This is a genomic window from Ulvibacterium sp. (genome assembly GCF_028285715.1).
Lineage (GTDB): Bacteria > Bacteroidota > Bacteroidia > Flavobacteriales > Flavobacteriaceae > Ulvibacterium.
The window spans coordinates 1-57,671 of the sequence record NZ_JANQOO010000007.1 but is presented as its reverse complement, the minus strand read 5'-3'; the positions used below and the strand labels follow the sequence as shown (position 1 = coordinate 57,671).

At 42.1% G+C, this 57,671-nt stretch carries 50 protein-coding genes and 1 tRNA gene (1 of these 51 running past the window's edge); 23 read left to right on the top strand and 28 right to left on the bottom strand.

Annotation, left to right across the window (positions count from 1 at the left end):
- On the bottom strand, positions 1-591 hold the start of the coding sequence (locus Q0993_RS02565) for an ADP-ribosylglycohydrolase family protein (RefSeq protein ID WP_299529524.1). 696 nt of this gene lie to the left of the window's left edge; 591 of the gene's 1,287 nt are visible here — the first part of the coding sequence; the start codon lies at positions 589-591; its stop codon lies beyond the left edge, outside the window.
- Positions 588-1,559, bottom strand: coding sequence for a phosphotransferase (locus Q0993_RS02560; protein WP_299529523.1), 972 nt, complete (start codon positions 1,557-1,559; stop codon positions 588-590). Before Q0993_RS02560 ends, Q0993_RS02565 begins: the two co-directional genes overlap by 4 nt.
- Before the next feature lie 149 nt (positions 1,560-1,708).
- Here Q0993_RS02560 and Q0993_RS02555 point away from each other — a divergent pair, with 149 nt between their 5' ends.
- The gene (locus Q0993_RS02555; protein WP_299529522.1) at positions 1,709-2,944 is read left to right on the top strand and encodes a mandelate racemase/muconate lactonizing enzyme family protein; all 1,236 of its coding nucleotides are present in this window, start codon (positions 1,709-1,711) and stop codon (positions 2,942-2,944) included.
- 178 nt (positions 2,945-3,122) lie between these two features.
- Here the strand turns inward: Q0993_RS02555 and Q0993_RS02550 are convergent, their stop codons facing one another.
- From Q0993_RS02550 to Q0993_RS02540, 3 genes are all read right to left on the bottom strand, one after another.
- Positions 3,123-3,293, bottom strand: a complete 171-nt coding sequence (locus Q0993_RS02550; protein WP_299529521.1) for a DUF6747 family protein — start codon at positions 3,291-3,293, stop codon at positions 3,123-3,125.
- Between the two features lie 455 nt (positions 3,294-3,748).
- A complete protein-coding gene (locus Q0993_RS02545; RefSeq protein ID WP_299529519.1) occupies positions 3,749-3,943 on the bottom strand; it encodes a hypothetical protein in 195 nt (64 codons plus the stop codon).
- 460 nt (positions 3,944-4,403) lie between these two features.
- Positions 4,404-4,476, bottom strand: a tRNA-Phe gene (locus Q0993_RS02540).
- 128 nt (positions 4,477-4,604) lie between these two features.
- On the opposite strand from Q0993_RS02540, the gene Q0993_RS02535 reads away from it, so the two are divergent.
- From Q0993_RS02535 to Q0993_RS02505, 7 genes are all read left to right on the top strand, one after another.
- The gene (locus Q0993_RS02535; RefSeq protein WP_299529517.1) at positions 4,605-5,333 is read left to right on the top strand and encodes a type III pantothenate kinase; all 729 of its coding nucleotides are present in this window, start codon (positions 4,605-4,607) and stop codon (positions 5,331-5,333) included.
- Positions 5,334-6,599, top strand: a complete 1,266-nt coding sequence (locus Q0993_RS02530; protein WP_299529515.1) for a hypothetical protein — start codon at positions 5,334-5,336, stop codon at positions 6,597-6,599.
- A 42-nt stretch (positions 6,600-6,641) separates the two neighbouring features.
- Complete coding sequence (locus Q0993_RS02525) at positions 6,642-8,012, top strand: hypothetical protein (RefSeq protein ID WP_299529513.1); 1,371 nt, start codon at positions 6,642-6,644, stop codon at positions 8,010-8,012.
- Position 8,013: 1 nt separating this feature from the next.
- Positions 8,014-8,619, top strand: a complete 606-nt coding sequence (lptC, locus tag Q0993_RS02520; protein ID WP_299529511.1) for an LPS export ABC transporter periplasmic protein LptC — start codon at positions 8,014-8,016, stop codon at positions 8,617-8,619.
- Positions 8,616-8,819: a hypothetical protein gene (locus Q0993_RS02515; RefSeq protein WP_299529509.1), complete on the top strand. Its 204-nt coding sequence runs from the start codon at positions 8,616-8,618 to the stop codon at positions 8,817-8,819. The genes lptC and Q0993_RS02515 overlap by 4 nt, the downstream gene beginning before the upstream one ends.
- Positions 8,816-10,111 carry a hemolysin family protein gene (locus tag Q0993_RS02510; protein ID WP_299529507.1) on the top strand — a complete coding sequence of 432 codons (1,296 nt, stop codon included), beginning with the start codon at positions 8,816-8,818 and terminating at the stop codon, positions 10,109-10,111. The genes Q0993_RS02515 and Q0993_RS02510 overlap by 4 nt, the downstream gene beginning before the upstream one ends.
- Before the next feature lie 125 nt (positions 10,112-10,236).
- Entirely contained in the window at positions 10,237-12,354 is a 2,118-nt protein-coding gene (locus tag Q0993_RS02505) for a peptidylprolyl isomerase (RefSeq protein WP_299529505.1), read from the top strand.
- Positions 12,355-12,421: 67 nt separating this feature from the next.
- Here Q0993_RS02505 and Q0993_RS02500 read toward each other — a convergent pair whose 3' ends face one another.
- Positions 12,422-13,339, bottom strand: coding sequence for a GYDIA family GHMP kinase (locus tag Q0993_RS02500; protein WP_367279576.1), 918 nt, complete (start codon positions 13,337-13,339; stop codon positions 12,422-12,424).
- Positions 13,336-14,676 carry a hydroxymethylglutaryl-CoA reductase, degradative gene (locus Q0993_RS02495; protein ID WP_299529660.1) on the bottom strand — a complete coding sequence of 447 codons (1,341 nt, stop codon included), beginning with the start codon at positions 14,674-14,676 and terminating at the stop codon, positions 13,336-13,338. Before Q0993_RS02495 ends, Q0993_RS02500 begins: the two co-directional genes overlap by 4 nt.
- A gap of 127 nt (positions 14,677-14,803) precedes the next feature.
- Between Q0993_RS02495 and Q0993_RS02490 the strand changes: the two genes are divergently transcribed.
- Positions 14,804-16,969 carry a S9 family peptidase gene (locus Q0993_RS02490; RefSeq protein ID WP_299529503.1) on the top strand — a complete coding sequence of 722 codons (2,166 nt, stop codon included), beginning with the start codon at positions 14,804-14,806 and terminating at the stop codon, positions 16,967-16,969.
- Positions 16,970-16,994: 25 nt separating this feature from the next.
- Positions 16,995-18,356 (top strand): peptide MFS transporter, encoded by a 1,362-nt coding sequence (locus Q0993_RS02485; RefSeq protein WP_299529501.1) that lies wholly within the window; start codon positions 16,995-16,997, stop codon positions 18,354-18,356.
- A 24-nt stretch (positions 18,357-18,380) separates the two neighbouring features.
- On the opposite strand, the gene Q0993_RS02480 is transcribed toward Q0993_RS02485, so the two are convergent.
- From Q0993_RS02480 to surE, 5 genes are all read right to left on the bottom strand, one after another.
- The gene (locus tag Q0993_RS02480) at positions 18,381-20,417 is read right to left on the bottom strand and encodes a ComEC/Rec2 family competence protein (protein ID WP_299529499.1); all 2,037 of its coding nucleotides are present in this window, start codon (positions 20,415-20,417) and stop codon (positions 18,381-18,383) included.
- 1 nt (position 20,418) lies between these two features.
- Positions 20,419-20,967 carry a C40 family peptidase gene (locus tag Q0993_RS02475; protein ID WP_299529497.1) on the bottom strand — a complete coding sequence of 183 codons (549 nt, stop codon included), beginning with the start codon at positions 20,965-20,967 and terminating at the stop codon, positions 20,419-20,421.
- 91 nt (positions 20,968-21,058) lie between these two features.
- Positions 21,059-22,177: a lipid-A-disaccharide synthase gene (gene lpxB / locus Q0993_RS02470; RefSeq protein WP_299529495.1), complete on the bottom strand. Its 1,119-nt coding sequence runs from the start codon at positions 22,175-22,177 to the stop codon at positions 21,059-21,061.
- A 100-nt stretch (positions 22,178-22,277) separates the two neighbouring features.
- On the bottom strand, positions 22,278-22,562 hold the full coding sequence (locus tag Q0993_RS02465; protein WP_299529493.1) for a hypothetical protein: 285 nt from the start codon (positions 22,560-22,562) through the stop codon (positions 22,278-22,280).
- Positions 22,563-22,666: 104 nt separating this feature from the next.
- Positions 22,667-23,440 (bottom strand): 5'/3'-nucleotidase SurE, encoded by a 774-nt coding sequence (surE, locus tag Q0993_RS02460; protein ID WP_299529491.1) that lies wholly within the window; start codon positions 23,438-23,440, stop codon positions 22,667-22,669.
- Between the two features lie 196 nt (positions 23,441-23,636).
- On the opposite strand from surE, the gene Q0993_RS02455 reads away from it, so the two are divergent.
- Both Q0993_RS02455 and Q0993_RS02450 read left to right on the top strand, forming a co-directional pair.
- The gene (locus Q0993_RS02455; protein ID WP_299529489.1) at positions 23,637-25,829 is read left to right on the top strand and encodes a carboxy terminal-processing peptidase; all 2,193 of its coding nucleotides are present in this window, start codon (positions 23,637-23,639) and stop codon (positions 25,827-25,829) included.
- 180 nt (positions 25,830-26,009) lie between these two features.
- Positions 26,010-27,476: a DASS family sodium-coupled anion symporter gene (locus Q0993_RS02450; protein WP_299529487.1), complete on the top strand. Its 1,467-nt coding sequence runs from the start codon at positions 26,010-26,012 to the stop codon at positions 27,474-27,476.
- A 29-nt stretch (positions 27,477-27,505) separates the two neighbouring features.
- Here Q0993_RS02450 and msrA read toward each other — a convergent pair whose 3' ends face one another.
- The gene (msrA, locus tag Q0993_RS02445; RefSeq protein WP_299529485.1) at positions 27,506-28,060 is read right to left on the bottom strand and encodes a peptide-methionine (S)-S-oxide reductase MsrA; all 555 of its coding nucleotides are present in this window, start codon (positions 28,058-28,060) and stop codon (positions 27,506-27,508) included.
- 40 nt (positions 28,061-28,100) lie between these two features.
- Positions 28,101-28,580 (bottom strand): peptide-methionine (R)-S-oxide reductase MsrB, encoded by a 480-nt coding sequence (msrB, locus tag Q0993_RS02440; RefSeq protein ID WP_299529483.1) that lies wholly within the window; start codon positions 28,578-28,580, stop codon positions 28,101-28,103.
- Positions 28,581-28,732: 152 nt separating this feature from the next.
- On the opposite strand from msrB, the gene Q0993_RS02435 reads away from it, so the two are divergent.
- On the top strand, positions 28,733-29,554 hold the full coding sequence (locus tag Q0993_RS02435) for a DNA/RNA non-specific endonuclease (protein ID WP_299529481.1): 822 nt from the start codon (positions 28,733-28,735) through the stop codon (positions 29,552-29,554).
- 6 nt (positions 29,555-29,560) lie between these two features.
- Here the strand turns inward: Q0993_RS02435 and rodA are convergent, their stop codons facing one another.
- The 7 genes from rodA to Q0993_RS02400 all read right to left on the bottom strand — a co-directional run bounded on the left by rodA (position 29,561) and on the right by Q0993_RS02400 (position 37,276).
- Positions 29,561-30,844, bottom strand: a complete 1,284-nt coding sequence (rodA, locus tag Q0993_RS02430; protein ID WP_299529479.1) for a rod shape-determining protein RodA — start codon at positions 30,842-30,844, stop codon at positions 29,561-29,563.
- The gene (gene mrdA / locus Q0993_RS02425; protein ID WP_299529477.1) at positions 30,834-32,702 is read right to left on the bottom strand and encodes a penicillin-binding protein 2; all 1,869 of its coding nucleotides are present in this window, start codon (positions 32,700-32,702) and stop codon (positions 30,834-30,836) included. Before mrdA ends, rodA begins: the two co-directional genes overlap by 11 nt.
- A complete protein-coding gene (locus Q0993_RS02420) occupies positions 32,699-33,208 on the bottom strand; it encodes a rod shape-determining protein MreD (RefSeq protein WP_299529475.1) in 510 nt (169 codons plus the stop codon). Before Q0993_RS02420 ends, mrdA begins: the two co-directional genes overlap by 4 nt.
- Positions 33,198-34,019, bottom strand: a complete 822-nt coding sequence (gene mreC, locus Q0993_RS02415; protein WP_299529473.1) for a rod shape-determining protein MreC — start codon at positions 34,017-34,019, stop codon at positions 33,198-33,200. The genes Q0993_RS02420 and mreC overlap by 11 nt, the downstream gene beginning before the upstream one ends.
- 90 nt (positions 34,020-34,109) lie before the next feature.
- Complete coding sequence (locus Q0993_RS02410; RefSeq protein ID WP_120710592.1) at positions 34,110-35,138, bottom strand: rod shape-determining protein; 1,029 nt, start codon at positions 35,136-35,138, stop codon at positions 34,110-34,112.
- Positions 35,139-35,204: 66 nt separating this feature from the next.
- On the bottom strand, positions 35,205-36,734 hold the full coding sequence (purH, locus tag Q0993_RS02405) for a bifunctional phosphoribosylaminoimidazolecarboxamide formyltransferase/IMP cyclohydrolase (protein ID WP_299529469.1): 1,530 nt from the start codon (positions 36,732-36,734) through the stop codon (positions 35,205-35,207).
- 92 nt (positions 36,735-36,826) lie between these two features.
- Positions 36,827-37,276, bottom strand: a complete 450-nt coding sequence (locus tag Q0993_RS02400; RefSeq protein WP_299529467.1) for a GAF domain-containing protein — start codon at positions 37,274-37,276, stop codon at positions 36,827-36,829.
- A 130-nt stretch (positions 37,277-37,406) separates the two neighbouring features.
- On the opposite strand from Q0993_RS02400, the gene Q0993_RS02395 reads away from it, so the two are divergent.
- From Q0993_RS02395 to Q0993_RS02370, 6 genes are all read left to right on the top strand, one after another.
- Positions 37,407-37,823 (top strand): hypothetical protein, encoded by a 417-nt coding sequence (locus tag Q0993_RS02395; protein WP_299529464.1) that lies wholly within the window; start codon positions 37,407-37,409, stop codon positions 37,821-37,823.
- Positions 37,824-37,951: 128 nt separating this feature from the next.
- Positions 37,952-38,674, top strand: a complete 723-nt coding sequence (locus tag Q0993_RS02390; RefSeq protein ID WP_299529462.1) for a MauE/DoxX family redox-associated membrane protein — start codon at positions 37,952-37,954, stop codon at positions 38,672-38,674.
- 10 nt (positions 38,675-38,684) lie between these two features.
- The gene (locus Q0993_RS02385) at positions 38,685-40,970 is read left to right on the top strand and encodes a TonB-dependent receptor (RefSeq protein WP_299529460.1); all 2,286 of its coding nucleotides are present in this window, start codon (positions 38,685-38,687) and stop codon (positions 40,968-40,970) included.
- Positions 40,971-41,013: 43 nt separating this feature from the next.
- A complete protein-coding gene (locus tag Q0993_RS02380; RefSeq protein WP_299529458.1) occupies positions 41,014-41,373 on the top strand; it encodes a metal transporter in 360 nt (119 codons plus the stop codon).
- 133 nt (positions 41,374-41,506) lie between these two features.
- Positions 41,507-42,472: a hypothetical protein gene (locus tag Q0993_RS02375; protein WP_299529456.1), complete on the top strand. Its 966-nt coding sequence runs from the start codon at positions 41,507-41,509 to the stop codon at positions 42,470-42,472.
- Between the two features lie 6 nt (positions 42,473-42,478).
- Complete coding sequence (locus Q0993_RS02370; protein ID WP_299529454.1) at positions 42,479-43,549, top strand: DUF3179 domain-containing protein; 1,071 nt, start codon at positions 42,479-42,481, stop codon at positions 43,547-43,549.
- Between the two features lie 87 nt (positions 43,550-43,636).
- Here Q0993_RS02370 and groL read toward each other — a convergent pair whose 3' ends face one another.
- From groL to miaB, 7 genes are all read right to left on the bottom strand, one after another.
- A complete protein-coding gene (groL, locus tag Q0993_RS02365) occupies positions 43,637-45,271 on the bottom strand; it encodes a chaperonin GroEL (RefSeq protein ID WP_299529452.1) in 1,635 nt (544 codons plus the stop codon).
- Positions 45,272-45,362: 91 nt separating this feature from the next.
- On the bottom strand, positions 45,363-45,641 hold the full coding sequence (groES, locus tag Q0993_RS02360; RefSeq protein WP_299529450.1) for a co-chaperone GroES: 279 nt from the start codon (positions 45,639-45,641) through the stop codon (positions 45,363-45,365).
- Positions 45,642-45,782: 141 nt separating this feature from the next.
- Complete coding sequence (gene secG / locus Q0993_RS02355) at positions 45,783-46,145, bottom strand: preprotein translocase subunit SecG (protein WP_299529449.1); 363 nt, start codon at positions 46,143-46,145, stop codon at positions 45,783-45,785.
- 11 nt (positions 46,146-46,156) lie between these two features.
- The gene (locus tag Q0993_RS02350; protein ID WP_299529447.1) at positions 46,157-47,077 is read right to left on the bottom strand and encodes a hypothetical protein; all 921 of its coding nucleotides are present in this window, start codon (positions 47,075-47,077) and stop codon (positions 46,157-46,159) included.
- A 95-nt stretch (positions 47,078-47,172) separates the two neighbouring features.
- On the bottom strand, positions 47,173-47,691 hold the full coding sequence (locus Q0993_RS02345) for an LptE family protein (RefSeq protein WP_299529445.1): 519 nt from the start codon (positions 47,689-47,691) through the stop codon (positions 47,173-47,175).
- A 98-nt stretch (positions 47,692-47,789) separates the two neighbouring features.
- Complete coding sequence (locus Q0993_RS02340) at positions 47,790-49,058, bottom strand: sigma-54-dependent Fis family transcriptional regulator (RefSeq protein ID WP_299529443.1); 1,269 nt, start codon at positions 49,056-49,058, stop codon at positions 47,790-47,792.
- A gap of 75 nt (positions 49,059-49,133) precedes the next feature.
- The gene (gene miaB / locus Q0993_RS02335; RefSeq protein WP_299529441.1) at positions 49,134-50,579 is read right to left on the bottom strand and encodes a tRNA (N6-isopentenyl adenosine(37)-C2)-methylthiotransferase MiaB; all 1,446 of its coding nucleotides are present in this window, start codon (positions 50,577-50,579) and stop codon (positions 49,134-49,136) included.
- Positions 50,580-50,910: 331 nt separating this feature from the next.
- On the opposite strand from miaB, the gene Q0993_RS02330 reads away from it, so the two are divergent.
- The 4 genes from Q0993_RS02330 to gldK all read left to right on the top strand — a co-directional run bounded on the left by Q0993_RS02330 (position 50,911) and on the right by gldK (position 57,541).
- A complete protein-coding gene (locus Q0993_RS02330) occupies positions 50,911-52,158 on the top strand; it encodes a hypothetical protein (RefSeq protein ID WP_299529438.1) in 1,248 nt (415 codons plus the stop codon).
- A 117-nt stretch (positions 52,159-52,275) separates the two neighbouring features.
- A complete protein-coding gene (topA, locus tag Q0993_RS02325) occupies positions 52,276-54,756 on the top strand; it encodes a type I DNA topoisomerase (protein ID WP_299529436.1) in 2,481 nt (826 codons plus the stop codon).
- Between the two features lie 136 nt (positions 54,757-54,892).
- On the top strand, positions 54,893-56,053 hold the full coding sequence (locus Q0993_RS02320; RefSeq protein ID WP_299529434.1) for a formimidoylglutamase: 1,161 nt from the start codon (positions 54,893-54,895) through the stop codon (positions 56,051-56,053).
- 123 nt (positions 56,054-56,176) lie between these two features.
- Positions 56,177-57,541: a gliding motility lipoprotein GldK gene (gene gldK / locus Q0993_RS02315; RefSeq protein WP_299529432.1), complete on the top strand. Its 1,365-nt coding sequence runs from the start codon at positions 56,177-56,179 to the stop codon at positions 57,539-57,541.
- Positions 57,542-57,671 lie beyond the last annotated feature (130 nt).

Genomic DNA, 57,671 nt, shown 5'->3' with positions numbered 1-57,671 from the left:
ACCGTAGAAACGATTTTGGGCCTTTTGATAGTCCTCCGGGCTTTTTTGATAGGCAATGGCTACGCGTGCCCATTCCTTGATCCAGTCTATTTTTTCAATACGATTATCCAGGGAATCCGTTTGGGAAAGTACATCGGTATCTGCCAAGGTCTTGGCAATGGACTCATAATAATCCGTAACAAATTGGGCAAAGTTGACGGGTGAAAGATTCGCTCCGTGTTCCGAAAAATACTTCACCATAAAATACTTCCAGCGGGTATCGTCCGTTGTGGCCCCGGCCATAAGGTTATGTGCCCAGGTACCTTCCGGAGATTGTACCCGAACGGCAGGGGTGAGTCCTGTAATATAGCCATATTTTAACTGGATGGCCTTACGATACCACATTTCCGTGGATGCTCCCATGGCATCACCAATAGCCGAACCCACCAAGGCCCCGAGTACTTTGTCATAATAAGCCTCTTTGGAAAGCTGTAAAGTATCGGAGGTATATGCTGCCTTTTTTGGTGCAGGAATATCCACATAAGACCTTTGATCTCCACAAGAAACCAAGACCAAACAAAATACAATAAGACCAAAAGCCGCATTTCTCAAATCAGAATCATTTTATAGGCCATTTGTAAAAGATACTCTTTTTCCTCGATACTTCGAACCAAAGGCAATTGGGCCAATCCAATGAGTCTACGCATTATCTCAATTCCTGCTACCTGGGATACCAGTCTTCTATTGGCCTTTCCTTCATACTTCTCCAATACCGTATCCAAGTAGCCTGGTTTATGGGTAGCTAGGATAAGATGGGCTACCATCACCCCTAGATCAAATTCCGCAAACCCAACAAACCCAAATTCCGGATCTATTACATAAAGATTATCACCTTCGGTCATCCAACTGCCGGGATAATAATCGCCGTGGAGCAATGTATGTCCTTCGGAAAGGTATTGGTCGCCAATACCATGTATTATGGTTTTTAATTTTGTGTCTCCTTTGTAGGTTTTGGAAAGCAGCTGTAATCCGGGCTGCACATCATCCAATTGAAATCCGTTGTCCTCTAGGAAGGGCAGTACAAAAATATGTTGATGGTTCAACAACCGCATTTCGAGGTTTTTTGGAAAATCTGCAGGCACCTTTTTCTTGTGTATCAGACCCAATATAAAAACAAGCTTTTCCAGCTCTCGTTTCGAAAGTGATTTTTTTGCATAGATGGAGGTCAAATCATCACAATGCCCCAGATCCTCGAGTATCATTACGAACATTTCCGTATCATACCCCAAAATTTTGGGGATATGTGCGTTGAGGGCACTACTTTTTATGGTTTCATAAAAATCCCTTTCGACCGCAATACGCTCTTGGGGAGCAGCAATTTCACGGTATTTTTGGACATAGGGCCGGGATTGCTTTAGGATAAAGGAACGGGCATCGGTAATGATTCGAAGTACAACGTTCATATTGCCCTCGCCCGGTTTCTCAATGCGTTGGATATGCTCTTCCGGACTTATCCATTCTTTTTCAAGAAGATAATCCAGAAGTTGCGGAATGGGGGTACTACTGTCTATATTGAACAAGGTATCTTATGTTTATTCCTTGCAATATAGAGTTTAGTGGTTGTACTACGAACCCAAACCCTTAATTTTTTGAATTTGTAGGATTCATTTGGCAAAGATTATATAGCTTTAGGAATTTGGTGTACTATTATCATGAATCAAAACCATAAATGATTTCAAGAAGAAAATTTCTTAAGTCCACTGCTACGGCTTCACTAATTGGTGGGTTGCCTTGGTATGGTCACTCCCTGGGCTTCAATAATGCAGGGAATTCTTTGGAGGAGAGAATCACGGACCGGTTAAAACACTCCCTTACTTCTTCGGTTATCCTTAGGGAAATCCAGTTATATCACTTTGAATCCCTTTTGCTTTTAAAAGTTTTGGATGATTCCGGTGCTGAGGGGATTACGGTGTGTAATGCGAGGATGCAAAACCTAGTGTCCCTTTTCAAGAATATGGTAGTTCCTTTTTTTGTAGGGAAGGATGCTCGGGAAGTGGCTCATTTGGTAAATGGGGTTCACCGCGTTAAGAGTAATTACAAATATGCGGGAATGCCTTTTTGGAACTGTGTGGGCAGTTTGGAAGTAGCTATCTGGGATTTATTGGGAAACTTGGGCGAGATTTCTGTAAATCAGTTTCTTGGCCATTCTCTGCGAACAGAGGTCCCTATTTACCTCTCTAGCCTTACACGCAGTAACTCGGCTGAGGAAGAGACCCAAAACATCATCAAGTATCAGGAGTCTACCGGGGCCAAGGCCGTTAAACTCAAGGTGGGTGGACGTCTTAAAAATACGACCTGGGACAAGGAGCGAACCCGGAAGTTTATCCCTATGGTGCGTAAGACTATGGGTGATGATTTCACCATTTACGCGGATGCCAATGGATCCTACTCCGTGGACGAGGCCAAAGAGGTTGTCCGGTTTTTAGAGGATTATGGTATAGAGATTTTGGAAGAACCCTGTTATTGGCAGGATTACAAATCCAACACTACGGTAAAGAAAGCCTTGACCAAAATGAAGTTGGCGGGAGGAGAGCAGGATTCCAGTTATCACCAATTTAGGGCCATATGTGAAGATAACGTTTACGATATTCTTCAACCGGACGTGTATTACAATGGAGGTATCGTCCGAACATTAAAAATAGCCCATCTGGCGAGTACCCTTAGAAAAGGTTTTGCACCCCATTCTCCTAAGGCAGATCCACTTTTTGCACCATACTCCCAACTGGCGACCGTTGCACCTGTGCTGACCGGTTTTCAAGAATATCCCTTAAGGGGTACAGAAAAACAGAAGTCATGGTTCGGCCCTAAAATTATTCCAGAAAATGGTCTACTTGGCCTGCTCAATGGCAATGGATTGGGTATTCGGTATGATGATGGTCTATGGGCAAAGAGTAAAAAGGTGTAAAAAAATCCTTGCCAATCGGCAAGGATTCATTCAAAATGTATAAAAGAACAAAATAGCTATTGAAATCGTAAAACACAGTAACACAAAAGCTACAACAGGTTGCTTCCGTACTATTCTTTTAAACTCTTGTTGGTGGTTATTAAAACTGATTTTTCCCAAAAATCGATTTTTAAATGTTCTAGTCAAAGGCAAAACCTGTGTAGACCCTAAAAACAAATGCATAAAGGACCACTATCAGCAACATAAAACTAAACCAGGCAAATGCCTTGAAATAGTTTCGTACCAAGTAGTTCCCAAAACTTTTAAATGCTTCGAGATAAATTTCCCGTAAGAGTAGAAATGTTTTCATAGTTAAAGATTTGTGATTCGTTACAAAGGTTTGGTAAATGGTTATAATAGATTTGCTTAATCGATGAAACGCACCATAAAATTTGTCGATTGGCACGGACCGGACCTGTAGTCGATAAATTGAGCCGTTAATCCTGAAGGTACGTAAAACGGCCTTTACGTTCAATTGCAAGATTTTAGGGTTATTTTGAAGTTTCCGTTATCGGAAATTCATATTAGGGGAGGTTGGATAGGCCTAAAGTACTAAGACAAGTAAGTATTGGATTTTTTCAGTGCGGATTTTCCAAATAACCATTTATCGCATTCATCGGGGTATGCTAGTGCAATAAACCGAAATCCGTTTGTTCACTGTTATTATGTCCTGGATGCTCAATAGCATTTTCTTAGAGGCCCTAGGGTTGTACATCTCAAATGTAAGTTGTTCAAAAGGTATGGCGCTTTCCTTGTCCTAGAATCTCATTTCTTAAAGATTTTGTCCGTCAATCCGTCTATTAAGGGCTTCATTACACTTCCAATAAGGATACAGGTTAAAAGCCACAGGGCCCTTATGACGGCATGGAGCTCAGGGATATGAAGGGTGATGACGTAGACCGGAATGATCAACGCCGCATAGCATAGCCCCTTGAATATTGGTTTATGTGCCTTTCCCATATGCCCTTTTGACAACGGGATGTGTAGAAAGTAACTTTTTTCTTTCAATATTTGATGTTATATCCTATTCATTACGTTGTTATTTTTTGTAGACCGCCACTTTCCGGGGCCATTGTATGAGGAAAAACCCGCAATCTCAATATTTATAAAATGTTGTGGGTTTTTCTGTGATACCTCCAGGATTAACTGTGTTTTTCCTTTGGTTTAACTATTGCAAATACTCCAAAGCGTGTTGCCTTTCAGTAGTGCCTTTTTGTTCTTTGCACCTGGAGCAATCGAGCTTCCTGCTATGCTTGAAAAAAAAAGCCCATTCTTTCGAATGAGCTTTTCGCGCTTGATGTGGTACCTCCAGGCATTCCCTCGGCTTGCGCTCGGGACAGGCTTCGATTCTTGTACCGATGCACAAAAAAACGCCTTGCTTTCACAAGACGTTTTCTGTAGTCACCACTCACGCGATTCGTGGTACCTCCAGGAATCGAACCAGGGACACACGGATTTTCAGTCCGTTGCTCTACCAACTGAGCTAAGGTACCAGTATTTCAAGTATAACGCCCAAAGGTATTACCAAAAGGCGGGTGCAAATATAATTTCAAATTTAGGAACTACAAACAAAATAGGGAAAAAAGGGGGTTTGTTTTTTCCATTTTCAGATCTTTGTGATATGAACTTGATCGTAGATGTCGGGAATACCTTTACAAAGCTAGCCGTTTTTGATGGGGGAACCCTGGTCTTTCACCAAAATGCCTTTCCTGAACATGTAGCCCTACAAATAAAGGAGATTTGCGATCAATATCCCGATATGACGAATGCCATAATCTCCAACGTCGGAAAGTTAGATAAAACGGTTATGGCGGTCATGAACGTTTTTTGTGAGGTACATGAACTAGGCCCATCCTCCAAAAAACCATTTAAAAATTCCTATGCCACGCCCCATACGTTAGGGGCCGACCGAGTTGCCTTGGCCACGGCGGCATTTTACCATAACCACAATGGCAATACTCTAATTATAGATGCCGGTACATGCGTAACCTATGATATGGTAAACGACTATGGTGAATACTTGGGTGGTGCTATTTCACCCGGCTTGGCCATGCGTTACCGGGCCGTACATGAACAGACTTCCAACTTGCCCTTATTGGAGCCATATGAACCCTTGGACTTTATCGGAAACTCTACCGACACCAGTATACATAGTGGTGTTGTAAACGGAATTTGTTTGGAAATTGACGGGGTTATCGATCAATATCGCCAACGTTTTGAAGATTTAACAGTTATTTTAACAGGCGGCGATGCCCATTTTTTGTCTAAACGACTAAAAAATACCATATTTGCGGATTCCAATTTTCTCCTCAAAGGACTTAACCATTTGTTAGAATACAACAAGCATTAGATGATCAAAAAAATTGTATTTGCAATGGTGTGCATTGCCACTGCAGGTTTGCATGCACAGAATGGAACCATTTCTCCCTATTCTTATTTTGGTATCGGTGACCTTAGATCTGCAAGTACGGTCGAAAATCAGATGATGGGGGGTATTGGGGTTTACGCGGATAGCATCCATGTAAATCTACAAAATCCGGCCGGTTATAGCAAATTGCGGATTACTACGTATACGGCAGGAATGTCCCGAAGAGAGTTGAGACTTAAAAGCTTTACCGAGGAGCAAAATACTTCCGTGTCCAATTTGGATTATCTGGCGCTTGGCTTTGGACTGGGAAAGGGGCTCGGGGTAGGATTTGGAATCAGGCCCTATTCTTCCGTGGGTTATGATTTGGTTGCTGAGAACAATGATGCCGATGGAGCTTTGATTACCAATCAGTTTAGGGGAGAGGGAGGCCTAAATAAGGTTTATTTTTCCGTTGGATATGCACTGGCCCAAAATCTGAGTATTGGAGCTACGGCGAGCTTTAATTTTGGCAATGTGGAAAATGAACGGATCCAGAGTGTAGAAGATGTTCAATTTGGCACCCTCGACCGAAGAATATCCAGGATAAACGGGATGGACTTCAATTACGCTCTATACTACACGCCAAAGATCAAGGATAAATACACACTTTTTGCATCGGCCCGGGTAAACACACAAGCCAATTTGACCTCCAAAAACAGTCAGGAAATAGGTTCTTTTTCTTTGATTACCGGTCAAAATATTGAGGTATTGGATGTAGACTTGGATGCCCGGGGGTTGAGGAATACGGATTTGAAGATTCCCACTACCACTACCTTGGGAATTGGTTTTGGGGAGAATATGAAATGGTTTCTGGGCGGGGAGTACGGTTTTCAAGACCTTAGCTCGTTTTCAAATGATTTTTTAGCAGCTGAGAACATCGAGTATCAAAACTCCAGTTTTTTTGCTTTTGGAGGTTATTTCATCCCGGATTACGATGCTTTTCAAGGCTATTTTAAGAGGATAAACTATAGGGCCGGGATTCGATATGAAAGGACCGGTATGCTGGTTAATGACACCGAGATCAATAATCTTGGCATAACTTTTGGTTTAGGCTTACCGCTTGGACGTAGTTTCTCGAACTTAAATCTTGGTTTTGAACTAGGAAGAAGGGGAACCACTTCGGCTGATTTAATAGAAGAAAGTTACTTTAAAATCAATGTGGGACTGTCCTTAAACGATTTATGGTTCCAAAAAAGGAAAATAAATTGATAAAAATTTAGTACATTACCCCCCGTTAAACAAAGAATAAAGATGAAAACGAAAATTTACTTCACAGCGCTAATGTTGGTAGGGTATATGGGGGTAAGTAATGCTCAGGCCCAGAATCAGGAATGTATGACCAATCTTTCCATATATGTGGAACATGCAAAGGTCAAGAATTACGATGCGGCATATACACCTTGGAAAATGGTCTATGATAATTGCCCTGACGTAAATTGGGCCAACTTTGCTTATGGAGAGCGGATATTAAAGGACAAGGTTAAAAAATCTTCCGGAGCCGAAAAAGATGGGTACATCACCGACCTTTTAACACTGTACGACAATAGTTTAAAGTATTTTCCAAAAAAGGCCAAGAAGGCTGAGGTGGTCATAGACAAGGTATTACTGAAGTATGATAATAAAATGATTTCCGATCAGGAAATTTATGACCAATTGCACCAGGCATTTGTAGAGGACAGGGATAATTTTAGAAACCCAAAGGCATTGTATTTGGATTTTTCCAGTCTGGTGGATTTACATAAAGCTGGGAAGGCGGATTTGCAGCAGGTTTTTGACGAGTATGACGATATCACCGAAAAAATAGAGGAGGAAAATAAAAAATTAACAAGTGTCATTAGTAAGCTTCTGCCCAAGGAAGAAGAGGGCACCCTGACCTCAAAGGAGAAAAAACAGCTTAAAGTGGCTACTACAAACTCTACCTCCTTTGGTAAGATTGCAGGGAGTATTGATTCAAAGTTGGGTGCACTGGCCGATTGTGAAAATTTAATTCCTTTATATGAAAAAAGTTTTGAAGCTAAAAAAGGTGATGTAGATTGGGTAAAACGTGCAGTGGGGAGAATGTTTAACAAAGAATGTACGGATGATCCTATGTTCCGAAAACTTTTTGAGGCCCAATTGGCTCTGGATCCATCGGCGGATGCCTATGTCTACGGCGGAACGTTAAAGAAAAAGGCAGGGGATACAAAAGGTGCCATTGCCGATTTCAACAAAGCCTTGGAATTGGAAACGGATCCTTACAAGAAGTCCAATATTGCCTATAAGATTGCCACAAGTTACAGAAGGACGAGTAAATCTACGGCCCGAAGTTATGCCCAGAAGGCCATAGATGCGAACTCCGCCAACGGTAAGGCCTATTTATTGATCGCTAATCTGTACGCTACCAGTGCGAACGATTGTGGAAGTACGCCTTTCGAAAAGCGTGCCATATATTGGAAAGCAGCCGATGTAGCCCGTAGGGCTGGGAGAGTAGACCCCTCTCTGAGCGGAAGGGCAAGTAAGTCTGCAGCGAGCTATTCAGCCAAAGCCCCATCAAAAACGGATATCTTTCAGAACGGGATGGCCGGAAAAAAAGTCTCTTTCAGTTGTTGGGTAGGCGGGAGCGTCACGGTTCCCAACTTGTAGGATGGCAGGTTCTCCGAAGAATATTTTTACAAACGTTGCCGTGGTCTTTTCCACGGCAATGCTTTTTTTTGCCTGTACGGATAACTACAAGAGGGTCGGGGAAGAAGCCGGGAAAAAAATTTTTCCGCAAGGTATCGCCAATAATTTTGTCCTTACGTATACGGAGACCGTTGACGAACTGGGTAGTCAAGACCTAAAATCTACCAAGGTAATCGCGGTACTGACCAGTCCCGTTAGCGAGAATTTTCAAAATCTCAGATTCCCATACCGTACCTTTCCCAAAGGCTTGGTGCTGGATGTCTTTGATAAGGATTCCAATAAAAATGTGGTCAAAGCGGATTACGGCATTATGTATTCCTTGACCAATTTGATAGATTTACAGGGTAATGTAGTTATAGAGACCCATGATGGGAAACGGTTGGAAGCGCCTCAACTATATTATGACCAAAATAACGAATGGATTTTTACCCAAGGGGAATTCACCTATACCAATCCCGAAGATGGTACTGTAATGGATGGGGAAGGGATGGATTTTAATAGGAACCTTAGTTTTTTTAAGGCCCATAGGACATATGGACTAATGATGATAAAAGAAGAATTGGAATGATCAAAATACTGAGGTACACCGAGTATCTGTATGTAGCCGTAGCACTTTTTTCAATCTATAGGATTTATACGGATTGGAACGTAGATCGACAAAATGCCTATCTTTTTGTCTTCTTTGCCATAGTTTCCATCGGGATGTTTTTGTTTCGCAGAAACTATCGAAAGAAATTTGAAAGACGGAATCGCGACCATCAAAAATGATCTGGGAAGGTTATATCATAATTATTATCCTGTCCTTGGTGTTTTCCGCCTTTTTTTCCGGAATGGAGATTGCCTTTGTTTCTGCCAACAAGATTCACATTGAAATCGAAAAAAAGCAGGAAGGCCTTTTAGCAAGAATACTTACGCGACTTACCAAGAAGCCATCCAAATTTATTGCCACAATGTTGATAGGCAATAATATCGCCTTGGTGGTATATGGGCTTTATATGGGAGAGCTCCTTATGGACTGGTTCACTGGACTCTTGCCTTCTTCCAATGCTTTTCTCCAGACCGTGCTTACGGATCTCAGCTTATTGACCCAAACCGTTATTTCCACTTTGATCATACTAATTACAGCCGAATTTCTGCCCAAGGTGCTTTTTCAGATTTATGCCAATACCTTACTGAAGTTTTTGGCATTCCCCGCCTATATGTTTTATATCCTGTTTTCGGTACTGTCGGAATTTGTTATAAAGGTATCCGACTTTATTCTAAAGACCTTTTTTAAAACCGAAGGTGATGAGGTGCAACTGGCCTTTAGCAAAATAGAATTAGGAGACTATATCACGGAACAAATGGAAACCGTGGAGGAAGAGGACATTATAGATACTGAAATACAGATTTTTCAAAATGCACTGGAATTTTCAGAAGTCAAGGCTAGGGAGGTCATGGTGCCAAGGACGGAGATTATGGCCGTTGAATTACATGAAACCCCTAAAAATCTGGCCAAGCTTTTTACGGAAACCGGCTATTCCAAAATATTGGTCTACAAGGATACCATTGACAATATTATCGGATATGTACATTCCTACGAACTCTTTAAAAAACCTAAGACCATAAAAAGCATCCTTCTGCCAGTTGAATTTGTGCCGGAGACCATGCTTATACACGATATTTTGAATGTTCTTACCAAGAAAAGGAAGAGTATGGCAGTGGTTTTGGATGAATATGGGGGTACCTCGGGAATAATGACAGTAGAGGATATTGTAGAGGAGCTCTTTGGCGAAATAGAAGATGAACATGATTCCACCGATTTGCACGAGGAACAAATAAATGATAATAGCTATAAATTTTCCGCTCGCTTGGAAGTGGATTACATCAATGAAAACTACAAACTGGAGCTTCCGGAAACTGACGAATATGAAACCTTGGGAGGGCTCATAATGAATAACACCGGGGAAATACCGGAGCAGGATTCCCAAATTAAAATTGAAAATTTTTTGTTTACGATTTTGGAAGTGTCCAACACCAAAATAGACCTGATTGCCCTAGAGGTTCTGGACAGTGACTAAATGAGGATTAAATAACAGGCTACTAGTATTTTGTCCTTGGAAATGTTAGCCCGATTAACATTCTAAAATTTGAACAGATAAAAAGAAAACACTAATTTCGCGCACTGATTTAAACATTCCACGCCATGGCAATTTTGGAGAATATTAGAAAACGGACCACCGTTTTAATTTTAATCATAGGGCTTGCTCTTTTTGCTTTTGTAATATCAGGTGTATTTACAAGTAATGAACTTGGAGGAGTAAAGGTAGGTTCTGCCGTTGGTGAAATCAATGGCGAGGAGATCTCCCGGGATGCGTTTACCCGACAATTGGAAACCGCCACACGGAACGCCCCGCCCGCTTCGTCTACACTGCAGAATGTTAACCGAGTGTGGGATCGTATTGTAAAGAATACTATTCTGGAACAGCAATTTGAGGATTTGGGCGTAGGGATTGAACAGGATCAAATCGTTGATTTTATCCGGACAACGGGATATGCACAAAATCCCGAATTTCAGAACGAGAACGGTTTTTTTGATCCAAATAGTTTTAGACAGACCGTGGCCGATTGGAGGGCGAATAATCCGTTGCAGTACGATGCCTGGTTACAAACAGAACAGGCCATTATTCAAATGGCCAAGGAGCAAACCTATTATAATTTGGTAAAGGCAGGGGTAGGTGCTACCTTAAAGGAAGGGGAGCTGGATTACAAATTGGCCAATGATAAAATGGATATTAAATATGTGAGGATTCCCTATTCTTCTATTCCAGATAGCAGCTTGACCGTTACCAAAGCGGAAATTGCAGCCTACATCAATGACAACAAAGAAGATTTTAAACAGGAAAGTACCCGGGATATCCAATTCGTCTATTTTGAAGAAAAACCTTCCCTGGATGATGAGAACGCGGTAAAAGATGAAATTTCAAAGTTGATAGGGGATACAGTGGAGTATTCTGAGGAAAGAGATGTTATGGATACCATTGCAGGTTTGCTGAATACAAAGGATATCACTGCTTTTTTAGACCGTAATTCAGATGTAAAGTTCGATACTATCTATAAGGCTAAGAAAAACCTCCCTGCTTCGTTTGCAGACAGTTTAATGGCGTTGAACATAGGTGAGATCTTTGGCCCATACAAGGATGGGGAGTACTATAAGGTATCCAAAATGGTGAATCGTAAACCAAACGGATCTGTTAAGGCCAGCCATATTTTAATCACTTATGAGGGTGCCCAAAGGGCAAAACCCGAAATAAAACGTACCAAGGAAGAAGCTGAAGCTAGGGCTAAGGAATTGTTTAGGGATGCCAAAAAAGGGGATACCCCGTTTGTAGAATTGGCCCGCGATAATTCCGATGGACCTTCTGCTCCCAATGGTGGTGACCTAGGCTATTTTCAGGAAGGAACCATGGTTCCCAAATTTAACGATTTTGCCTTTGGCAATGCCGTGGGTACCATTGGAATGGTAGAAACCGATTTTGGTTTCCATGTGATAAAGATCGATGATAAGGAAGATATTGTACAAGTGGCCACCTTGGCCCGGGAACTAGAGCCTTCGGAAGAGACGATCAATACCCTGTTTACCGATGCCACGAAATTTGAAATGGAGTCCATTGCCAATGAGGAATCCTTTTCGGACCTGGCCAAAGAAAGTGAATATGTGGTACGTCCTGTAAACAAAGTTAAGGCGATGGACGAGAACCTCCCCGGACTTGGGGCGCAACGCGCCATCGTTCAATGGGCGTTCAATGAGGATACCGAAGTGGGCGAGATTAAACGCTTCAATGTTAATAATGGTTATGGCATAGTACAGCTTACCGGAAAATACAAGGAGGGCCTGATGTCCGTTGAAGATGCTTCGGCCACGGTTTTGCCCAAAATCCGGAAGGACAGAAAAGCGACCCAAATTATTGGGGCCAATACGGGTAAATCAATGGAAGATTTGGCCAAGGATAACAATGTTACAGTTTCCAATGCATCGGCCTTGACCGTTAAATCCCCTACCATTCCTGGAGCTGGATCGGAGCCTGTAGTGGTGGGTACTGCATATGCCATGGAACAGGACGAGACCTCTGACCTGATAAAAGGGGAAAGTGGAGTTTTTAAGATTACCGTTACCAAGAGGACCCCTGCACCCAAGCTTGAGAATTACAGCACCTATGCCAATTCACTTAAGTCCTCAAGCGCTGGAAGGGTAAACACTGCTGTGTATGATGCATTAAAGGAAAAATCGGAAATAGAGGATAATCGCGCTACTTTTTATTGAGATATTGCATTTCCCTAATTTTGATGGAGATGTACATTTACCCTCATTCTTTGGTCGTTCCTTATAGTTATAATACCATTTCCGAATAGGGGATAATGGTGTCATATCCCTTTTGCTTGAAATAGGATTCGATATCCTCCTTTCCCGAGGCTAGAATAAAATCACCGCCCCAGGCCCCCAGGCTTTTTATTGCGCCACCAAAATCGGGGAATAACGATTTTTGTACGGGAACAAGTTTTAAGGTCGTTGCCAAAAGGTTTTCATGCTCCGTAATAAGGGCGTTAAACTCCGCTAGACTTTTTGAGGTTGATATGCCTTGGGTAATCCCTGTAACCCGATGTACAAAATGTGAGGTTTCAATAACAGTTTTACGATATTGGGCAATGCCTTCCCTGCTATCTTGTTTTCTGTTGCGATATACAAAAAAAAGATAATCCTTGAATGTGGGGTTAAAATCTGCCTTTTCTACATGGGAATTTTGATTTTTGAGATGGTACAAAATAGGATGGTCAAACTGGGCACAAGCAATGTCATAACCACTACCGGAAAAAGCTTTCCAAAGCAATTGGTAGGGATCTATTTGGGCCCATTGTGCAATATTATTGATCAATGTGGAGGAAGAACCTAATCCCCAGTCTTTGGGAAAGTTGAGTTTGGTTTCAACTTGGTATCCTGCGGCCCCCTCAAGAAATTTTGGGTTTAAGGTTTTGGCCACGGTAAGGATTTTTATCAAAGTATTTTTTACGGTTTTTTGTGATGAAAGTTCATAATGTATGCTCCATGAAGGGATATCCATTCCCATTTCAAACCAAGTGGCCCCTTTATGATCTAGACTTTTCCACAGTAATTTAGGAGATTCAATTTCTTTCACATCTAAGGACTGTCCATAACGAGTGGGTAAGGCTAGGCTCAATGCACCATCCAAAACGGCATATTCCCCGGTAAGCAAAAGCTTTCCGTTGCTGTAAAATTGTTTCACCATCATTTTTTCAACCGCTCCAGGGCTTCTTTTACCGCACCGTGGGTAACAGTACGGGTCTTAAAATAGTCTATCAGCACCTTCTTTTCTTCATCATCCGCTCCTATTTGATTTAGGATATTCATAAGGTGCATTTTCATATGACCTTGTTGTATTCCAGTAGTCACTAAAGAACGTAGGGCAGCAAAATTCTGGGCAAGACCGGCGACTGCCACAATTTCCATCAACTCCTTTGCTGAAGGGTTTTGTAAAATCTCCAATGATAACTTAACCAAGGGATGTAGGTTTGTGAGTCCACCTACGGTGCCTAATGCCAAGGGGATTTCAATCCAAAATTTAAAAACACCTTTTTCAATAGTAGCATAGGTAAGGCTAGTGTATTGTCCATTTCTGGAGGCATAAGCATGAACACCGGCTTCAATGGCCCTGAAATCATTACCGGTCGCCAGGACTACGGCATCCACGCCATTCATAATACCCTTATTATGGGTCACGGCACGGTGCGGTTCAATCCTTGCAATTTCTACCGCCTGAAGCATTTTTTCAGCAAATTCCAGTGGTGCTATCGATTCTCCTGTTTCCAAGGCTTCAATAGGACAACTGACTTCGGCCTTGACCAAGCAATTGGGGACATAATTGGATAGAATGCTCATGACCACATCGATTTCCTTTTCATTTTTCGTGAATGAAGAAAAGGCCTGTGCCTCCGCCTTGAAAACTCTGGCAAATTCTTCAAGACAAGAATTAATGAAATTAGCGCCCATAGCGTCCAGAGTTTGGAAAGTACAATGGAGTTGATAGTAATTTTCCATTACCTTGGTCTTGTCCTTCAACGCAATATGGGTAATGCCCCCGCCACGTCCTTCCATATTTTGGGTAATGGGTCTCACAGCGGAAATAAGCTTGGGTTTTACATACGAAAAGAACTTTTCCAAACTTTGGCTATTGCCTTTATGGATAAAATGGACTTGTCCAATTTTCTCCATTCCTAAAACCTGCGCTTGGAATCCTCCTTTTTCCAACCAGAATTTTGCAGCCTTACTCGCGGCGGCAACCACCGAACTTTCCTCAATGGCCATTGGGATGGCATAGAGTTTGCTGTTGATTAGAAAATTGGGTGCAATGCCAAAGGGGAGGTAATAATTGGTGACGGTATTTTCTATGAATTCGTCATGAAGCCTTTGGACCTTGGGTTCCGTATTCCAATATTGCGCAAGGACATTTTTGGAAGATTCTGGGTTTTTGGTGTAATTCTTTGTGAGCCAATCTATTTTTTCCTCCTTGGTAAGTCTGGAGAATCCCTCTATTGCCGTATTCATGAAGTGCTGGTTTCTACCCCAAATATAGGCATAATGCCGTCAAATTTTAGAAACTTGCGCGAGAGTAGGTGGTGTTATATTTTTCTTGCAAAATTCATTTTTTCGTTAAATTATTAGTAAACTTGAAAGCTTAAATCAATTTTTCACCTTTATGGATAAACCTTGCCTTCTACTACTCCTGGTCATCGGTTTTTTGACCTCCGCCACCGCCCAAAAGAAAACCGTTTCCGTTGAAGAGATTTATGGCGGAGTATTTAGAACTGAAGGTCTGGATGTCCTCAGATCTCTAAAGAATGGCGAGCAATATACCGTATTAAACTATGATAGGTCCAGTGGAGGCACTTCCATAGACATATACAACTATGAAACTCTGGAAAAAACAGGGACCATAATCTCATCGGCCGATTTGCCGGGAATCCAAGGTTTCTCTTCTTATGAGTTTAGCTCCGACGAATCTAAAATTTTATTGGCCACCCAAGTGGAATCGATTTTTAGACGCTCCACTCTGGGGGTTTTTTATGTCTATGATATTGAAACCAAAAAGCTTACAAAAGTTGCGGACACAAAAATTCGGGAACCACTGCTATCCCCGAATGGAAACCTAGTGGCGTATGTTTCTGAAAACAATCTTTATCTTTTTGATATGACCTCTGGCGAGACCACGCAGATTACAACGGATGGGGTAAGAAATGAAATCATAAATGGGGTTACGGATTGGGTCTATGAAGAGGAGTTCGCCTTTGTACGTGCCTTTGCCTGGAACACAAACGGTACCAAAATTGCTTTTCTCCGATTTGATGAGACCCGTGTTCCGGAATTTTCGATGGATGTTTATGGAGAGGGACTATATCCGTGGCCTTATGTATTTAAATACCCGAAAGCTGGAGAGGAAAATGCGGAAGTTACCTTACATATGTTCGATGTGGCGTCAAAGAATACGAAGAAGGTAACATTGGATGATGCGTATTATATCCCCAGGATGCAATGGATGAACCATCCGGATAAACTGAGTGTACAAACATTGAACCGGCATCAGAACCGACTAAAACTGTATATGGTGGACGCAAAGGACAATTCGGTTTCCCTTCTGATGGAGGAGACGGATGAGGCCTATGTGGATGTTACGGACGACCTTACTTTTTTGAAGGATGATAGTTTCATTTGGACCAGCGAACGGGATGGGTATAACCATATTTACCTATACGCCACAAATGGAAAATTAAAGAACCAGATTACCAAGGGCCCTTGGGAAGTGACCGATTATTACGGTTATGATGAAAAGCAAGACCGCGTGTATTACCAATCTACCGAAAATGGCTCAATTAATCGGGGGGTTTATAGTATCCGAAGCAATGGAAAAGGGAAAAAGCCCCTAGCCACTGAAGAAGGGACCAATACGGCCGACTTTAACGCGGACTACTCCAATTTCATTAATTCCTACTCTAGTGCTACCATACCGTATCAGTATACCTTGTGCGATGCTTCTACGGGTAAAAAGCTAAGGGATATTAAGGACAATAAGTCCCTCCTGGATAAATTGGAGGATTATGACATAAGTCCCAAGGAATTTTCTACACTGAAAATCAATGGAAATGATTTGAACCTGTATATGATCAAACCAACCAATTTTGATTCGAGCAAAAAATATCCTTTGTTTATGTACCAGTACAGTGGACCCGGCTCTCAGAATGTTGCCAATAGATGGATGGGCGCCAATGATTATTGGCATCAACTATTGGCCTCCCAAGGATATATTATAGCTTGTGTGGATGGCAGGGGAACCGGTTTAAAGGGTCGTGACTTTAAAAAAGTGACCCAAAAAGAGCTTGGAAAATATGAGGTGGAAGACCAAATAGCAGCTGCCAAAAAATTAAGTGAACTCCCATATATTGATGAAAACAGGACTGGAATCTGGGGTTGGAGTTACGGAGGATTTATGTCTACCAACTGCCTCTTAAAAGGAAATGATGTCTTTGAAATGGCCATTGCTGTTGCTCCGGTGACTTCATGGCGCTTTTATGATACCATCTACACGGAACGTTATATGCAAACACCTCAAGAAAATGCAAGTGGTTATGATGACAACTCTCCATTCAATTATCCAGAATTGCTGAAAGGAAAATATCTTTTGGTACATGGTTCCGGTGACGATAACGTACACGTACAGAATAGCATGCGGATGATGGAGGCTTTGATACAGGCCAATAAGGCATTTGACTGGGCGATTTATCCGGACAAGAACCACGGTATCTATGGGGGGAATACACGAATACACCTTTTTAATAAAATGACGGATTTCGTTGAGAAAAACCTATAAGAACTAACTAAACCAAAATAGTATTATGGCAACAATAGCAAGACCACCACATCAAAGAGAGCTTTTTGGACACCCCGTGGGATTATATGTCCTCTTTTTTACTGAGATGTGGGAGCGGTTTTCCTATTACGGGATGCGTGCCATACTGGTCCTTTATCTTGTTACCCAGACAACGGATAAAAATCCGGGCCTTGGTTGGAGCAATGGTGAAGCATTGGCCCTCTATGGATGGTATACCATGTTGGTATATGTAGCATCCATTCCTGGCGGAATGATTGCTGACAAAATTCTTGGCCAAAAGAAGTCGGTGATTCTTGGGGCTATCCTTTTGGTTGTTGGACATAGTGTTTTGGCCATCGAGCAAATGTGGGCCTTTTATACCGGGCTTGGTTTTATCATTGCCGGTGTGGGCATGTTAAAACCGAATATTTCCACCATGGTAGGCGGGTTGTATAAAAAAGGGGATATTCGCCGGGATAAAGGGTTTACCATATTTTACATAGGAATTAATGTTGGTGCCTTCCTGTCCAGTTTAATCGTTGGGTACGTGGGGGAGGTCTACGGATGGCATTACGGATTCGGATTGGCCGGTATCTGCATGTTATTTGGGCTTATTCAATTTGTTTTCGGCCAAAAATACCTTGTAGGGGTAGGCGACTATTTGGGAAAATCGGATGTTCAAGAGGATAGGGAAGCCCTAAAGAGACCCTTGACCAGGATAGAAAAGGACAGGGTTATTGTGCTGGTACTTTCTTTCTTAATGGTAATCGTGTTTTTTGGTGCATTTGAACAGGCCGGTGGCTTAATGAATATTTATGCCAAGGATTATACGAATCGAATGTTAGGGGGATGGGAAGTTCCCGCATCTTGGTTTCAATCACTCAATGCATTCTTTATCATAACCTTGGGGACCGCCGTGGCCGGGTACTGGGCAACAAGAAAATTAAAGGGCAAAGAAGCCTCATCACTTTTTAAAATGTTAATGGGGCTGATAATTATGGGAACCGGATTCCTGTTTATGACCGCCGCCACCGCTGAATATCAAAGTACTGGAGCTTCGGCCATGTACTGGTTGGTATTGGCCTATTTGTTCCATACGGTAGGGGAGTTGAGTCTTTCCCCCGTATCCCTGTCATTTGTTACAAAGCTGGCTCCCGCTAAATATGCTTCATCAATGATGGGAATCTATTTTGCTACCACTGGTCTAGGAAACAAAGTTGCGGGGTTGCTGGGTGAGTCTGCCTCTCAATTTGGCGAGTATACGGTATTTACGGGAATCGCCGTATTCTGTATTTTCTTTGGTCTTTTAATTTTTGTATTCCTCAAAAAATTGAAGGCATTGACACATGGTGCGGAGGATAATGAAAGAAAAATGGAAAGAACCTAAAACCCCCAAAGGAGATAACGATCACTACTTTATATTGAGATCAAAATAATACGCCCCTTTTTCTCCTGTATAAAAAAAAGGTATTTCCTTTTTCTTACAAGTAGCTTCCCATCTAGCAATGTAACTTCTATAGTTGCTACCATCAGCGATCAACATCTTTGGCCTTACCGAATCTATGAATCGCTCCAAATTGATTCTTGGGGATTGGGTGAGCACAACATATTGCGGGGAGGGACTAGCGGAAGGATAGATACCTAAACTATCCAGAAACCACAATTTCCGTCCCTGCCAAATGTAATTGTTCCGCATTGGCCCGTGTTCCAATTTTTTAATACGCGCTCCTATTCGGTAATCGTTGGCCAACCGGGTTGTTCGCGAACTATCGGTGGAAATAATGTTGAGCTGTGTTCCCGTTTGGTGTAAAAGAATGGAGCTTCGGGTCTGATGTGCCAATACAAGTATTTCCTTATCACGGTTTTCCCAAATGGAATAAAACAACCACGATTGAAATAAAACAACTCCTATAAAAAAGATAAAAATGCTTTTGAAAGTGGGCCGGGGAAGGACAAGAACTAAACTAATAATAATCAGATAGGAAAGGAAAAGCTGTACGCCATCAAAGGAAATATGGGTAAAAATAAAAGCTTCCTGTTGGGCAATCCATCCTATGATTGAATTCATCCATCCAATGAGACTATCGTAGATTCTTACGATGAAATCTGGCAATACATTTAGAAGAACCAAAAAAACAATGGCCACTCCACCGCCCAAAATTAACCCTAAAAAGGGAACTATCAATAGATTGGAAACAAAGAACAGCCCTGGAAACTGATGAAAATAAAATAGGCTTATCGGCAGTACACCCAATTGTGCCGCAATACTTACGGAAAGCAATTGCCAAACTTTACGGAGCAGCCTATTTTTTGGAAACCACAACCGTTGTAGCAAAGGATAGACCCAAATGATGGCGAATACGGCTGCATAGCTCATTTGAAAACCTACCTGAAACAGTAATTTCGGGTCCACCACCAAAAGGATGAATAGTATGGACAGTGCCAGGATATTAAAGGTGTTGCTAGGCCGGTTAAGGTATAAGGCATAGGCTACAAAGGAAAACATGGTGACCGCACGGACCACTGAAGCCGATAGCCCGGCCAAAAAAGCAAAGCCCCAGAGCAATACTACCATTACCACTAACTTGATCGTCCTTCCCTTTGGGAATCGTTCCATAGGCTTTAATAAATATTGCAGTAGTAACAAAAGAATACCGATATGCAATCCTGAAACTGCTAAAATATGAACGGCTCCCGCATTCTTATAGCTAGTGTAAACGGATTCGGAAATATCGTTTCGTTGCCCCAATAACAGGGCCTGGATAATGCTTAGTTCCTCAGCTCCAAAATCCTTTTCCCGTAATTTGGAAATAATGCTATTTCTTAACTTGGCAGCCGTTCCATACACGGTTTTAGATGGATTTTCCAGAAGAACAAACGAACCCCGGGACAATTGTAATTGATGGTAAATGCCCAATCCCTGCATATAGTTTTGGTAGTTGAACTGATACGGATTCAAGGGAGGATGGATGGACTCAAAGTGCGAGACCACTAACAATTCATCATCTATCCGTAGCCCTTGTTGGATGGAATCATTCGGAAGGACGAGTTGTACTTTTCCTAAAACTTGTAACGAATCCAAGGCGAGCACCGAGACAATATATCTCTTGGAAAACGCAGTAGGTTTCAAAACTTCCTTAACCTTTACATGGAAAGCATGATTGCCTTGAAAGTTGGTGTTGAGGTAGTGGTCAGGCCGATTTTTGGGCTCGGAAAAGGAAACGGCCAATACCCCGATCCCAATGGTCGTTAACATGGCCATGATTCCAAAGAAATTGGAATTGTTTCGTCGTTTGTTAAAAAATAAATACGTAAAAAGGGTTATACAGAAGGGTATAAGGGCTGTGGCCGACGCCAAAGGAAGTCCAAAATCTATGGAATTTCCAAGCAAAATGCCAAAAACAAGAAATAGGGTAAGTTTTATAGGGACAAATTGGAGTAGTCGCATCTTACAAAATGCGGGTGGCTTTTATAAAGGCATAGTTCCAATACCCTTCCCTTAGAGAAGATACAATAACACCACGGGAAGAGGAAGCGTGTATAAATTTGATATCATCGTCCTCAACCGAGACTACCAATCCCACATGATTTATGCGTTTCCCCCGCCTCAAGGTCCTAAAGAAGAGCAGGTCGCCTTTGGTTACGTGTTCTATTCGTATCCGTTTGCCTTCCTCCGCCATATGATAGGAAGTTCTGGGTAGTTTGATGTTGTGCTCGCCAAAGGTTACATAGAGAAGCCCGGAGCAGTCCATTCCCTTTCTTGTAGTACCACCATATTTGTAGCGTACCCCGGAAAAGGTCAAAGCCGTATTGATAATTTCATCCGCCTTGGACAAAACTGATTTTTCAATGTTTTTCTCAGTGTTTTCTTCGGAAACACTTAAATTTTCCGAAGCCTCTACGGTAACCTTGGGCGTCTTGGCGTAGGTGGTTTTTTTCTTGACCACGCCACAACTGGCAACAAGAATTAAGAAGAAAATAGAAAAAACGCCGCGCATACACCAAGGAATTACCCCTCTCGATAGCAGTATAGAGGGAACTTGGAAATCAAAATTAAGGAAATATTTTAAAAAGGGACGATTTTAATCGCTAACCTTCTAGTTCACGTAGAATCAATTCTGCAGTTTTTTCACTGGCCCCTTTGCCTCCTAATTTCTTTTCGAGCTCAAAATAAGCCTCAAATTGGGCAGTTCTAAAAGGCCCTTCCAAGATTTTGGATAGTTCCGACTTTAGGTTTTTGGTGTTCAGATCACTTTGGATCAATTCTTTTACAACTTCCTTGCCCATGATAAGATTTACCAACGAAATGTAATCCAATGTAATGATTCGTTTGGCAATTTGATAGGAAAACCAGTTGGCCCGGTAACAGACCACTTGTGGGATTTTAAAAAGCGCGGTTTCTAGGGTAGCGGTACCACTGGTAACCAGGGCGGCGTAGGAATGGCTTAACAGGTCATAGGTCCGGTTGGAAACGAAGCCAATATTGGAATTGTTCAGAAATGGTAGGTAAAAACTACGTTCTAGACTGGGCGCCCCGGCTATGACAAATTCGTATGCCGGAAATGAGGGTATTACCGAGAGCATCAAAGTAAGCATTTTTTGAACCTCCTGTTTTCGGCTTCCCGGAAGAAGGGCTATAATTGGTTTTTTGGCATCGAGATGATTCTGTTCCCTAAACTCCCGTTCCCCCATTTTGGGTCTTACGGTTATGGCATCGATTAAAGGGTGACCCACAAAATGGACCGGGTAACCATGTTTTTTTTCATAGAATTCCTTTTCAAAGGGAAGGATTACGTACATGGTATCGATATCGCGCTTAATGTCCCTTATCCTATTCTCACGGGAAGCCCATATCTGGGGAGAGATATAGTATGCAGTCTTAAAACCATTCAATTTTGCCCATTTGGCAATGCGAAGGTTAAAGCCAGAAAAATCAATAAAAATTATGACATCGGGCGCAAATTGTCGAATGTCCTCTTTGCAGAATTTGATGTTCTTGGCAATGGTCCCAAGGTTCTTTATTACTTCCAAAAATCCCATAAAGGCCATTTCCTTGTAATGTTTGGCCAAACTACCACCTGCCTGTTGCATTAAGTCACCACCCCAACACCTAATTTCGGAACCGCTATCCTTTATTTTTAGGGCCTTGATAAGATTGGACCCATGCAAGTCTCCTGAGGCTTCACCCGCTATAATGTAGTACTTCATACTTCGTAAAGATCAAAATTCAAGCTTCAAATGCCAAAATTTGGGGAGATAAGTTTGTAGAGGGAACAATTTAAAGGGCAGCTGTAAAACTGGGTTTGCCTCAAAACACCTTATAATACAAAATAATAAGGGCGGTCAAAATCGTGGCGATTAGGACCCCTTTGGCACGCTGATCCCTACGGATTTTCAAAAAGCCAAAAAAGGCGATTAGGTTTAGGATGGCCCCCAAAGCCAATAAACTGCCGATATGGCCCTGTTCCAGAGCTGCGTAGAAAGTTTCCATGATGCCCAAATCGGAAAATAAAAGAATATACAAAAGTGTTCCCAGCGTATTGGCAATAATGCCAACCACGAAGCCGATTAAAAGCTCTTTTTTAACATCCATATTTATATATCTGTTTATATCCAAAACGAGTTATCGGGTCAATGTTAGCGCCCTGATTCATTTGTATCGGTTGTCTTATATAGTCTTTCGTTTTACACCAAAAATTATAAGTCCCAAGTGTTCAACTGTTGAATGGCATGATAAGCAGTCAAGTCAAATTGTGTGGGCACAACGGAAATATAACCTTGGCTTAAAGCCCATTCATCGGTGTCCTCGCCATGATCTAAAAGCTCAAATTCACCAGTGAGCCAATAATAATCCTTGCCCATTGGATTTGTTCGTTTATCAAATTTCTCCTTCCAATTGGCCCGTGCCTGCCTGCAGACCTTTATTCCATGTATACCCTTATCTTCCGTTTTAGGAATATTAACATTAAGCACAACACCATTGGGAATGCCATTTTCCAAGGATTCCCGGACTATTTTTTGAACAAAGGGGCCACAAGGTGCAAAGTTGGCTTCCCAAGAATAATCACATAAGGACAATCCAATGGCGGGTACCCCTTCGATACCTGCCTCTATGGCAGCACTCATTGTACCGGAATATATGACATTAATGGACGAGTTGGAACCATGGTTTATACCACTTACGCAAATATCGGGCTTTCGTTCCAAAAGCTCCTGTAGTGCCAATTTCACACAGTCCGCTGGGGTTCCGCTACAACTATATTCCGCCATTGCCCCGCTTTCCAAATCGATCTGTACCTTTTGGGAATATAACGTATTGTCCAAAGTAATGGCATGTCCCATGCCGGATTGTGGACTATCCGGAGCGACCACCACCACATCGCCCAATTCCTTCATATACTGCACCAATGCCCTCAATCCAGGCGCGGTAATACCATCATCATTGGTAACCAATATTAAAGGTTTTGCCATAGAATATACTTTATGCCGTAAAAATACGTTTAAAAAAAAGATATGTCCCAAATGTCCATTAACAAAAAATTAATGCTTTCGAATTACCTACTGGCATGGTTTTTTCAGTATCTTAGGGGATTGGAGATATGTATGTACGTACGGCCCTATTGAATGGATTTTACCATTGGATAGATGTCCTAAATATAAAACTAGTATGAAAAAGAATTTTATCTACGCCCTGCTGCTCACACTCATTGCCGTGGCATCCTGTAGTTTTACCAATAAGTCTTTTGAAAATGATGATAAGGATAAATTGTTGTTGGACCTTATTACCTACGTTTTGGAAAAAGGGCATTATGAGCCTAAGGATATAGATGATGACTTTTCGGTAAGTGTTTTTGAGGATTTTATTGATATCATAGACCCAACGAAACGCTATTTCTTGGAAGAAGATATCCTGGAATTTGAGCAATACAAGTTTCAAATCGATGATCAAATCAAAAATACCGACATCAGTTTTTTCAATTTGGTGTATGACCGGTTGATGAAGCGTATGGAAGATGCCAAGGAACTGTACAAGGAAGTATTGGCTGAGCCTTTCGATTATACCAAGAAAGAGACGATAAACATCAATTATGACGAAGTACCTTTTGCTTCTTCCAAATCGGAACTGAAGGAACGTTGGAGAAAGCAATTGAAATATGCTACTTTGGGAACATATGATGCCAAGTTAGACATCAATTCCAATATAAAGAGCGGTGGACCGTCAGGGGGTGATATTGCCATGGTGGACGCAAAACCTCCCATGGATAAAGGGTATGAAAGTGCTTCAACGGATAAGCCTTTAACAATTGTCGAAGTAGAAGTGGCCGCTAGGGAATCTACCCGAAAAACTTTGGACGAGTTCTTTGATTTTGTAAATGACTTGGAGCGCAAGGACTGGTTTGTACAGTACATCAATACTATTGTGGATGAATTTGACCCACATACCTATTACTTTGCCCCGGACGACAAGGATAAGTTTGACATGAGTATGTCCGGTAAGTTTGAAGGTATAGGAGCGCGTCTTCAGAAAAAACCCGAAGGAGCCAAAATTGTGGAGATTATCTCAGGTGGCCCCGTATGGCGGGACCAACGTTTGGATGTTGGTGATGAGATTATTAAAGTAGGCCAAAATGGAGAGGAACCCATAAATATTGTGGGCATGCGTTTGGACGATGCCATTAAACTGATAAAAGGACCTCAGGGTACTGTTGTGGATCTTACTGTACGGAAGGTGGACGGCTCCGTTGAAATAGTTTCCCTTACTCGGGATGTGGTAGAATTGGAAGAGTCCTATGCCAAATCCGTCAATATTATAAAGGACAATCAAAAATACGGACTTATCAACCTTCCTAAATTCTATGTGGATTTCAATGATTACAGTGAACGTAATGCTGCAAGTGATGTTGCCAAGGAAGTAGAGCGCCTTAAGGAAGAAGGTGTGGAGGGATTAATATTGGATCTTCGTGATAATGGAGGGGGGTCTTTAAAGACCGTTGTAGAAATGGCTGGTCTGTTCATAAAGGATGGCCCCATTGTACAGGTACGGTCTAGTGGAAAGGGAAAGGATGTATACGATGATAAAGATGAAAGGATTCAATGGGACGGACCATTGGTAATCCTAGTAAATGAACTTTCCGCTTCAGCTTCGGAAATTTTGGCGGCCGCGATGCAGGATTACAAAAGAGCCGTGGTCATCGGTAGCAAACAAACCTTTGGCAAAGGTACCGTACAGAATGTCATCCCGTTGGACAATATTGTACGCAGCAATGAACACGGTGATCTGGGAGCTATAAAATTGACCACACAAAAATTCTATAGAATCAATGGTGGGTCTACACAATTGGAAGGTGTTAAGAGCGATGTGGTGGTTCCGGACAAATACAGTTATATCGATCTTGGGGAAAGAGATCAATCCAACCCTTTAAAATGGGATAAAATATCCCCTGCCGATTATGAGGTATGGGACGGTTATATAGATTATGAGCAAACCATTGCCAATAGTAACAAGCGAATGGCCGAAAATGCCCAAATTAAGATGATCGAGGAAAATGCCCAGTGGCTGAAGAAACAACAAGATGAAACGGTCGTTTCCCTTAAATACGATGTATACAAGGAAGAAGAAGAAAAGGATAAGGAAAAAAGCGATTATTTCAAAACCATCTCTGATTATGACTCCCATCTCACTTTTGCCTCTTTAAAATATGAAAAGGAGCTCTTTACACAAGATTCCGTTTTGCGCGAAAAGAGAGATCGCTGGCATAAGAATTTGGCCAAGGACGTTTATGTGGAAGAGGCAGTAAATGTACTACAAGATTTAAAAATCAATAATCTAAAGCAGGGCAAGCTGGCCGTAAAGGATTAAATTATCTATGTTATCAAGATACTAGAAGCCTTAACCTTTGCGGTTAGGGCTTTTTTTTGAGATGTATCCTTCCGATTACCTCAGGCTAAATTTCGCTGCCGTTTTTTATTAAATAGTGTGATTCCATAAATAGCATTATTCCAACAGCTACTTTATCTTTGCATACTTATACCACTTGTCATGGCGGACTCCAGAAGGGCATCGACCCGCTTTATGCGGAAGATGCAACGCAAAGTAGATAATCAGCAACATATTATATCCTTTTTGCTATGTATTTTGGCGGCTCTGGGCGGCGTTTTTCTACTGCGTGATGCTACGTTTACCCAACCGCAGTACTATGTATTGTTCCTTTTGTTCTTTTCGGTAGGTCTTTGGGTTACCGAGGCCATACCACCCTTTGCCGTAGGCCTTTTTATCATTGGATTTTTAGTGTTTACCTTGGGAAATCCGGCTATAAACAGTCCGGACTCCCCTAATTTCATTGAATATGGACAGTTTATCAATACCTGGAGCGATAGTGTTATATGGCTTATACTTGGGGGTTTCTTTTTGGCATTGGCCATGGAAAAAACCGGTCTGGACGTTGAGGTATTTAAACTTTCGGTAGTACGGTTCGGCAAAAGGCCCAACAATGTTCTTTTGAGCATAATGCTGGCAACGGCCTTGGCTTCTATGGTTATGTCCAATACCGCTACTACGGCCATGATGATCGTTTCCATTGCCCCCTTACTGAATACCTTGGATACCAAAGAGCCTTTTGTTAAAGCCCTCCTATTGGGAATTCCGGCCGCTGCGGCAATTGGGGGTATGGGTACGGTAATCGGTTCTCCCCCCAATGCCATTGCCGTGGACGCTATTAATACAATGAAAGGGCTGCCTTTTAAAGTGGGGTTTTTGGAATGGATGTTGTTCGGTGTTCCGGTTTCTTTGTTATTGGTATTTATATTATGGTACATTTTGACCCATGTCTACAAATCCGCTTTGACGGAATTGAACATGGATTTTCTTAAGCCGAAAGAAAAACCTAATGCCGATGAGTTGATGCGGATTGAGGAACGCAAGTCGCAGAGACGCATCGTGCTCGGGGTAATGCTATTGACCATTTTTCTTTGGTTAACTGGGAACATTCATGGTATTTCCCCAGCAATGGTGTCCGGATTGCCCATCTTGGTTTTTACTATGTTAAGTATTACCACCGGGGATGATGTAAGGACAATTCCTTGGGATACCCTAATGCTGGTAGCCGGAGGGCTCTCCCTTGGTCTCTCCATTCAACAAACGGGCTTGGGCGAATATTTTGTTGGAAAAATGGAAAATGTGGAATTGGGTTTTTGGGTATTGGTACTTGTATTCGCCTTTATTACCGTGCTGTTTTCAAATATCATGAGCAATACGGCAACAGCCACCATTCTAATTCCTATCGCTAGTATATGGTCGGTATCCGATCCCATGGTGCTACCCCTGGTCATTGGTCTAAGTGCTTCCTGTGCCTTGTTTCTTCCTGTATCTACCCCACCAAACGCCATTGCCTTTAGTACAGGCAAGCTGACCCAGGCAGACTTTAGGCTCAACGGTTCGGTGGCCGGAATTTTGGGCCCTCTGCTTATCATACTGTGGGTGTACTGCCTGACCTGGTTTATGTCCTAGCCAGAAAACCGTTGCTCCTCTTGGGTTGATTACGATACGGAAACATCCTTTAGTTTGTCCGCGTGCATTTTGCGGAGTTTTGCCAATTTAGGTGTAATCACGGCACTACAATAGCCTTGTGAGGAATTATTGGCATAATAATCCTGATGGTATTCCTCTGCTTCGTAAAAGATGTCCAATGGACTGATTTCCGTAACAATGGGTTCGTTAAAATACGGAGCTACATTTTTAATTACGGCCTCGGCAATTACTTTTTGTTCCGCATTGTGGTAATAGATAACAGATCGGTATTGTGTCCCAACATCTGCCCCTTGGCGATTTAAGGTTGTCGGGTCATGACTGGTCATAAAAATGGTAAGGATATCCGTATACGAAACCTGATTCTCATCAAAATGGATTTGCACCACTTCGGCATGTCCGGTCTTTCCCGAGCATACCTCGCGATAAGTAGGCTTGCCCGGGGCATTGCCGCCACTATAACCCGACACCACTTTTTCTACACCTTTTACTTGCCGAAAAACGGCCTCTACACACCAAAAACAGCCACCGCCAACAGTGGCCAATCCTAAATTCATTGTATTCATATTTTCAATTCAACTTTAATTTTATCAATTGCCAACTGAATTAATCCTCTATTTTTTCCATTTTCGAATCACTGTCCTGTTTCTGCAACTGCATAGATTCGGAATTGATACAATACCGCAATCCACTAGGTTTCGGTCCGTCCGGGAAAACATGTCCCAGATGGGCATCGCAGGTATTGCACATTACTTCTACACGGATCATCCCAAAAGAGGAATCCTTTTCGTACTTAATTGCATTTTCCTTAATGGGCTGGGTAAAACTGGGCCAGCCTGTACCCGAATTGAACTTTATGGTGGAGTCAAAAAGTGGTGTACCGCAGCATATACAGTTATACTTCCCAGCTTCATAAATACTGCACAGTGCTCCGGTATGCGGGGCCTCAGTCCCTTTTTTTCTGGTAATTCTAAACTGCTCCGGGCTAAGTAGTTCGCGCCATTCGGATTCTGTTTTTTCGACCCTTCGGTCCGGTTTCGGATTTCCTTTTGTACTAAAATGTATGATATCTTTCCAGCTAAGCATTTTATATTTATTATTTAAAAAGTATCTTAAAAACTTCAATACAAGTTACATATAACCTACTGAAGAAATAAATTGTCTTAGTCGATTTTTTAAAAGAATACTTACAGCCACAGTACTATTGGAAAGTCATGGAATCACGTTAAATTTGACGTATGTTTCGTACTAATTCCCGGAGTAAGGATAGCAAGCTATATACCGTTCTAATTTTGGGCTGTATCATCGGTTTTTGGGTTTTTGAAAATTTTTATACTCCTGCCTCTTATTCTACCAAAGAAGGAGAGGGGCTCAGGACCACAATTCCAAGTATCTATCTTCCTAGCTCCACTACAGGTGTTCTTGTAGATCACAATCACTTTCTGCTATCCTATAATGAACCTTTTGAACAGGCGGAGTGGGTTGCTTATATCCTAAAGAAGGAACACCTAACCCAAGATGATAGGAAACGGCCCTATTTTATAGAGGATCCCAAAATAAAGACTAAATCCGCTGATTGGCGTAATTACCGGGGCTCTGGCTATGATCGAGGCCATCTATGCCCGGCCGGAGATCGTAGGTTCTCAGAACAAGCGTACAATGAAACATTTTACACGAGTAATATCAGTCCGCAGGATCGGGATTTTAATGCAGGTATATGGAACCGATTGGAAATGCAGGTGCGCCAATGGTCAAAAAGATATGGAGAGGTATTTGTAGCAACTGGGGGCGTGCTAGAAGATGGACTTATGGAAATAGGTGAGGAAGATGTTGATGTTCCCAAGGCGTATTACAAGATTGTGGCTAGGAGCGACGCAGAAAACTTAAAGGTAATTGCCTTTTTGATGTCCGCGGAGGAGACCAATGCACCCCTTGAGAAATTTGTCGTATCGATCGATGAGATAGAGCAGAGGACCCAAATTGATTTTTTCCAGCATCTTGAAGACAATAAGGAAGAGAGATTGGAAAAGGAAGTTAAACTAAAGGATTGGAAGTTTTAGGTAAAGTCAGAATTCCTCCTTCAACCTATTGGTATCCAACTTTAGGAAGATGAACAGTAGGGCGGTAAAGAACAAGAGCCCAGAACCCCCATAGCTAAAGAAGGGTAGGGGAATACCTATGGTAGGCAATACCCCGATAACCATTCCTACATTAATAAAGTAATGGATCAAAAGGATGGAGATTACTCCATAACCATACATACGACTGAAATCGCTTTTTTGGCGTTCCGCTAAAAAAACCAGGCGCAAAAATAATAGGGTAAAGAGAATTACAACGGTGGTGGTTCCTACAAAGCCCCATTCCTCACCGACTGTACTAAAGATATAATCCGTATGTTGCTCCGGAACAAAATCGCCCTTGGTACGCGTACCTTCTAAAAATCCCTTTCCAAAGAACCCTCCAGATTCGATGGCCTTTTCGGATTGATAGGAATTGTAGCCAATAGTCTTCCGGATCTGTTCCAATTTATTCGGATCTTTTTCCAAACGAAGCCAGAGGCTAAACCTATCCCTATGGCGTTGTTCAAAGACGTTGTTGAAAACAAAATTCACGGAAAATGAAAATAACAAAGCAACTATGGCCATTGAAACAAGTGGCAAAATGGGGATTCTACTTTTCTTCTTTTTAAGTAAGAAGAAAAGCAATATCAGTAGTACGGTAACTATGCTCACCCATACCGTGCCGAACATGAGGGTAGTTACAAAGACCAAAACGACCAAAAATCCAATGCCCAAATAGTACAAGGGCAACCCCTCCCTAAAAATGACGAAGACCAAGGAAAAGAATACCAATGCACTTCCCGGGTCCGGTTGGGGTATAATTAGAATTACCGGCACAAGAATAATCAAGAAGGCATACAATTGATCTTTGCCCCTTTTAATATCGGTTTGTATATCACTTAAATACTTGGCCAGTGCCAATGCCGTTGCCACTTTGGCAAGTTCGGAGGGCTGTAGGTTAAAAAACCCCAGGTTATACCAGGAGGTAGCTCCTGCAATAGTCTTTCCGAATATGAAAAGACCCAAAAGCAAAATTAAGGAGACTATATAGAAGACACTGGAGAAACGCTCATAAAAACTAGTTTCCATAGCCAAAATAATTACTATGGAAACTAAGCTTGCTCCTATAAAGAAAAGTTGTTTTCCGTGTAAGGTGCTAAAATTAAAAATGGATGGCTCTGCTTCCGTGAATGTGCTGGAATAAATATTTACCCAGCCTATGAGCACCAATGCCATGTAGATGAAAACAGTAAGCCAGTCGATTCGTTTTAGAACACTTCTACCAGACATATTCGTTTATCTTGAACTCCTCACCGCTAAAGGGTTTGGCATACTCATGCTCCAAGGTTTTTTCCAACATCCTTTTTTCGAGATCTTTTCGTGTAATTACCCCCTTTAAGTATTTTTCTATCATCAGGGAAGCAATGTGTCCTGCATAACGTGATCCATAATAGCCATTTTCAATGTAGACCGAAATCGCTATTTTGGGATTGTCCACTGGAGCAAAGGCAACGAAAACCGAATGATCGGTTAATTGTGTCTTAACACTGTCTATGATAGTGAAATTTTCTACTGTGCCTGTCTTTCCGGCAATCTCTATGTCCGGAATCTGCACCCAACGGGCCGTACCCTTTTTATAAACATCGGCCATCCCCTGGATTATAGGTTCAAAATGTTTGCGATCAATGGTGGTGAGTTTAGGTTCGGTGTATTTGGGATCGCTAATGTCCTCGCCTTCAATTTTCTTAAGGACATGCGGGGTATAATAATGCCCTCTATTGGCAATGGCGGCGGTCATATTGGCCAATTGTATGGGAGTAACCAATACTTCACCCTGTCCAATCGAAAGAGAAATAATTGTAGATGATGCCCAGCGGTTGTCCCCGTACCACTTGTCATAAAACTTTTTTGATGGGATGAGACCACGTCTACCCGTAGGCAGGTCATAGCCTAAATATCCCCCCAATCCAAAACTTTTTATGTGTTTTTCCCAAACGTCCATACCTTCGTCCGTGGTATCGAACTTATCATATATCCTTCGAAAAGTATGGGCGAAATAGGCATTGCAGGATTTGTAAATACCGCTGTTCATATTCCGGGTACCACCTCCGCAATGACAACCTCTTTTTCTGCCTCCCACAAAAAAACCGTTGTAGCAAGTAACCGTGGTGCTTGGAGAAATAACACCTTCTTGCAGGGCGACCAGGGCATTTAAGATTTTAAATGGAGATCCAGGGGATTGTTCGGCCAAAACAGCTCTATTGAACAAAGGTTTCGGGATGCTATCGTTGTAGAGCTTGTTATAGTTTTTTGAGCGTTCCCGGCCTACCAAAAGCGAAGGATTATAGGTAGGGCCAGAAATTAAGGAGAGAATCTCTCCGGAAGCGGGTTCAATGGCAACAACACCACCTCTTTTGCCTTGCATTAAACGTTCCCCATATTCTTGAAGTTCCTTGTCCAGTGTTATGTGTACTTCCTTTCCTTGCTCTGGAAGCGTGTCCAAAATACCGTCTTTGTAGGGGCCGATATCGCGATTAAAGCGATCTTTCTGGATATATTGCACCCCCTTTCTTCCCCTAAGGACATCCTCATACTGTTTCTCCACTCCGGTACGTCCAGTAAGTTCTCCCTGTATATAATAGGGGTTTGCCGCCAAATCCCTTTCGTTTACCTCACTAATATAGCCCAGGACACTCGCAGCACTAGGTGTGTCATAATAACGCAGGGAACGCTTTTGAATATAAAACCCTTGATACCGACGCATTTTTTCCTGTAAGCGGGCATAGTCTTCCTTGGAAAGCTGAGGGACCAATACGGAAGGTAATCTTGGTGAGTAAATACGCGCTTTCCGCAACTCTTTCTTAAACTTCTCCTTGTCAATACCCAAGAGATTACAGAACTCCAAAGTATCCAAGGGTTTTACTTCACGAGGAATGACCATCACATCATATGCGGGATCGTTACCGACCAACAATTTGCCGTTGCGATCATAGATATATCCTCTTTCCGGATAGTCATAGATTCGCTTTATGGCTGGATCCTCCAGTACCTGATCTGGAGAAAAGCTAAATATCTGCAAATAGGAAAGTCTTCCAATAAAGGTTATTCCAATTAGTACAATAATGGATGATAGCAGAATCTTTCTCATTCTTTCCTAACGCTAAAAAGTGAACTGAACAACAAACACAAAACCAAAGTAGACAACCCTATGGCAAGCACCTTTTTTAGAATCAACAGGATATTGGCCAAACTGAAGATTTCCAGTGCAAAGAAAACCATATGGTGTACTATAATTAATAACGCCAAAAACGCTATTTGTTGTGCCTTGGGGGCATTTCCTAACCTAAAGCTCTGAAATTCATAATTGACTCCAAATACGAAGCGCATAATTGCAGGCCTTAGATAGGCAATAGTAACGGTTGAAGCCGCATGTATGGCCATAGTGTCCGAAAAAAAATCGATACAAAACCCTAGTAAAAAGCTAAGGCCAATAAATACCGCACGGTTTTCCTTTATCGGATACCAATACAAAAATAAAATGTAGACCATAGGATTGATGAACCCAAAGAAATTTAGCCGGTTGAATACCAATACCTGTACAAGGACCAGTAACGTAAAACGAACCACATTTATAAAATAGGAACTACTGATCATTTGTAGCGGTATTGGATTCCAACTCCAGTATTTCGGGTCTATCGATGTTTTGTACAACGTATACGTTTTTGATATTGGTCATATCATTGAACAACGCAACATCTATATGGTAAAAACTGTTGGAAGTATCCAGATTAAACTTCTTTATGGTCCCTATTGGAATATTCTCGGGAAAAATACTGCTCATTGCCCCGGTCACGATAGTATCTCCAATGGTAAGGGGAACTAGCCTCGGGATGTCTACCAATTGTACCGTGCTGTATTGTTTGGTGTCCCAGACCAAAGAGCCAAAATGATCCGTATTTTTGATTTTGGCGTTAATGTTAGAGTTCTCGTTTAAAATGCTTTGGACCGTTGCAAATTTATTGGACACGTTTTCCACGATGCCTAAGATGCCTTTAGCCGTAATGACACCCATATCAGCTTGTACACTGTCCTTTTTACCTTTATTTATGGTGATGTAGTTTCTTGGGTCCGAATAGCTGTTTTTGATTACCTGTCCCGAAACAATGGTATACCTAATATTTGCGGAATCCAGCTCCATAGGGGAACCTATTTTTTTATTGAACAATAAATCCCGCAACATTTTGTTTTCTTCCACCAATCGTTTGTTTTCCTGGGTCAATCCAAAATAGGAGGAAATGCCATGCGAAGTCTCGTAGATATTTCCAGTTATCCAATTGGACGAATTAAAGAATCGGGACTGGTGATAGGTATGCGACTGTACCGTAAATGCCAATGAAATAATCAATAGTAGAAAATAGAGCAGAAAATTTTTATTCCGTACAATGAAGTTGATTATCTGCTGCATTCACTTGATAATTTTCTAAGATATCAGAAAATAGTTTTGAAAGAAAATAGAAATGCCCAAAATACTAGGTAAGCCCTCTTATAGCTAACTTTATTTGATAAGAATGCTTTTGTAGCGTTCCAAGTTCTTCAATGCAATTCCAGTTCCTCTTACTACGGCCCTTAACGGGTCTTCCGCAATGTAGACGGGTAAATCCGTTTTCTGGGAAAGTCTTCTGTCCAACCCTCTAAGCATGGACCCACCTCCGGCCAAATAGATGCCCGTATTATAGATATCCGCGGCTAGTTCAGGGGGTGTTTGGGACAAGGTCTCCATTACCGCATCCTCTACCCTAAGAATAGACTTATCAAGGGCCTTGGCAATCTCGCGATATGAAATCTGAACCTGCTTGGGTTTACCGGTCAACAAATCCCGACCTTGCACGGATTTTTCGTCAGGTGGGGTCTGGAGATCCTCCGTAGCGGAACCGATTTCAATCTTTATATTTTCCGCCGTACTTTCACCAACGTATAAATTATGCTGGGTACGCATGTAATAAATGATATCGTTGGTAAAAACATCACCAGCGATTTTGACCGATTTGTCACAAACAATTCCGCCAAGGGCAATTACTGCAATTTCGGTAGTTCCTCCCCCGATATCCACGATCATGTTCCCTTTGGGCTGCATAATGTCCAAGCCAATACCAATGGCCGCAGCCATGGGCTCATGGATTAGGTACACTTCCTTACCGTTTACACGTTCGGCGGACTCTTTTACGGCCCGCATTTCAACCTCTGTAATCCCGGAAGGGATACAAATAACCATTCGAAGGGCGGGAGGGAACCATTTCTTTTTCAGTGCCGGGATGTTCTTTATGAACATATTGATCATCTTCTCGGAAGCGTCAAAGTCCGCTATAACCCCGTCTTTTAAAGGCCGTATGGTCTTTATATTTTCATGGGTCTTGCCCTGCATCATATTGGCCTCCTTGCCCACGGCGATAATTTTACCGGAAATACGATCTCTGGCAACGATAGAGGGACTATCTACCACAACCTTGTCCGCATGGATAATGAGCGTATTCGCAGTACCCAGGTCTATGGCAATTTCCTCCGTCAAGAAATCAAAAAATCCCATATTATTTTAGTTTGGTTACGTTACAAGTTTGGCTGGGGGAGCATTTCATCGACAAAAGTAACAAAATTAATGTTTGAAATGACGTGTGCCCGTCATTACCATAGCCATATCATTTTCATTACAATAATCTATGCTCAACTGATCTTTAATAGATCCTCCTGGCTGTATAACGCTGGTAATACCACTTTTATTTGCAATTTCCACGCAATCCGGAAAGGGAAAGAAAGCATCGCTGGCCATCACCGCGCCATCAAGATTAAAATTAAAGTTTTTGGCCTTGTGGATTGCTTGATTCAAAGCATCTACACGAGAGGTCTGCCCTGTCCCGCTGGCGCATAATTGTTTGTTTTTTGCCAAAACAATAGTGTTGGACTTTGTATGCTTGCATAATTTGGAAGCAAAGATGAGGTCTTCCAATTCACGTTTTGAAGGTTCTTTTTTGGTTACATATTTTAAGTCTATCAGGGTATCGGTTTTATGATCCTTATCCTGTACCAAAATTCCATTCAAACAGGTCCTCACCAAGGTATTTGGTAAATCCGTTTCATTTTGTATTAGAATTATCCGGTTTTTCTTCCCTTTTAATATATTCATGGCATCGTCGGAATAACTGGGAGCTATTACTACCTCACAAAACAATTGATGTATTTCTTCGGCGGTAGGTTTATCAATTGCTACATTACTGATTAAAATTCCACCAAACGCCGAGACAGGGTCCCCGGCCAATGCATCCATATAAGCTTGATGAATGGAATCCCTAGTCGCCAGACCGCAGGCATTATTGTGCTTTAAGATGGCAAAGGTGGGGCCATCCTTACGAAATTCGCTCATGAGATTAACCGCGGCGTCCACGTCCAAAAGATTGTTATAGGAAAGTTCCTTACCGTGCAATTTGGTGAACATAGCTTCAAAATCGCCAAAGAAAAATCCTTTTTGATGGGGGTTTTCGCCATAGCGAAGGGTTTTTCCCCTGGGTTCACTAATTTTTAAAACGGCCATTTCTTGCTGATTGAAATAATTGAAGATAGCCGTATCATAATGGGACGAAACGTTGAAGGCTTTGGTGGCAAAGTGCTTGCGATCTTCCAACGAGGTACTTCCGTTACCCGAGCTAATCAACTCCAAAAACTCGTTATAATCCTCCATGGACGATACGCAAAGAACATCCTTGTAATTTTTGGCCGCAGCACGGATTAAGGAAATCCCCCCGATATCTATTTTTTCGATGATGTCCTGTTCGGGTGCCCCGCTTGCCACGGTTTTTTCAAAGGGATATAGGTCAACAATAACAATGTCCAATTGTGGAATTTCGTATTCTTCCAATTGGGCTACATCACCTTCATTATCCTGACGGTTCAAAATTCCACCAAATACCTTTGGGTGTAGGGTCTTTACCCTTCCTCCCAAAATGGAAGGATAGCTGGTGACCTCCTCTACCGGGACAACTTCAATGCCCAATTCCTTAATGAATTTTTCCGTACCCCCAGTGGAATAGATGGTGATGCCTAATTCCTGAAATTTTCTTACAATTGGTTCAAGTCCCTCTTTGTGGAATACGGATATCAAGGCCGAAGTGGCTTTTTTTACATTGCTCATTTGTATAGTGTTGTGGGCTATGGTTTAAACCCACAAAAATAATTTTTTTGAATGTAAAAAAGAGGCCAGTTATCAACAAAACCAGTAAAGTTTTAAAGAATCTTGGCGACCTCGGCAGTAACAAATTCCAGGAAACGTTCGTCGTCTTGAGTAAAGGGATTAGGGGTGTTGGAATCTATGTCGATTTGACCCACGTTTTCACCGTTTACGAACAAGGGGACCACAATTTCCGCCTTTACGGTAAGGCTGCAGGCAATGTAATTATCTTGGGCCGTAACGTCGGGAACCACAAAATTTTGATTGCTCAGGGCTACTTGTCCACAAATTCCCTTACCGAAGGGGATAATGACATGATCTGTGGGCTCTCCGGCATAGGGCCCCAACTTCAATTCCTCCTTTTCTCCATTCCTAAAATAGAAGCCTACCCAATCATAGTAGGGGACTTCTTTTTTTAAAAGCTCACAGATTTCTTGAAGACATGGGGTTACATTGGGCCTCTGTTTAATGATCAGGACTACTTTTTCCCTTAACGAATCTAACATGGAATTTTTCAATTTGTATTGTCAAAAGTCGAGGTTTTACCTAAAACTAACAAAATGCCAATGCCATAAATATTCGTTAACATAAGGCGTTGATAAGACAGAGAATGTAATAATTCGTATTTTTGTAGGTATGAAAACGATAATTTTCAAAGGGTTTTCCACGGTAATGGCTTTGCTGGTACTCGCTTCCACAACATCATGGACGGTCGGGAAGCATTATTGCATGGACCGTTTGGTAGATGTGTCGTTTTTTGCCCATGCCCAGGATTGTGGTATGGATATGAAGGCTTCTGCCAACGATACTTCGCAAATGGAAACCGAGGATTCTTGTTGTAGCGACCAACTTATCGTTGTGGAAGGGCAAGACCGTTTAACTTTTTCCTCTTACGATGGTGTTCTTGTACCGCAACCTTTTTTGACTGCTTTTACCTATGCCTATTTGGCCCTGTTCCAAGCTCAAAAGGAACGACCGGTACCCCATGAGCACTATCCTCCCCCCCTTTTATTTAAGGACATCCATGTTCTTGATCAGGTTTTCCTCATTTGATTTATTCGTCATTCCCAAGTAGGCAAAAATATGTCTGTTCCGTCCCCATTTTTTGTATGGAGGATGAGTTTCGAATCGTATTAAAAAGATTTCCCTTTTCCGGGAAATGACAATAAATCTAAAAATAAATGAAGCGTATATATCGTATTTCTGGAATGACCTGTAGCGGCTGCTCAGCTTCCGTTGCGGAAAAACTATCCCAAGTCAAGGGCGTTATACAAGTTGATGTGAATTTGGAAAAATCGGAGGCAGAGATTTCTTTGGCCAGTCCTATTTCTTTACATACATTAAAATCTGCCCTACCGGCCAAATATGGCATCTCAGAACTGGAGGCCCATACAGCTGTAATGGATACAATGGGAATTGAGGAAAAAACCAAACTGCAGCAGTTAAGACCATTGTTTCTCATCTTTTTATATCTTTTTGTAGCGGCCTTTTTGCTCAATTATAAGGAAGCTGATATCCCATCGGCCATGTTGGATTTTATGGGTCTCTTCTACATCGTATTCAGTTTTTTCAAGTTGTTGGATTTGAAGGGTTTTCCCGAGAGCTTTCGCATGTATGATCCACTGGCCAAGGCAATACCTCTTTATGGTTGGGTTTATCCCTTTATGGAGTTGGTACTTGGACTGATGTTTTTGATGCGGTATGCCTTGACCACTGCACTGATTGCAACCATCGTACTATTGGGTATTACGACCATAGGTGTGGTCAGAACGTTGCTGGACAAAAAAAGTATCCAATGTGCCTGTCTGGGTACTGCCCTTAAGCTACCGATGACCGAGGCTACGTTTATTGAAAATGCCATTATGTTGGTTATGGCGATGGTTATGTTGACCCAAATTCTTTAGAAGAGGAAAGATGAAAATATATGTGATACTTGCCATTTTGGCAATTCCCATGATTTCCCTTTCCCAGGATAGCGTAGAGGGTATGGTTATGGAAGGAAATTCGAAGGATGAACATGCTGGGCTACCGGGGGCCAATGTCTATTGGCTGAATTCCCAAATTGGAACGGTTACAGATGCAGAAGGTCATTTTAGTTTACCCTATTCTGGGGAATATAATATGTTGATTATTAGCTATTTAGGATTTATATCGGATACACTTACGATAAATTCGCCCCAGATACTCCATCATACCCTAAGACCGGCAAACGCATTGGATGAAGTGGTGATAGAAAAACAACGCGAGGCGGTTCAAAAGACCTATTTCAGTGCACAAAACGTAGTCACGGTAAATAGCGCCGAATTGCTAAAGGCGGCCTGTTGTAACCTTTCAGAAAGTTTTGAGACAAATCCGGCCATTGATGTTAATTTCAATGATGCCCTTACCGGTACCAAACAAATTCAAATGCTCGGATTAACAAGTCCCTATTTGTTAATTACCCAGGAGAACATTCCAATGATACGCGGGGCTTCGCAGACGTATGGTCTGACCTTTATTCCGGGAACATGGGTAGAGAGTATTCAGATTACCAAAGGGGCCGGAAGTGTGGTCAATGGCTATGAAAGCATTTCCGGGCAAATTAATACGGAAATGGTGAAACCGTTTACGGACAATGCTCTTTTTGTAAATGGTTATGCCAATAGGAATGGCCGTTTGGAACTCAACACGCATTTTAATCAAAAATTGACCAATAGGTTAAGTACGGGATTTTATGTACATGGGAATAGAAGAGATCAAAAGGAAGATCGGAACAATGACGGATTTTTGGATGCGCCTTTGATGAACCAAATCAATGTAATGAACCGTTGGCAATATCAGAATCCGGAAAAGGGTTGGGTAAGTTTTGTCAATTTTCGGTTTTTGAACGATGAAAAGCAAATAGGGGAGACCCGTTTCAGACCTGACGCCGATGGATTTACCATCGATAATCCTTCCCTGGGGGAGGTCGAGGGCCCTGCACCAAGCGCAGCGGAAGCATGGGGCGGCGAAATCGATACCCGAAGGTTTGATTCCTCCCTAAAACTGGGTTATGTGTTTCCAGAACTCCCCTTTCAAAGTTTCGGGTTTCAGGCCTCTTATAGTATCCATAAACAAAACTCGTATTTTGGGCTAAATCGGTATGATATTGACCATGAGAGCATCTATTCCAATCTTATTTTCAATTCCATCCTTGGGGATACGAGGAACAAGTTCAAGACAGGATTGACCTTCGCTTATGATTCCTATGATGAACTGGTTAATGTTCAGGTATATGAAAGGATAGATCAATCGTTAGGGGCATTTTTCGAATATAGCTATGACAATCTGGAAAAAGTGAGCCTAACGGCAGGCTTGCGAATTGACGATCATAATCGTTTGGGGACCTTTATTACGCCTAGATTTCATATTCGATATACACCTTGGGAAAAAGCAAGTCTAAGAGGGTCTTTTGGAAGAGGTAGACGGGCGGCCAACATTTTTGCGGAGAACCAACAGTTGTTCGCATCATCTCGTCAGATTCAGTTATTGGACTCTACAGGCCCAGTTTACGGACTAGATCCTGAGGACGCATGGAACTATGGGCTTAGCTTCATTCAGGGTTTTACTTTTTTGGACAGGCCTGGAAACATAACCTTGGATTTCTATAGAACGGATTTCCGCAATCAAGTGGTGGTGGATTGGGAAAATCCTGATGAAGTGTCTTTCTATAACTTGGATGGCAAGAGTTATGCCAACAGCGTACAATTGGAACTGAACCATGAAATTATGAATAATTTGGAACTTCGTACCGCGTATAAATATTATGAGGTGGAAGTCGATTATCGTTCGGGCAGGTTACAAAAACCCCTATTGGCAAGGCATCGTTTCTTCGCCAATTTGGGCTATCAGACCGAGATTAAGGAAAATGGGTCGCAATGGCGATTGGATTATACATTGCACACATTGGGTAAACAGCGCCTTCCGGATACCTCCGCTAATTCCGAGCCATTTCGGTTAGACGCGTTTTCGGAACCTTATAGTCTAATGAATGCTCAGGTGACCAGAGTCTTTTCAAGAAAGTTCGAAATTTATTTAGGGGGTGAGAATTTGACTAATTTTACACAGAGCGATCCCGTACTAGGCTCGGAAGATCCCTTTGGCCCATATTTTGATACCACCATTGTGTTTGCACCGATCATGGGAAGAATGTTCTACATAGGCTTTCGACTTAAACCATAATAATCTCGGTCGGAACATCGTTCGGGCCTTAAAAATTTGAAATATGAAAAAAGTAATGATTTTCACCTTTTTATTGCTGATATCGGTAACAGTTTTCGCCCAAGAAAAAAACAAAAAATTGACGATGGAAGTTGATGGTAGGTGCGAAATGTGTAAAATGCGGATAGAGAAGGCGGCACTTACGGTAAAAGGAGTAAAATATGCCCTATGGGATATCCCTTCCCATCAATTATCATTGATTGTTGATGAGCGCAAAACAGATCCCATGAAAATAAAGACGGCCATAGTCGGGGTGGGTCATGATACCCAAGAGCTCAAAGCCACAGAGGAAGCTTACAACAGTGTACATGCCTGCTGTAGATATCGTGAGGACGACACCAACGATAGCGAAAAGCATCAATGAAATTTGGGTGAAACAACTAAAACTCGCATTTAAAAGTTAAATTTTAAGGCTTGCCGACCAATTTAGGGTAGGTAAATGTAAGGATATACCATATTTTTCGCACTAAAATGAATACCACAAAAGGTTGATATTGGTGCGGAAGGCTTTTTTTATCACCATTTTTATATCGGTGCAACAACTTTTTTCCCAAACCTGTTGCTCTGGGGGAGTTCCTTTGTCCAATAATCTAGGGTTGCCCAATGAAGGTAAAGGGGCCTGGATCCTTGGATTGAACTACGACTACAACAATTTGAATACCTTAAATGCCGGTAAGGACAAATTGGATGATGATTCCCGATTGCGTATTACCAATTCGGTTTTGGCGAATTTGGGCTACGCCTTTACGGATAGGATTTCCGTAGAAGTACTGTTTACATGGGTGAACCAGACACGGACCATTACACAATTCGGGAACGAGAACTTTACTGAGACCAGGGGCATTGGTGATGCGGTTTTCCTAGCTAAATATGCTATTCCGGATATTCTTGGGGAACAGACCGTCTTGAATCTAGGACTGGGTACCAAGGCACCTCTTGGTAGATCTGATTTGACTACCGAGGAAGGATTTCAGTTGACTGCCGACCTGCAACCCGGGAGCGGGGCATGGGATATGATTGGATGGATGTCTATATCCAAAGGGCTCAGTTTTAGACCTTCGGCCACAGTTTCGGGAAGCTTTACCTATCGTTTAACGGGTAAGAACAATTCATATTTAAACGATACCTCTACCTACGAATTTGGTAACGTGATACAGGCCAATTTGGGATATACCGACCAATTTCTATTGTTCAACACGATATTCAATCCAGGCGTAGTGTTCAAATATCGAAATGCTTCCGTGGACAAGGTTGAAGGTTCCGATTTGCCTAATACGGGAGGGGAATGGGTTTTTATTAGGCCTGAACTTGGAGCTCAAATTACGCCTAGTATTATCTTGACTACAAGATTGGAATTGCCCATTTATAGCTATGTGGACGGCACACAGCTTACACCCACATTGCGGTTCACTGCTGGAATCTCATTTCTACTGAAAAAGAAAGAGCTAAACATTTTAAACTAATTTGCTATGAAAAACGTGTTTTTTTTACTAGTCTGTTGCACCTTTTTATTGTCATGCAGCTCATCGAGTACACAAGAAACGGAACAAAATCCGGATGTTCAGGGAAACCCGAATCCCTCCTCCAATGAATGGAGTATCCCGGTAGCCGAAGTTTTGGATGGCGGCCCTGGAAGAGATGGCATCCCTGCCCTGGAGAATCCCAATTTCGTGGCTGCGGAAGATGCTTCTACGGTTTTAAAGGACACCGATTTGATAATAGGATTTAAAAATGGGAACGATATCCGTGCGTACCCCCATATTATTCTGGATTGGCACGAAATCGTCAACGATAACATAGAAGACACTTCCCTTGCGGTCACCTACTGCCCGCTCACGGGCACCGGAATTGGTTGGAACCGGATTATCAATGGAAGGGAAACGACTTTTGGAGTATCGGGTCTGCTGTATCAGACTAACTTGGTTCCTTTTGATAGGGCCACATTGAGCAATTGGTCGCAGATTTTAAACGAATCGGTTAATGGCAGTCTTCTAGGGGAAAAGGCAGATTTGATCCCTATTGTGGAAACCGATTGGGGAACTTGGAAATCTATGTTCCCATCGACCAAAGTGTTAAGTATAAATACGGGATTCTCAAGAACTTATGGAATTTATCCCTATAGAGATTATAGAACCAATAATGAATTCTTTATTTTCCCAACGCCCAAGGACGACAGATTACCACTGAAGGAACGGGTACACGCCATTGTGGATAATGGGAATGCAAGGGCATATCGTTTTGCGGATGTCGAGGTTTCCGGGGCGATCAAGGACTCCTTTGGGGCAAAAGATTATTTGGTGGTCGGGAATTCAGAATTTATGGTCTCCTTTGAATTGAGCGGGTCACAAAATGCTTTACAATTTGAATTCATATTTGATGGAAGTTCAGAGGCGATTGTTCAGGATGCCACAGGTACCCAATGGAATGTTTTTGGCGAGGTTGTCTCAGGAGCGGGTAGTCCTTTAAAAGTTTCCTCCTCCTTTATGGGGTATTGGTTCTCTATTCCCGCCTTTTATGAGACGGCGTTATTTGGGGAATGATTTTGTTTTTAGAGGAAAGTCCACTAAAGTAAAAGCCTCCCTGGTATCCAAGGAGGCTTTTGCTCATATAAGAATCTGCACTTAGTATTACATCATTCCGGGCATACCGCCACCGCCTCCCATTGGAGGTGCTGCAGGTGCTTCTTCCTTGATGTCTGTCAAGGCACATTCGGTAGTCAAGATCATTCCGGCTACCGAAGCTGCATTTTCCAATGCAATTCGTGTTACCTTGGTTGGATCTATGATACCTGCTTTAAGCATGTCTACGTACTTTTCAGATTTGGCATCATACCCATAATCGGCCTTGCCTTCATTAACCTTGGCCACTACAACGGAGCCCTCACCTCCCGCATTTTCAACGATAGTCCGGATTGGGGATTCTATGGCTCTGGCAACGATTTGTACACCGGTTTCCTCATCGGAATTTTCAGTGGATGCTTTGGCAAGTGCTTTCTTTGCCCTAACCAAAGCCACACCACCTCCGGCGACTATGCCTTCCTCAACAGCGGCCCTTGTTGCGTGCAATGCATCGTCAACACGGTCTTTTTTCTCCTTCATTTCAACTTCCGAGGCAGCACCTACATATAATACGGCAACACCACCTGCCAATTTGGCCAAACGCTCCTGAAGCTTTTCCTTGTCGTAATCCGAAGTCGTTGTTTCAATTTGGGATTTGATTTGATTTACTCTCGTTTTAATGTTTTTTGCGGCCCCGGAACCATTTACGATAGTGGTATTGTCCTTGTCAATGGTCACCTTCTCACAGCTTCCCAACATATCTAGGGTAGTATTCTCCAAAGAGAAACCTCTTTCTTCGGAAATAACCGTACCATTGGTCAATATGGCGATATCCTCCAACATAGCCTTTCTTCTATCACCGAATCCAGGGGCTTTTACCGCGGCAATTTTCAAAGAACCTCTTAATTTGTTCACTACCAAAGTAGCCAGGGCTTCACCATCAACATCTTCTGCAATGATCAACAAGGGCTTCCCAGACTGTGCCACGGGCTCCAAAACGGGAAGAAGATCCTTCATGGCAGAAATTTTCTTATCGAAAAGTAGAATGTAAGGACTCTCCAAATCCGCTGTCATTTTTTCGGAATCGGTAACGAAATACGGAGAGAGGTATCCTCTGTCGAATTGCATACCCTCAACCACGTCAACATAGGTATCCGTTCCTTTGGCCTCCTCTACGGTGATTACTCCTTCCTTTCCTACTTTGCCAAAGGCTTGTGCGATTAAGTCACCTATGGTTTCGTCATTATTGGCAGAAATAGCGGCAACTTGTTTTATTTTTTCAGAGGAGTCACCAACACGTTTAGATTGTTTTGAAAGATTCTCTACGATAGTATCTACGGCTTTGTCTATTCCTCTTTTCAGATCCATTGGATTAGCGCCGGCCGCAACGTTTTTTAGACCTTCCTTAACGATTGCTTGTGCCAGAACAGTGGCGGTAGTGGTGCCGTCCCCTGCCAAATCATTGGTTTTGGAAGCTACTTCCTTTACCATCTGGGCACCCATGTTTTCAAGGGCATCCGCCAATTCTATCTCTTTTGCTACGGTTACCCCGTCTTTGGTAACTACGGGAGAACCAAAGGATTTACTTACGATTACGTTTCTTCCTTTAGGGCCTAATGTAACCTTTACCGCATTGGCCAAGGCATCTACACCTCTTTTAAGACCATCACGTGCTTCAATATCAAATTTTATGTCTTTTGCCATAATTAAAATTTTGTTGTATTAAAATTTAAAATCCCAAACTTCAATTTCCAAATTCCAAGCTTTGGGGATTTGTTTTTTTTGAAGTTTGACTTTAAATAATTGCTAAAATGTCACTTTCACGCATCATTAGATAATCGGTGCCTTCCAATTTTAGCTCCGTACCCGAATATTTTCCGTATAGGACCGTGTCACCTACCTTTACCGTAATCTTTTCGTCTTTTGTGCCGGGGCCTACGGCAACCACTTTGCCCTGTTGTGGTTTTTCTTTAGCAGTATCCGGAATATAGATGCCGGACGCAGTTTTGGTTTCGGCTGCCATAGGTTCAATAAGAACCCTATCTGCCAATGGTTTGATGTTAACTTTAGCCATATTTAATAGTTTTTAATTGATTTTAAAATTCTTCGTATTTCTTGACAGAAATTATGCCATTTCCTAAAAACTGACACTTTGTAAAATAAAAAATGCCAGCTTGTCATTTTTGCTGGCATTTGAGAATGTTTGGTCAATAAATTATAACGAATCTGTAGGATCCACTCCGTCGTTTGTTACCGGTGCCGGGATTTCTTCAGGTACGGTTTCAGGAACCGCTGTTTCGATATCATCTCCTTGAAGCAATTTTGAATCTGCATCACCAAAATTTCCTTTAAGAGCAATATTGGAAGCCAAAATAAGTACCACTAATAGAATAGCTAGGGTCCACGTACTTTTATCTAGAAAATCCCCGGTCTTTTTTACTCCTCCCACAATTTGGCTGCCCCCTCCACCAAAGGAAGAAGATAGCCCCCCACCTTTAGGATTTTGGACCATAATGACCAAGACCAGTAGAAAACAGACTATGATGATAAGAATCAAAAAAATGGTGAACGTATTCATCTTTTATCGTACTATGTTTTTTTCTGTAATTTTTGTACCTCCTTTATTCGGTCTGCAAAGAAACCACTTTTTTCCGGATATTTCAAACTCAATATTTTATAGGCCTGTACCGCCTTTTTATACTTTTTCTGTTCCAAATAGACCTTGGCCAAAGTTTCGGTCATCAATTCATTTTTGTCGATTTTTACCGATGACTTTATATCTACGCTAGACTCAGAGGTCTCCCTTGGTACAATTTTGGGATTGTCAGCGATAAACTTGTCAATTAACTCGAACTTTTTGGTTTTCAGAACCGCTTCCTCAATAGGGAAATGTATCTCTTTCGTTTTTGGTCCTTGTACAGATTTTTTACTTTTCCGAACCGTTTTTAGCGAGGCAAGTTTTAACCACTCCGTAAAGGAATATTTCTCCTTCTTTGTGAATGGCAGAGGATTTCCCAATTGTAGGTTGTCATTTGATTCATCCTTGTTCTCGGATACAGTTTTCGCTATTTTTTGGTTTTTGGATTCAAATAAGTGGGGGTCTAAAATCTGTTCTGCCTCACTACTGTTTTGAGGGAGGGGAGCGTCATCTGATTTTTCAATTAGAAAAATCTTTTCATTATCCGAGGGGACCACTTCTTCCGAAACGATTTCCGTATTTACCAAGGAGGTGGTTTTTCCTGAAATGGAATCTGCAATGCTGTTTTGAAGAAAGTCCCGAGAGGTTATGAAATCAAATAATATGTCTCGATCTGAGGTATAAGCGGCCGTAATTTTTAAGGCGTTATTGTATTTAAAACTATTGAGATTTTTTAACCCTTTTAAATGAAGTGCGCGTGCAGCTTGAAAGTAGGGGTATTCATCCAAAACGTCTTCCAGTTGTCTGGTCTGTACAGGGGATACCACTTTTTCCGGATACTGAATAAGATATGTAAATTCTGCTACATTCAAAGTTTTAGTTTCACGACTTAAATTTCCAAATTAAACCCTCCCAGTTTTGTACTTCCAACCTCGCACCTCACATTTCCCAGCCTTGTATTTGTGTACTACCAATCTGCTAGGGAGGCGTTAAAGATATCTTGAGTAATCCGTTCAAAAATAATTTCATGTGCCTCTGCCTGTATGGATGTCAACTGTACGTTCGCATCATAATCATAAAAAAATGAGAACCGCTGCTCAAAATCGGCATCTTCCTTTGTTTTATTGTAAAAGCGAACTTTTACCGCCATGGAAAGTCTATTTTGCGCGGCTCTTTGTTGAGCCGTAGCGGTCATAGGGGATATGCGGTATTCTACTATCTCACCTTCATATAGTAGGTCTCCATTAGAAGATGTAAGTTGAAGACTGGTCTGGTTCAAGATTCTATCCTGCAAGGCCAAGGTGAAATCCCTGTCCAGTCCAGGGGCAAAAACTGATCCGGGACTTTGGGTAGCGTAATTTTGGAAATAGGGGATTTCAAAAGTTTCGGCGGTGCCCACGTCCCCACCGGTAAAGTTATACACCCCACAACCACTTACCAAAACCGTAAGAACTACTACTAGAATACTGTTTTTGAATTTATGCACACTTCCTTTTTAAACCAAGAATAAAAAATATAGGACTAATAAAAAAAGTTTTTCACTTTCTTTTATGACCGCATCCCTTGAAAATTTCTTTTTTAAGTTCAGAGATCATATTGCTTTATCTTTCTATATAAGGTACGTTCAGAGATACCCAATTCCGCGGCTGCTGCTTTTCGCTTGCCTCTATTTCGCTCCAAGGATTTTTTGATCAGTTCTATTTCCTTTTCTTGTAAAGATAGGGTTTCTTCTTCCTCTATCTCCTCGGCAAAATGATACTTGTCCTCTTGGGGCTGACTGTGGATTTGAGGTTCTACTTGGGGTTCTGGGAGATGGAGGACCTCCATGGCCGTACTTTCCTCTTCTTGTATGTCTTCCCCGTTAGTTCCATATATTTTTCGGATAAGTGTTTCGTTCTCCTCCTGTACCTTGGCAGAATCCTTGTTCTTGAGTAACTCTAGGGTAAGTTTCTTCAGATCATTAAGATCTCCCTTCATGTCGAAAAGCACCTTATACAGTATTTCCCGTTCATTGCTAAAGTTCCCCTCATCTTTCTTTTGGTCTATGACAGCGGGAAGATTACTTCTGTTGGCATTGGGAAGGTAACCGTTCAATACGTAAGCTGATATGTTTCTTCCTTCCTCGAGTACGGAAATTTGTTCAGCGATATTCCGTAACTGCCGGACGTTTCCGGGCCAGCGGTATTTCATTAATAATTGAATAGCTTCGTCTTCCAAACGTATTGTGGGCATTTTGTATTTCTGCCCAAAATCTGATGCGAATTTTCTGAACAAGAGATGAATATCTCCTTGGCGTTCCCGTAGAGGGGGGATATTTATTTCTACGGTACTTAGCCTATAGTAAAGATCTTCCCTGAATTTTTCCTTTTTTATAGCATCAAGCATATTCATGTTGGTGGCCGCAACAATCCGTACGTCCGTTTTTTGTACCTGGGAAGAACCTACTTTTAAAAATTCACCATTTTCCAAAATTCGTAGTAGACGAACCTGGGTGGTAAGAGGAAGTTCACCTACTTCGTCAAGAAATATGGTACCACCATTCGCTACTTCAAAATAACCGCTCCTGGTTTGCGTAGCACCTGTAAAAGACCCTTTTTCATGACCAAAAAGTTCACTGTCTATGGTACCTTCCGGTATGGCTCCACAGTTCACCGCTATATACTTTGCATGTTTGCGATGAGATAAGGAATGTATAATTTTTGGAACGGCTTCCTTACCCACCCCGCTCTCGCCTGTTACTAGGACCGAAATATCGGTTGGGGCTACCTGAATGGCCTTTTCCAAGGCCCTATTCAGCTTGGGATCATTGCCAATAATCTCAAAACGTTGCTTTATTGCTTGTACTGATTCCATCTATTTTCTTTCGTTCCTCAAATCAAAACCCTGAGCATAGGCCATTATTCCATTGGAATACGGGATTCTAAAAAGTCAATTATTGTCTGAATACCCAACAGCCTCGCCGATCAAGGTAGCCGAAGTACACTCGTTTATCTTTACGTTTACGAAATCCCCGACACGGTAGCCTTCCTTGGGAAAGACCACCACGGTATTTTGGGAATTACGTCCCATCCAGTGGGCATCGGATTTTTTGGAAGGGCCTTCGATCAACACCTCCTCGATTTTGCCCAAATGTTGCCGGGTACGATAAAGCCCGTGTCTTTGTTGCAAATCTATAATCTCACGTAACCTTCTTTTCTTTGTTTCCACAGGAATATCATCCTTTAATTTTCGTGCGGCCAAAGTCCCTGGTCTTTCCGAATAGGCGAACATAAATCCAAAATCATACTTTACATACTCCATGAGGGATAGCGTATCTTTATGATCTTCCTCGGTTTCCGAGGGAAATCCGGCAATCATATCCTGGCTTATGGCACAATCCGGTAGTATTCTCCGGATGCTGTCAATCAGTTCAAAATACTCCTCTCGGGTATGCAAACGGTTCATAGCCTTTAGGATACGATTGCTTCCACTTTGTACCGGTAGATGAATGTAGTCGCAAATATTATCGTATTGGGCCATGGTCTTTATGACATTAAGAGTCATATCCTGCGGATTGGAGGTAGAAAATCGAATACGCATCCGGGGTTGGGCCAAAGCCACCATTTCCAATAATTGTGCAAAATCTACCGCAGTGGCCTTTTGCATCTCCGAAGCGTTAGCAAATTCCTTCTTAAGTCCGCCACCATACCATAGGTAGCTATCCACATTTTGTCCCAGAAGTGTCACTTCCTTAAAACCCCTTTGCCAAAGATTGTTTACCTCGGCTACGATGGATAGGGGATCTCGGCTACGTTCGCGACCTCGCGTGAAAGGCACTACACAAAACGTGCACATATTGTCACATCCGCGGGTTATGGACACAAATGCGGTGACCCCATTGGAATTTAATCGAACTGGGGCTACGTCGCCGTAAGTCTCATCCTTGGACAGGATAACGTTTACGGCATTTCGACCCTCATCGATTTCCTGTATAAGATTGGGGAGGTCTTTGTAAGCATCCGGCCCAACTACCATATCCACTATCTTTTCCTCTTCAAGAAGCTTGGCCTTTAATCGCTCCGCCATACAGCCCAATACACCTACCTTCATATGCGGTTTGGTTTTTTTGACCGCATTGAATTTTTCCAAACGTTTTCTTACGGTTGTCTCGGCCTTTTCGCGTATGGAACAGGTATTTACCAAAACCAAATCGGCATCTTCTAAAACATTGGTTGTATCAAACCCTTGTTCGGACAGGATGGAAGCCACGATTTCACTATCCGAAAAATTCATCTGACAGCCGTAACTTTCTATGTACAGTTTGCGTGTGTTGCCCTTAGTCCTTTCCAAGGTAAGTGTACTGCCCTGAACCGATTCATCTATTACTTTCTCCATGGAATGCCTGCTATCTTTGATAGAATTTAAGAAGGCAAAGATAATACTAAATTCAAAGTTGTGACATAATGACAGTTTGTTTTGCAGTATTTTATACATTATTGGGTTACTTCCCCGTCTAACTTACCATTTCCAACAATAGTGTGGTCCCTATCAATGGGATAAACCGCTTCGGTTTTACCCAAAACATTTTGGTGCAAAATGGCAACACCCTTCGGGTGTATGGATTAAAGGGTCTTGAAAATGGTTTTTTTGGACTGTCATCCCAAAACAACGCAACGGTTTTCCATGACCTGCATCTATTCGTAAACAACCCAATAAATAATTTGATATGAAAAAGAAAATGCTAGTACTGCTAGTGGTGGCTTCGTTGGGATTTATTTCATGCAATGACAACGAGGACGATGACAGGTACGCCGACTATCTTGTGGCGCGCCCACTGAAAATGACCAAGGCCGAATTTAAAAATGGTGTGGATGTCATAGCACCCTTGCCCACCGAGGAATCGGGAAAGATTTATGCCTACCAGGATTACGTCTTTGTCAATGACAAATACAGGGGCATTCATGTAATAGACAACAGCAATCCAAATGCGCCGAAAAAGATTTCTTTCATCAAGATTGCCGGCAATGTGGATATTTCGGTTAAGGATGATTATCTCTATGCGGACAGTCTCATGGACCTAATTGTTTTGGATATCTCGGACATTACCAATATTACTATTGTGAATCGATTGGAAAACGTTCTTCGGGATAATGTGATATGGCCTCTTGGAGTCGATTTTTTTGAACAGACCGACTTTGATTACGAAAACGAGATTATTATTGGATGGGAAGTATTTACAGAGCGTCGCTTGATTGCAGAATACGAAGAACGATTTCTGAACGGGGGAGACATTTTGTTTGCGGAGGCTGCTAATGATGCGGGTACCGGACAAGGGGGGTCTTTGGCAAGATTTAAGATTGTGGGGGATTTCCTTTACGCCGTTGACAGTCATAACATCAACGTTTTTAATATAGAAGACTTGGAAAACCCTCAGGATTTGGAAGATGTTTACGCGGGGTTTGATATTGAAACTATTTTCAACCGCGGGGAACATTTGTTTCTAGGAAGTATGCGTGGCATGTACATTTATGACATTTCCTCCCCAGCCACTCCTACGTTTGTATCGGAGTTTGAACATGGTACTGCTTGTGACCCTGTTGTTGTGGATGGTGATTACGCCTATGTTACCCTACGTGGCGGTAATGGTTGTGGTGCCATCGAAAGTGGATTGTTCATTGTGGATATTTCCAATATCTCCAAGCCGGAGCTGAAGATATCCTACCCCATGGATGGGCCGTACGGACTTGGTGTAAAGGATGAAAAGCTATTTATATGTGACGGTGAATCCGGGCTCAAGGTTTATGATAAGACCAATGTGGAAGATTTGGTATCCCTAAACCACTTTAAGGACATTTTTACGTTCGATGTTATTCCTTTGGACAACTCGTTGTTGATGGTAGGAGATGAAGTGTTGTATCAGTACGAATACTTGGAGGACGATATCAAATTGATGAGTACTTTGGAGCTGGACTAATGTATCATTTAAGTATAAAAAAGCCCCGGAATTCCGGGGCTTTTTTATGTGTGCATATTTCTGGAATGGTCCCGAATTAAAAAAATCGGTTACTTTTGTTGCTTCAAAAAGTATTGCATGGCAAAGAATTTAGTGATCGTAGAGTCGCCCGCAAAGGCTAAGACGATAGAAAAATTTTTGGGGAAGGATTATAAGGTTGAGTCTAGTTTTGGGCATATTGCCGATTTGCCTTCCAAAGAACTAGGTGTAGATGTAGATAATAATTTTGAACCCAAATATATTGTTGACAAGGAAAAGAAGGCCTTGGTCAAGAAATTAAAAGACCTTGCCAAAAAAGCGGATACCATATGGCTGGCCAGTGATGAAGATCGTGAGGGGGAAGCTATTTCCTGGCATTTGACCGAAACATTGAATCTGGATAAGAAAAAGACCAAACGTATTGTTTTTAATTCCATCACCAAATCTGCTATTCAGAAAGCTATTGACAACCCTAGGGATATCAATTACAACCTGGTAAACGCCCAACAGGCAAGACGGGTATTGGATCGTTTGGTAGGTTACCAACTCTCTCCCGTGTTGTGGAAAAAAATAAAACCGGGACTCTCGGCAGGCAGGGTCCAATCCGTTGCGGTGAGGTTGATCGTTGAAAGGGAGCGGGATATTGAGGTATTCAAGCCAGAAGCATCGTTTAGGGTTTTGGCAGAATTCAAGACCACGGATGCAGGCGTGTTTACGGCTAAATTAAATACGACTTTCGCTTCCAGGGACGAAGCAGAAGCGTTTTTAAAAAAGAACATTGGAGCTATTTTTTCCGTGAGTAGCCTGGATAGGAAACCGGCTAAAAAGTCCCCATCGGCGCCGTTTACCACGTCAACTTTGCAACAAGAGGCGTCCCGCAAACTTTATTTTTCGGTCGGGCGTACCATGCAGGTGGCTCAAAGATTGTACGAAGCCGGACTTATCACTTACATGAGAACCGATAGCGTTAACCTTTCCGTGGAAGCCATTGCAATGGCCAAAGAGGCCATTATTGAAAACTATGGGGAGGCGTATAGTAACGTAAGGAATTTCAAGGGAAAGTCAAAAGGTGCTCAAGAAGCACATGAGGCCATTCGACCCACAAACATTGCGCATCAATCACCATCTTTGGAGCGGGACCAATCCAAATTGTACGATCTTATCTGGAAGCGGACCATAGCCTCTCAAATGAGTGATGCCCAATTGGAGCGTACCAATGTTAGAATTAAGTCGAGCACGCATGATGATGAATTTACAGCCAATGGGGAGGTCATTAAATTTGATGGCTTTCTAAAGGTATACATGGAAGGAATTGATGATGAAGATCGCGTTGAAGAGCAAGAAGGCATGTTGCCCGCAATAAAGGAAGGAGATGTCCTGGAGAATACCTACATTACGGCAACTGAGCGTTTTACTAGGCCGCCATATCGATTTACAGAGGCATCCTTGGTAAAGAAATTGGAGGAACTTGGAATTGGAAGACCCTCCACCTATGCACCTACCATTTCAACCATTCAGAATAGGGGTTATGTGGAAAAAGGAACTGTAGAAGGTACGGAAAGAAATTATGTTCAATTGGTTTTGGATTCCGCAAAGATACAGCAGAAGAAACTTACCGAAACCGTGGGCTCCGATAAGGGTAAGTTGGTTCCTACTGACATTGGGATGATTGTCAACGACTTTCTGGTAAGCCATTTCGCCAATATCCTTGACTATAATTTTACGGCCAAGGTTGAAGAGAATTTTGATGAGATAGCTGAAGGAGAAGAGGATTGGCAAAAGATAATGAAGGACTTTTACAAGGATTTTCGTCCCAATGTGGAACATGTGGAGGAAAATGCAGACCGTGCCAGTGGTGAACGGGTATTGGGAACGGACCCCGATACCGGCAGACAGGTGGCCGTACGTTTGGGTAGATTTGGACCGATGGTTCAGATAGGAACGGTAGAAGAGGAAGAAAAACCTTTGTTTGCCAGTCTTTTGCCAGACCAATCCCTAAATACTATCACCTATGACGAAGCTATGGAACTGTTTCAGCTCCCTAGAAAGTTAGGGGTTTATAAAGGAGAAGATATTGAAGCCAATGTAGGACGTTACGGGCCATATGTACGTTTTGGAAAAAAGTTCGTTTCCTTGGATAAGGGTGAGAGTGCCTTTGAGGTTGATTTGGAAAGGGCCATTGAGCTTATTCAGGAGAAAGAAAAAGCGGATGCACCCATAGCCACGTATGAAGGTAAGGAGGTCACTAAAGGCAAGGGACGGTTCGGCCCTTTTATAAAATGGAATGGAATCTTCATCAATGTTAATAAGAAATACGATTTCGACAACCTCTCACAAGCGGATATTGAAGAACTGATCGAGACAAAAAAACAAAAGGAAATTGACAAACTGGTGCAGGAATGGCCAGAAGAGGGTATCCGAATTGAAAAGGCCAGATGGGGCAGACATAACATTATAAAAGGTCGTACCAAGGTAGAATTGGCCAAAACGGTAGATGCTTCCAAAGTTAAATTGGAAGAAGCCAAAGCACTTTTGGAGAAAAAAGCCCCGAAGAAAAAATCCAGGGCGAAGAAGAAATAAAGGTTTCTTAGCCCTTATATCTCAATTCCTACCCACGCATATTCCAAAGGTCTAAGATTCCTCCTCTTGGAATTGCCAATTGAACTTTTTAGCTTTGGGAACCGAACTTATAGCTCAATAACCAATACCCACCCTAATGGCGTTCGATTTTTTAGTACCTGTAGCGGAGAAAGTTCTCGCCCACTGCGAATTGCTGCCCCCCCAGGCCCTTGGAAAAAATATTCACAAGCATACAGAGAAAAAAGGTCTACCAGTTTTGGCCAATGTTTCCATGGCCATAGTTGGGGTCTTGGAATCCAGGAACGCTTTTGAAAAAAAGACTGAAAAACTGGATGTATCCAGCATACGAATTCAATTATACAAGTTATTGTACGGTAATTGGAACGCTACCATTGTGGATATGGGAGATATAGAGGAAGGGCAGACCGTGGATGATACTTATTTTGTGGTAAAGGAAATTGCCGCCGGTCTATTGGAGGAGAACATAGTTCCCATTATTATAGGCGCTACACAGGATGTTACTTATCCTACTTACCGTTCCTTTGATGGAATAAAGGATTTGATAAACCTTGTAGCAGTGGACAGCCGTTTCGATTTCGGAATAGAGGATGAATTGATATCTTCCAATTCTTATATGAGCAAGATTATTACGGACAAGCCCAATAACCTATTTAACTTCTCCAATATCGGATATCAGAGCTACTTTAATGCCCAAGAGGAGATAGACCTTATGGATCGTCTCTTTTTTGATGCCTATAGATTGGGGGAGCTGACCCAGAACATGACGTTGGTGGAGCCCGTATTGCGAAATGCTCATGTGGTAAGTATTGATGCCCGTTCCATAAAGGCAGGTGAAATGGGAGTGTTTTCCCATGACTTTTCCCCGAACGGGTTTGATGGTCGGGAAATTTGCACAATAGCCAGATATGCGGGTATCAGTGACAAAGTCTGTTTATTCGGTATTTATGAAATGGAGAATACGGCACAATCTAGCCAACTTGTGGCTCAGATAATATGGTACTTCATTGAGGGGTATAACTATAGGATTTACGAATCGCCGTATATTAAAAATGATGACTTCACGAAGTATACTGTTCCCACTGAAACGGAGGAGCTGGTTTTCTATAGAAGTCACCTCACGGAGCGGTGGTGGGTAGAGGTTCCTTCGATTTTAACTTCACATACTAAAAAGGAATCGTCGGCGTTATTACCATGCGCCGAAAAGGACTATTTGGACGCTTGCGACCAGAACATTCCAGAAAGGTGGTTCAAGGCCTATAAGAAGGGCCTTAATTGATTAAAAGTTTTTTTAGTGTATAATTGCTTTTGATACAATAATTTACTCAAAACGTAGTTTTAGAGAGTAGAATTAATATTTGTGTTTGCAGTTTATAACCGAAATCGAAATTTAACCTAAAGTATGAAGAAGCTATTGTTATCATCCATAGCGTTTGTTTTTTTACTCACAAGTTGTGGGTCAAAAACCAAGGGAGAGCTAGTTGGGGCCAAAGGTAAAAAGTGGTATCCCGAGAAACCCTATGGAATGGAATTGATTCCTAGGGGATCTTTCATTATGGGTAAGACCGAGGAAGATATGGCAAAGGTTCTCAATGCCCCTACCAAAACGGTTACCGTTCGTTCCTTTTATATGGATGACACGGAAATCACGAACAGTGAATATCGTCAATTTGTGGAATGGGTAAAGGATTCCATTACAAGAACACGATTGGCCATCCTTGCGGACGAATTGGGCCTAGGTCCTGAAGATGGGGGAATTGGAGAATATGCGTTTAAGGATGCCGATACGTCAAAAGTATCCGCTTATGATAAATATATGTTGGATAACTACTCTGGAATGGGCGAGACCGGCTATGAAGGAAGGGCGTTGAACAAGGACGAAGATCTTATTTGGGACACTTCGGAATATCCAGATGAATATTATACCGAAGTTATGGATTCCTTGTATATTCCCGAGGAAGAATCCTATAATGGACAAAGAAGTGTAGACGTTACCAAATTAAAGTATAAATATAGCTGGATGGATATTGAGGCAGCTGCCCGTGCCGCCAAAAAAGGTAAGGGTAGTAGAAGGGACTTTATCCGTCAAGAAGAGTTGGAAATCTATCCGGATACCACCGTATGGATCAGGGATTTTGAATATTCCTACAACGAACCCATGCATAATGATTACTTTTGGCACGATGCGTATAGTGATTATCCGGTAGTCGGTGTATCCTGGAAACAGGCAAAGGCTTTTTGTAACTGGAGAACCAAATTTAAGAATGACGATCAGAAAAGCAGAGGGAGACAGTTTGTCAACCAATTCAGGTTGCCTACGGAAGCGGAATGGGAATATGCGGCCAGAGGTGGTATCGAAGGTGGAACCTATCCTTGGGGAGGCCCATATGTAATCAGCGATACAGGTTGTTTTATGGCCAACTTTAAGCCACAACGAGGTGATTACGCAGCTGATGCGGCCCTATATACTGTAGAGGCTAAATCATACGAGCCTAATGATTTTAATTTGTACAACATGGCCGGAAACGTGTCTGAATGGACCAATTCCAGCTATGACCCGGCAGCATATGATTACGTTTCTACCATGAACCCCAACGGTGGAGACGGTGGAAATGCAAGGAAAGTTATCCGAGGTGGATCTTGGAAAGATGTTGCATATTTCCTTCAAGTTAGTACAAGGGACTATGAATACAAGGATTCTGCAAGGAGTTATATAGGTTTCAGAACGGTCCAGGATTACATGGGTGAGGAGGACTCGACACAGTAATATATTAAATCTTAAATACAAATCCCGATAACTATCGGAAAACCATCAAATTTTAACCAAATACTTATTTTAACAGTAAACTTAAATTAAATTTTAAATTATGGCACAGTCAAAATCAACAAAGAAATTG

What these genes read in the sequence shown, in the direction of transcription:
- gldK (WP_299529432.1), top strand. Translation starts at nt 56,177, where the DNA reads ATGAAGAAGCTATTGTTATCATCCATAGCGTTTGTTTTTTTACTCACA.
- msrB (WP_299529483.1), bottom strand. Translation starts at nt 28,580, where the DNA reads ATGCTTAGCTGGAAAGATATCATACATTTTAGTACAAAAGGAAATCCG.
- Q0993_RS02435 (WP_299529481.1), top strand. Translation starts at nt 28,733, where the DNA reads ATGTTTCGTACTAATTCCCGGAGTAAGGATAGCAAGCTATATACCGTT.
- Q0993_RS02490 (WP_299529503.1), top strand. Translation starts at nt 14,804, where the DNA reads ATGGATAAACCTTGCCTTCTACTACTCCTGGTCATCGGTTTTTTGACC.
- miaB (WP_299529441.1), bottom strand. Translation starts at nt 50,579, where the DNA reads ATGGAGAAAGTAATAGATGAATCGGTTCAGGGCAGTACACTTACCTTG.
- Q0993_RS02420 (WP_299529475.1), bottom strand. Translation starts at nt 33,208, where the DNA reads ATGATCAGTAGTTCCTATTTTATAAATGTGGTTCGTTTTACGTTACTG.
- Q0993_RS02465 (WP_299529493.1), bottom strand. Translation starts at nt 22,562, where the DNA reads ATGGATGTTAAAAAAGAGCTTTTAATCGGCTTCGTGGTTGGCATTATT.
- Q0993_RS02380 (WP_299529458.1), top strand. Translation starts at nt 41,014, where the DNA reads ATGAAAAAAGTAATGATTTTCACCTTTTTATTGCTGATATCGGTAACA.
- Q0993_RS02410 (WP_120710592.1), bottom strand. Translation starts at nt 35,138, where the DNA reads ATGGGATTTTTTGATTTCTTGACGGAGGAAATTGCCATAGACCTGGGT.
- surE (WP_299529491.1), bottom strand. Translation starts at nt 23,440, where the DNA reads ATGGCAAAACCTTTAATATTGGTTACCAATGATGATGGTATTACCGCG.
- Q0993_RS02400 (WP_299529467.1), bottom strand. Translation starts at nt 37,276, where the DNA reads ATGTTAGATTCGTTAAGGGAAAAAGTAGTCCTGATCATTAAACAGAGG.
- Q0993_RS02510 (WP_299529507.1), top strand. Translation starts at nt 8,816, where the DNA reads ATGATCTGGGAAGGTTATATCATAATTATTATCCTGTCCTTGGTGTTT.
- lpxB (WP_299529495.1), bottom strand. Translation starts at nt 22,177, where the DNA reads ATGAAGTACTACATTATAGCGGGTGAAGCCTCAGGAGACTTGCATGGG.
- Q0993_RS02480 (WP_299529499.1), bottom strand. Translation starts at nt 20,417, where the DNA reads ATGCGACTACTCCAATTTGTCCCTATAAAACTTACCCTATTTCTTGTT.
- topA (WP_299529436.1), top strand. Translation starts at nt 52,276, where the DNA reads ATGGCAAAGAATTTAGTGATCGTAGAGTCGCCCGCAAAGGCTAAGACG.
- Q0993_RS02340 (WP_299529443.1), bottom strand. Translation starts at nt 49,058, where the DNA reads ATGGAATCAGTACAAGCAATAAAGCAACGTTTTGAGATTATTGGCAAT.
- Q0993_RS02450 (WP_299529487.1), top strand. Translation starts at nt 26,010, where the DNA reads ATGGCGGACTCCAGAAGGGCATCGACCCGCTTTATGCGGAAGATGCAA.
- mreC (WP_299529473.1), bottom strand. Translation starts at nt 34,019, where the DNA reads ATGCAGCAGATAATCAACTTCATTGTACGGAATAAAAATTTTCTGCTC.
- Q0993_RS02485 (WP_299529501.1), top strand. Translation starts at nt 16,995, where the DNA reads ATGGCAACAATAGCAAGACCACCACATCAAAGAGAGCTTTTTGGACAC.
- Q0993_RS02550 (WP_299529521.1), bottom strand. Translation starts at nt 3,293, where the DNA reads ATGAAAACATTTCTACTCTTACGGGAAATTTATCTCGAAGCATTTAAA.
- Q0993_RS02330 (WP_299529438.1), top strand. Translation starts at nt 50,911, where the DNA reads ATGAAAAAGAAAATGCTAGTACTGCTAGTGGTGGCTTCGTTGGGATTT.
- Q0993_RS02515 (WP_299529509.1), top strand. Translation starts at nt 8,616, where the DNA reads ATGATCAAAATACTGAGGTACACCGAGTATCTGTATGTAGCCGTAGCA.
- Q0993_RS02395 (WP_299529464.1), top strand. Translation starts at nt 37,407, where the DNA reads ATGAAAACGATAATTTTCAAAGGGTTTTCCACGGTAATGGCTTTGCTG.
- Q0993_RS02525 (WP_299529513.1), top strand. Translation starts at nt 6,642, where the DNA reads ATGAAAACGAAAATTTACTTCACAGCGCTAATGTTGGTAGGGTATATG.
- Q0993_RS02535 (WP_299529517.1), top strand. Translation starts at nt 4,605, where the DNA reads ATGAACTTGATCGTAGATGTCGGGAATACCTTTACAAAGCTAGCCGTT.
- Q0993_RS02530 (WP_299529515.1), top strand. Translation starts at nt 5,334, where the DNA reads ATGATCAAAAAAATTGTATTTGCAATGGTGTGCATTGCCACTGCAGGT.
- mrdA (WP_299529477.1), bottom strand. Translation starts at nt 32,702, where the DNA reads ATGAGAAAGATTCTGCTATCATCCATTATTGTACTAATTGGAATAACC.
- lptC (WP_299529511.1), top strand. Translation starts at nt 8,014, where the DNA reads ATGGCAGGTTCTCCGAAGAATATTTTTACAAACGTTGCCGTGGTCTTT.
- purH (WP_299529469.1), bottom strand. Translation starts at nt 36,734, where the DNA reads ATGAGCAATGTAAAAAAAGCCACTTCGGCCTTGATATCCGTATTCCAC.
- groES (WP_299529450.1), bottom strand. Translation starts at nt 45,641, where the DNA reads ATGGCTAAAGTTAACATCAAACCATTGGCAGATAGGGTTCTTATTGAA.
- msrA (WP_299529485.1), bottom strand. Translation starts at nt 28,060, where the DNA reads ATGAATACAATGAATTTAGGATTGGCCACTGTTGGCGGTGGCTGTTTT.
- Q0993_RS02455 (WP_299529489.1), top strand. Translation starts at nt 23,637, where the DNA reads ATGAAAAAGAATTTTATCTACGCCCTGCTGCTCACACTCATTGCCGTG.
- Q0993_RS02475 (WP_299529497.1), bottom strand. Translation starts at nt 20,967, where the DNA reads ATGCGCGGCGTTTTTTCTATTTTCTTCTTAATTCTTGTTGCCAGTTGT.
- Q0993_RS02505 (WP_299529505.1), top strand. Translation starts at nt 10,237, where the DNA reads ATGGCAATTTTGGAGAATATTAGAAAACGGACCACCGTTTTAATTTTA.
- Q0993_RS02500 (WP_367279576.1), bottom strand. Translation starts at nt 13,339, where the DNA reads ATGATGGTGAAACAATTTTACAGCAACGGAAAGCTTTTGCTTACCGGG.
- secG (WP_299529449.1), bottom strand. Translation starts at nt 46,145, where the DNA reads ATGAATACGTTCACCATTTTTTTGATTCTTATCATCATAGTCTGTTTT.
- Q0993_RS02320 (WP_299529434.1), top strand. Translation starts at nt 54,893, where the DNA reads ATGGCGTTCGATTTTTTAGTACCTGTAGCGGAGAAAGTTCTCGCCCAC.
- Q0993_RS02555 (WP_299529522.1), top strand. Translation starts at nt 1,709, where the DNA reads ATGATTTCAAGAAGAAAATTTCTTAAGTCCACTGCTACGGCTTCACTA.
- Q0993_RS02385 (WP_299529460.1), top strand. Translation starts at nt 38,685, where the DNA reads ATGAAAATATATGTGATACTTGCCATTTTGGCAATTCCCATGATTTCC.
- Q0993_RS02370 (WP_299529454.1), top strand. Translation starts at nt 42,479, where the DNA reads ATGAAAAACGTGTTTTTTTTACTAGTCTGTTGCACCTTTTTATTGTCA.
- rodA (WP_299529479.1), bottom strand. Translation starts at nt 30,844, where the DNA reads ATGTCTGGTAGAAGTGTTCTAAAACGAATCGACTGGCTTACTGTTTTC.
- Q0993_RS02390 (WP_299529462.1), top strand. Translation starts at nt 37,952, where the DNA reads ATGAAGCGTATATATCGTATTTCTGGAATGACCTGTAGCGGCTGCTCA.
- Q0993_RS02545 (WP_299529519.1), bottom strand. Translation starts at nt 3,943, where the DNA reads ATGGGAAAGGCACATAAACCAATATTCAAGGGGCTATGCTATGCGGCG.
- groL (WP_299529452.1), bottom strand. Translation starts at nt 45,271, where the DNA reads ATGGCAAAAGACATAAAATTTGATATTGAAGCACGTGATGGTCTTAAA.